Here is a 56,465-nt window from a genome sequence, read left to right as displayed (position 1 = left end):
GGCGGCGGACCCGTACCCGGGCCCGGGTGGCGCCGCTCTCCTGGAGAGCCTCACGCACCAGCGAAGCCCGGACCGCCGTCAGGTCACGACCGTCGGCCGAGACGCCCTGCGCCGTCTTCACCGCGGCCGGCACCACGAGCGACGTCGGCGGGCGCACCGGCCCGCCGGACGGCACGGTGCGGCGCCGACGTTCCCGGGGGAGCACACGCATCGACGAAGCACGAAGCTCCGCCTGACCTCGCAGCGCGGTGTCGTAGCGGTGGGCCAGGGCCGGCATCAGGATCAGCACCCCAGCGGCAACGACCAACGCAAGCAGGACAGACGACGGCATAGACCCTCCCTCCCCCGGTTCCGGGTGAATTACACGTTCGTAGTTCGAGGCTACGAGGGGTAGTCCAGGACATTGCGGAACTCAATGGGCGTGTCTACTTCCTGACCCCGGACGGATCAGCTCCACGCCCCCCACCGAACCGCTCAAAAGAGGAGGAGACCATCGTGAATTCAGCTGCTCGGTCGGGACATTTGTCCCTCCCGTCCGGGCAGCCAGGGCAGACCCACCTGCCCCGTCAGCCCGTCGTCGACGAGCCCGCCCGCACCGTGCGCCACCGTGCCAGCAACCCGGCCGGCGCCACGTCCTCGACGGTCAACGCGTACCCGACATGGTCGCGCCAGCCGCCGTCGATGTGCAGATAGCGTGGGTGGAAGCCTTCCTGACGGAAGCCCAATTTCTCGACGACACGCCGACTGGACGTGTTCTCCGGCCGGATGTTGACCTCGATGCGGTGCAGCGCGGCGTGCGCGAACGAGAAGTCCACCGCCATCGCCAGCGCGGTCGGGATGACGCCGCGGCCGGCCACCCGGCTGTCGACCCAGTAACCCGCGTACGCCGAGCAGAACGCGCCGCGCACGATGTTGCCGAGCGTCAACTGTCCGACGAACTCGTCCTCGTACGTGACGACGAACGGCATGATCTGCCCCAGCCGCACCCCGCGGCGCAGTGAGCGGTACAGCTCGTAGTAGTCACTCGTGCGGTGCCGATCGGCCCACGGACGCATCGAGGTGGGCTCCCAGCGGGCCAGCCACTCCTCGTTCGCCAATCTGACCTCGGACCAGGCGCGGGCATCACGAATCCGGTGGGGGCGGAGGCCGACCGGGCCCTCCGCCAGGGTGGCCGGCCAGCCGGGCAGTGCGGTCATCGGCGTCCTCGCGGCGGTAACTGGTGCCGGAAGCTTAGACACCTCCGGCGCCAACGCGCACGGGCGGTCAACGGATCCGTCGGTCCGATTTCACTCCGGAACGCCGTCCAGGAGAAAAGCCGGCACCTCGGTGCCGGTCGCGACGTCGGCCGCCGCCTCCGGAACCGCCAGCAACGCGTTCGCCGACGCGTACCCGGTGAGAAATGCCTCACCCCCGGCGAACGGCGACGCCAGGTACGCACCCTCCGCCGACCGGACGACCCGGGCCGGGCGGAACTCACGCACCCCCGGCATCGACCGGATCGGTGACGCCAACTCGGCCAGCATCGCCGGGCGGAAGAGCGACGAGGCACCCGCCAACCGACGCAGCACCGGACGCAACACGAGCTCGAAGCCGAGCAGTGCGCCCGCGGGGTCCCCCGGCAGGCACAGCACCGGCATCCGCGACGGCCCCACCCGTCCGTAGCCCACGACGAGCGACGGCTCCAGCGGCAGCGTCTCGAAGTGGACGACGTCGTCGAGCCCGAACAACCGGCGCAGGACGTCGGTGTGTCCGGCGCCGGTGCCCCCGGTCGTGACGAGCAGGTCCGCCCGGTGCGCGTGGTCCTCCACGAGTCGGCGGAGCGCCTCGTCCTCGTCGGGCACGATCCCGACCCGGTGTGCGTGCGCGCCGGCTTCGCGGGCCGCCGCGGCCACGCCGAGCGAGTCGACGTCCACGACCCGGCCGGGCACCGAACCGGAGAAGCCCGGCCGCGACGAATCGACCAGTTCGTCACCGGTGGCGGCGACCAGCACCCGCGGCGGCGGTGACACCAGGACCGACTCCACCCCGGCCGAGGCCAGCAGCGCGATCGTCGCCGCGGTGACCCGCGAGCGCGCCGGGGCCAGCACCGCGCCGGCCGCGACCGTGCTGCCGCGCCGCCGGATGCCGTCACCCGGCTGCGGGATGCGCCCGATCCGGACCCGGGCCAGGCCGCCGTCGGTGACCTCGCCGGGCACGACCGCGTCGGCACCGACCGGCAACGGCGTTCCGACCGTGACGGTGTAACTGGCACCGGCCGACACCGTGGCCGGCTCCCAGGACGCCGCGGTGAGGTCCCCGATGACCGCCAGCCGGACGTCGCCGTGGTGTGTGGACGGATCACCGGACCACTGCGCGTCGCCCAGGGTGTCGTGGGCGCGGACGGCGTAGCCGTCGACCGCGGCGACGTCGTACGCCGGGACCGGTCCCGGCGCGACGACGTCCTCGGCCAGCAGGACACCGAGCGATTCCAGCAGCGCCATCGGCAACGGCCGCAGCGGCTGGAGATCGGCCAGCGCCGTGTCCAGGAAACGCTGGGTCCCCATCCCCAGCAGATCCGTGCTCATCCCCCCCGAGATGCTCACGCCAGAGACGTCTTCACGTAGTCGGTGAGCCACTCGCGGAACTCCGAGCCGAGCTCCTCGTGGTCGACGCCGAGCAGCACGGTGGCCTTCAGGTAGTCGATCTTCGCGCCGGTGTCGTACCGGCGGCCCTTGAACACGACGCCGTGCACCGGCGTGCCGGCCTTCAGCAGGTCGGCCATCGCGTCGGTGAGCTGGATCTCGCCGCCGGCGCCCGGCTTCGTGTTGCGGATCGCCTCGAAGATCTCGGCCGGCAGCACGTAGCGGCCGATGATCGCCAGGTTGCTGGGCGCCTCGTCCGGATCGGGCTTCTCGACCATGTCGGTGACGCGCACGATGTCGCCGAGGTGCCCCTCGCCGGTGCGCCCGGTGTTCTCCACCGCGACGATGCCGTAGCGCTTGATGTGCTCACGCGGCACCTCGAGCAGGGCCAGCACGATGCCGCCGTGCTCCTCCTGGACGTCGAGCATCGTGGGCAGGATCGGGTCGCGCGCGTCGATCAGGTCGTCGCCGAGCATCACCGCGAACGGCTCGTCGCCGACGTGCGACGCGGCGCAGAGCACGGCGTGGCCGAGGCCCTTGGGCTCACCCTGGCGGCACGTGTTGATCGAGGCGATCTCGGACGACCGGCGGACCGCGTTGAGCTCGGCCGTCTTTCCCTTCTCCTCGAGCGACTTCTCCAGATCGGGGCGCCGGTCGAAGTGGTCGACCATCGCGCTCTTGCCGCGACCGGTGACGAGCAGGACGTCGTCGAGACCGGCGGCGGCCGACTCCTCGACGATGTACTCCAGTGCCGGTTTGTCGACGACCGGCAGCAGCTCCTTCGGGACGGCCTTGGTGGCCGGTAGGAAACGGGTTCCCAGCCCGGCGGCCGGAATGACGGCCTTGCGCGTGGTACGGGGCTTTGCGGCGGAAGTCTCGACCATGTCGGGAGACTAGCCAACAAACCTGGGCGCGTCTCCGTCGGCCGCAGGTGTCGCCGGCTGCGCGCGGAGGACGCGGCTCACCGTGCGTAGCGCCCGGTGCGGGCGGATCGGGTCGGTGGCCCGGTGCAGCAGCGCGTTCTCCAGGGCGACCGCCACCTGGCCGGCGAACGAGCGGACGGTGAGCAGGTCCCCGTCGTCGAAGTCGTCCCCGCCGAGCCGGTCGTAGAGCGCCAGCACGCCGAGCAGGCGCCCCTCCGGGATCGCCGGCGGGTGCGGCGGACCGACGATCGGCACCGCGATGAACGTCCGGCAGTTCTCCCTCCCGTGGCGGGCCTCACCGGTGGCCGCGACGCCCCCGAGCAGCCCCTCCCCGATCGTCACCCGGACGGTGTGCGGCCGCCCGAGCGACCGTCGCCCGACGAGCTCGGACTCCTCGGCCAGCAGCACGACGCCGCTCTCGGCCGCGGTCGTCGCCACCACGCTCTCCAGCACGACGTCGAGGATCCGGTCGACGTCGTTCGTGCTCGACATCGTGTCGCCGAGCAGCGCGAGCGTCCCGCGCAGCTGGTCGCGCCCGGCCGTGAGCGCCGCGACGTAGGCCTGCAGGCTGCGCGTCATCCGGTTGAAGGTCGCGGCCAGCTGCCCGACCTCGTCCAGCACCCGCACCGGGGCACGGGCCGCCAGATCACCCTCGGCGACCAGCTGCGCCGCGGCCGCGACCTCCGCGAGCGGCGTCGTCAGCGCCTTGGCCAGCAGGTTGGCCGCGAACAGGGCCGCGCCGGCGGCGGTCAGCACCACCACGGACAGCGCACCGTAGAGCGCGGTCGCGTCCGGCGCCGGGGTCCGCAGCACCGTCCGCACGGGCCGGCCGGGCACCGGTTCGAGCACCCGCATCCGGAGGGTGGTCGACCGCACGTCGGTTTCCGTGTTCTTCTCGACGCCGGGCCGGGCGCCGGTCACGGCGGTGACCTCGACGCCGGGCACCGAGACGAGCGCGTCGAGGTCGGCCGCGGTGACCGTGAACGCGGCCCGGGCCCGACCGGCGGGCGAGCCGTCGGCGCGGTGGAGACCGACCTCGGCGGCGATCACCGCACGCGCGCCGTTGCCCGGCGGCGTCCCGTGCGTGCAGTCGCCCCACCGGGTGACCGGCACCGACACGTCACCGGCGACGCCGAGCGCGGTGCCGGCGGTGTTCTCGATCCGCGCCGACTCGGCCAGGCCGCGGGTCACCAGGAAGCTCGTCGCGGCCGCCGGTCGTTCGCCCCGCGCGGTTGCGGCCGCCAGCCCTTCCGCGGCCGACCGGGCACGCTGGCAGACCGTGTTCACCGCCGTGCTGACGACGGTCGCGGCGGCGCCCAGCCGCTCGGTGGCGCGTTCCTCGGCCAGCCGGGTCGCGGTGATCCCGACCGCCAGCGCGCCGAGCAGCAGCGGCCCCAGCACCACCGACAGCAGGACCGCGGCGAGCCGCCTGCGTAGGGTCATGGATACCTCCCGAACGAGGAGAAGGAGCATCGATGAGCGCGCCTGCTCGCGGGGCGAAAGCGGAGCTGCGTACGCGCTGCCGAGCGGCACGCACGCGACGCCTGGCCGACCTCCCTCCGGCGCGGATGGCGGCCGAGAGCCGCCGCCTGGTGGCGCATCTCCTCGCGGGTCTCAACGAGCGCGGGGTGTGGTCGGTCGCGGCGTACGCGCCGATCGGCGCCGAACCGGGGGTGGTACCGGGTCCGCCGCTCCTGTCCGGCGCGCCCCGGGTGGGGCTGCCCGACGCGTTACGGGAGGCCGGCATCGGGGTGCTGCTCCCGCTGGTCCGGGAGGACCGCGACCTCGACTGGGCCTGGTACGAGAACCACGAGTCGCTGGTCCGCGGGCCGCTGGGCCTGTGGGAGCCCGATCCGGCGACGGCGCTCGGCGTCGACGCGGTGCGGTCGGTCGACCTCGTCGTGGTGCCCGCGCTGGCCGTGGGCCGGGACGGGTCGCGTCTCGGCCGCGGCGCCGGCTACTACGACCGCACACTGCCCCGGGTGACGCCGGACACCCCGCTCGTCGCGCTCGTGTACGACGACGAGGTGTTCGACTCGGTGCCCACCGAGGAGCACGACCGACGGGTCACCGACGTGATCACCCCGAACGGCGGCTGGGTGCGATTGGGCCGTGATTAACCCGGTGTGAGCAGATCGACAATCCTGACCCGCTGGCGCGAAGACGCGGAATACCGCACACTTAGCACTCGTTCGATCTGAGTGCCAATGAGGTTCCATCGGAGGAGGCGGCCGTGCCGACCTACCAATACAAGTGCACGGCCTGCGGCCACCGACTCGACGCGGTTCAGTCGTTCTCCGACGCTCCGCTGAGCGTGTGCCCGGAGTGCCAGGGCGAGCTGCGGAAGCTGTTCTCGTCCGTGGGTGTGGTGTTCAAGGGGTCGGGCTTCTACCGCACCGACTCGCGGTCGGGTTCGACCAGCTCGGAGCCGGCGAAGAGCAGCTCGTCCTCGGACTCGTCGTCGTCTTCCTCGACGAAGTCGGACAGCTCCTCCTCGTCGTCGAGCTCGTCCTCGAGTTCGTCGTCGTCCAGCTCGACGTCTTCGGGCAGCAGCAGCAGTTCCTCGTCGAAGGCCGCGGTCTAGTTCTCTGCGGTTACCAGCCGGTCCCTAGCAGGTGGGGGCCGGCTGGTCGCGTTGTGCACCGGGGTGCGTGTCGTCCACAGGGTGTTCGGTGGGGCGTGGTTCGGGCCGTGCCGCCGGTCTAGCGTCGGCGCGGGAGGTGCGATGCGGCGGGCGGAGCGGTTGGACGCACCCCGGGTCTGGCTGCCGCGCGGCGGCCGGCGCGGGTGGGTACGTGCGGCGTGCGTGGTCACGCTGGTGGTGGCCGCAGGCGCGATCCTGCTGCTCCCGTACGCCGACGTCGGACAAGGCGGTATTTCGGCGGAGCCGGAGGCCGGACGGTCGGCGGGGCCTGGGGCTGACCGCTCGGCCGGCCCGGGGCCTGAGCGCTCGGCGGAACCCGGTGCTGAGGGCTCGGCGGGGCCGGGTGGCGCGAGCGCGGTGGCGGGTGGGGGTGGGCCGGCCGCGCGTGAGGCGGGTGCGCCTGGGTCGGGCTCGCTGCCGGCGTGCCGTTCGGGCGAGTTCGCCCCTCCGCGCGGGGCCGTCGGCTTCCCGCTGCGGCTACCGGATCCAGCCGTCCTCGCGGTGCTGCACGCCGGGCAACACGTCGACGTCCTCGTGCCCTCCGGCGGCGCCACCGCGGCCGTCGTCGCCGCCGACCTGCCCGTACTCTGCGGCGATGGCACGTCCGGCGAACCCGACGGCGTCCTCTACCTGGCGGCGTCGGCGGCGCAGGCCACCGCCCTGGCGGCGATCGGCCCGGGCGCCCGACCCTCCGTTACAGTGCGGTCGCCTCGATGATGCTTCGACCGGCCGTCGGCGAGGCATAGAGCAACCGGCCCCTCCGTACGAGAGCAAGAGGACACTGCGCGATGTTCAAGGGATTCCGCGACTTCATCCGCCGCGGCAACGTGGTCGACCTGGCCGTCGGTGTGGTGATCGGTGCCGCGTTCACCGGGCTGGTCACGCAGTTCGGCAACTCGTTCCTGAAGCCGCTGATTCAGCTGATCACCGGCGGCAAGAAGGTCGGCGGCACGTTCGAGATCAACAAGGTGATATTCGACTACGGCGCGTTCATCACCGCGCTGATCGTTTTCGCCCTCACCGCCGCGGCGCTGTACTTCATCGTGGTGGCCCCGATGAACCGGCTCAACGAGCTGCGCCGCCGTGGCCAGGAGCCCGAGCCCGAGGCCCCGAGCGAGGAGATCGTGCTCCTCACCGAGATCCGGGACGCGCTCCGCGAGAACGGCGGCGGCCGCCGCTTCTGAGCCGCCGGCGAACCGCTCACTCCCAGTGGGGTGGGCGGTTTTCTATGAGCTCCAGATCGCGAAGTCGGCTCGACGCCGCCGCACGCCAGTCGGTGCTGTCCGTGTCGTCGGCGGTCTGATCGGGAAGTACGACGATGTCGGTGTCGTCGATCATCGGGACCTCACGCTCGTCGTCCCACGCCATGCTCGTCAGTCTCCTTCTCCGGCACGACTCACCCCTGCGGAACCACCCTACGCGGCCCGCGACACCCCTGAATCCCGTCAGGGAGTCAGTTTCTGGACATACCGCGCCCCGCGCCGGATCTCCTCCCGGTCCCATCTCATCGGCGTTGTCCGACCGTTCCGCCAGAGTTCAACCTGATCGGTGTAGTGATCGGAGAACGCGTGCCCGGACTGCCCGGTGAGGTTCACCCAGCGTGACCGGTCGAGGTCGGCCAGGTCGACGACCATCCGCATCGACGGCACCCAGGACACCTCGTACCCCTCGGCCGGTGTCCACCCGGTCGCGTCGACGATGCTGCTCCCGCCACCCACCGGGTACGGACCCCGGTTGAACAGCGCCTCGATCACCCCGATACCGGACGTGCCGAACGACTGGTTGCGGATCGTCAGCGTGTGCAGGTCGCCCCAGCGCCAGGCGGAGACGTCGTCGCCGAGGCGTGCGGTGAGTTCGTCGGCGGCGTCGGTGAGGGCCTCGCGGAGCACGTCGTCGCGCTGCTCGACCGCGCTCGTGCCCTTGGCGTCCCACCAGGGCGAGTCGGGGTCCTGGACGAGTTCGCTCACCACCAGGAACCATCGGCCGCCGCCGTCCGGCGTCAGGTCGTCCGGCAGTTCGTCAAACGTGCGCAGCAACAGGTGTCGCCAGACCGCGTTGAAGTAGGCCGCGCCGGCCGAGCTCTCCGTCTGGTGCAGATCCCACCGGTTCAGCAGGTCCCGGGCGGGTCGGGCCGACGCGGGTACGTTCCCCACTTTGGTGAGCACCGGCACCAGGGCGGCGGCGGCCGCGCTCCACGAGTCCATCTGGATCGCGGTCATGTCGTCGGCGTCGAGCGGGCCGGCGGCGGACCGGGCCTGGATCAGCGCGTCGATGCGGGCGCTGCGGTACCCGGTGTCCCAGTCGTAGCCGAGCACCGGGCCGGCGCCTTCACGGACCGGGGCCTGGTTCGCGGTGACGATGTACCCGGCGGGCGGGTTGTACGTGTAGGGCAGCTGCTCGAACGGGACCGTGCCGACCCAGTCGTAGCTGGGGTTCCAACCCGGCGCCGGGAAGAGGCCGTCGCCGCTGCCGCGGATCGGGATCGTTCCCGGCGCCTGGTAGCCGATGTTGCCGTCGACGTCGGCGTAGACCATGTTCTGCGCGGGAACCGCGAAGAGCTTCGCGGCGGCGCGGAACTCGTCGAAGTTGGCGACCCGGTTCAGCGCGAACAGCGCGTCGGCGGTGCGGCCCGGCTGGAGCGCGGTCCAGCTCAGCGCCACCGCGTAGGCCGGGTTGGCGGTCTGCGGCTCCTGGGTGGGCACACCCTGGGCGTCGACACCGGGTTCGGCACCGATCGCGCGCAGGTCGGCGTCCTGATCGGACAGCAGCGGGCCGTGCACGGTGCTGCGGACGGTGAGCGAGACGTCGTCACCGCCGGCGACCTTGATCCGCTCGGTGCGGGTCACCAGCGGCACCTGTTCGCCGTCGCGCTCGTAGGTGTCGCCCCGGACGCGCTCCAGGAACAGGTCGGTGACGTCGGGGCCGAGGTTGGTGAAGCCCCAGGCGACCCGGGCGTTGTGGCCGATGACGACGCCGGGCACACCGGAGAAGCTGAACCCGGAGACGTCGAACGGGCAGGCGGCGCCGACCGTGGTGCAGTGCAGGCCGACCTGGTACCAGACCGACGGCATCGCCGGGCCGAGGTGCGGGTCGTTGGCCAGCAGCGGCTTGCCGGTGGCGGTCTTGCTCCCGCCGACGACCCAGGAGTTCGACCCGATGCCGTCGCCGGTGCCGAGCAGCTGGGGCAGGCGCCCGAGGCCGGCGCCGAGCGTGTCGAGCCGTCCGCCCAGGCCGCGGAGCACGGCACGGACCGTGGCCTCGTCGCCGGTCTCCGGTGAGCCGCCACCGCCGCCGGCCGTGCGACGGGTGGCCGGCGCGTCCTTCCGCTCCTGCGGCACGACGGCCTTCGGTTGGAACGTGCCGTCCACGACCGCACCGGACGTCACGATCGGCGGGTTCGACTGATACGGGTACTCGGGGTAGAGCTCGTTGATCTGCTCCCAGTCGAGGCCAGCGGCGAGCAGCTGTGCGCGCTCGAGCTCGTCGCCCATGTTGCTGCGCAGGTCCCAGGCCATCGCCTTGAGCCAGGAGAGGCTGTCGACCGGCGTCCAGCGCTCGATCTCGTACCCCGAGTTCTGCAGCCCCAGCACCGCGTACTCCAGGCTGGCCGAGCGGCCGGAGTGCTCGCCGATCCACGCGTTGACGCCGTCGGCGTAGGCCTGCAGCCAGCGCCTGCTCTCGGGCGAGAGCAGCGGCAGCTCCTGCTCGGCGACGCGACGCCAGCCCATCGTCCGGATGTACTTGTCGGTGGCGACCTGGGAGGGGCCGAAGAGCTCGGCGAGCCGCCCGGCCGTGACGTGCCGCCGGAAATCCATCTCCCAGAACCGGTCGACCGCGTGCAGGTAGCCCTCCGCGCGGAACAGGTCGTCGGCGTTCCGCGCGTAGACCTGCGGGATGCCCTGGGCGTCCCGGTAGACCTGAACGTCGGCGTCGAGGCCGGGCACCCGCACGGTGCCGGTGTAATCGGGCAGCGACGCGCGGATCGTGAAGTACACCGCTCCCCCGGCGGCACTGGCCCCGACGACCAGGACGACGAGGAGAGAAAGGCCGATCCGGCGCAGAACCCTAGCGACGTTCACAGACGGCGACCCTAAGGCCTGCGGGGTCAGGATTGACCGCTACCGGCCGACGCTGTGGAAAAGCCCGGTCGCGGATGACCACGAGTCGTCCGATACCCACCGGGCCGGTGGACAACCGCGGACGGTTCGCCGTCCGTGGTTAGCCTGGACGTACTGGATCCTCAGCGCCGACAGCGTCGCCGGCGCGCGCCGCCGGAGCACCTCCGGGGCGCTCGCGGAGAGGGGTTGGCCCATGCTTGACGCCGATCGACTGGCCCGAGCTCGTCGCACCCGCCTGAACGCCGATCGCCGCCGCCGCGGCGAGCGCGTCTGGCCCGAGTCTTTCGCCGACCGTCTCACCAGCCCGCTGCCCGGGCCGCGGGAGCAGTTCCAGCTGTTCCGTCGCGGCCGCCCCCGGGTCGACCGCGCCGACGCCGTCCACATCCCGATCGACCGGTCCGGGTTCGTCCGGGCCGCCAACCAGGACCAGGTCGTCGTCACCTGGGTCGGGCACGCGTCGTTCGTGGTGCAGATCGGCGGCCTCACCGTCCTCACCGACCCGATCTGGTCGGACGCCATGCCGGGGGTCAGCCGCCGCGTGACGCCACCGGGGGTGGCCTGGTCCGAGCTGCCACCGATCGACGCGGTGGTGATCAGCCACAACCACTACGACCACCTCGACGCCCCCACGATCCGTCGGCTCCCGCGCGACACCCCGGTCCTCGTTCCGGCCGCCCTCGGCGAGTGGTTCACCCGGCGGGGCTTCACCGAGGTCACCGAGTTCGACTGGTGGGAGTCGACGGTGCTGGCCGGCGTCACGTTCGGCTTCGTGCCCGCGCACCACTGGAGCCGGCGCTCGCTCACCGACACGTGCAAGACGCTCTGGGGCGGGTGGGTGCTCACCGACGACGCCGGCCGGCGGATCTACTTCGCCGGCGACACCGGCTACGGCACCTGGTTCACCGAGATCGGCCAGCGGTACCCGGGCATCGATCTGGCGATGCTGCCGATCGGCGCGTACCACCCACGCTGGTTCATGCAGCCGGTGCACATGGATCCGGAGGAGGCCGTGCGCGCCTGCGGTGATCTGGGCGCGACGCGGATGGCGACGATGCACTGGGGCACGTTCGTGCTCACTGGTGAGCCGCTCACCGAGCCACGCGAGAAGGCCCAGCAGGCCTGGGCCGCGGCCGAGCGTCCCCGTGAGCACCTCTGGGATCTGGCCGTCGGCGAGTCCCGGGAACTCCCCCGCTGACCCACCGTGCGGCGCCTCCGTGGTGAGGCGCCGCGCGCGGCGGTCAGGCCCGGTCGGTCGCGCCCGGCGTGCTCTCGGCGCCGCCCAGCTGCACGTAGCCCTCGAGGTGGATGCGGAGCATCCGGCGCCCCTGCTGGAGCACCTCCTCATCACCCTCCGGCGAGCGGCTGAACGCGAACTTGATCAGCGCGTCCGCCACCTTCGTGGTCGTCAGCAGCGCGAGCCGCAGCGCCGAGGTGTCGCGCACCCCGAACCGGGCGTGCAGCAGGCTCGCGATCCGGCTCGCGACGACCGAGTCGTTGTCCTGCGTCGGGTCGAGCAGGTGGGTGTCGACGATGTCGCCGAACCGCACCGCGCGGAACCCCGGGTGGTGGCGGCAGAGGTCGACGTAGACGTCGAACGCGACGTCGACGGTGTCCCACCAGTGCTTGAACCGGTCGTCGCCGAGCGCCTCGTCCAGTCGTTCCGCGAACACCGCCAGGTTCCGGGCGGAGAGCGCCTTCACCGCCGCCCGCTTGTCGGCGAAGAACTGGTAGAACGAGCCCGGCGAGACCCGGGCCCGGCGGGCGATCAGGCTGGTCGTCGTCGCCTCGTAACCGCGCTCGGCCACCAGGTCACCGGCCGCGTCGAGGATCCGCTCCACCCGCTGGCGGCTGCGCTGCTGGCTGGGCAACCGACGGAGCGGTTCCGACGCCGCGCTCTCCGCGAGCCACACCTGGGCCACCGACTCGCTCTCCTTGGTCCCATCACGTCCCTGACCGCCCCCGGGCCCCCGTCTTGTCCCGGGCCGAGCCCCCGCGCGGGCTCCGAGTGGCCCTGACGGCTTTCCGGGGATCTGCGACGTCTGTCGGACTGTGGTCACACCCTGAGTATCTACTGAGAAGTCGCTTCGGAGGGGCACAGCCAGACTTAGGCTGTGCACCGGCCCGATCCGGACCCGTGGACGAGCACTGGAGGCGCCGGATGGCACGGCCCGGCAACCCGCCCGGCGAATCGCCTGGTCAGGAGGGTTTTTCGGACCCGCCCGGCGCTCCGGACAACCGGACGACGGTGCCGATCGAGGCGGCCGGACCGGCCCCGGATCGGACGTCTACTCCGATAACACAGCGGCGTGGGCACCCGGCGCGCCACGATTTCGGCACGCCGGAGGAGGCGGAAACCGGAGTCGGTGTCACGTCTCCAGCTCGCCCCGATCACGCTCCGTATACCCTCGGCGAGGCCGCCGAAACGGAACATCCGCGATCCACCACGCCCGAGGCGATCTTCGCGCGGCTCGAGGCCGCCACCGCGCACCTCGAGCCCCCGTTCGCCGTTCTCGACCGCACCGCGTTCCGGGCGAACGCCGTGGCGCTCACCCGGCGCGCCGCCGGAACCCCGATCCGGATCGCCAGCAAGTCGCTGCGCTGCCGCACCGCGCTGATCGAGGCGCTCTCGCTCGACGGCTTCGCCGGGGTGCTGGCGTACGCGTTGCCCGAGGCGCTCTGGCTGGCCGAGGGGGACGGCGCGAGCGCGTTCAGCGACGTCGTCGTCGCCTACCCCACCGCCAACCGCGCCGCGCTGGCCCAGCTCACCCGGTCGGCCCAGCTGGCCGAGCGGGTCACGCTGATGATCGACTCGGTCGACCACCTGGACCTCATCGACCAGCTCGCCCCGCCGGGCCGTCGGCCGGAGATCCAGGTCTGCCTCGACCTCGACGCCTCCCTCCGGCTCGGGCGCCTGCACCTCGGTGTACGCCGGTCTCCGGTGCATACAGCGGCCGACGCGGCGGTGCTCGCGCGGCGGGTCGCGCTACGCAAAGGTTTCCGTATCACCGGGCTGATGTCGTACGAGGCGCAGATCGCCGGGGTCGGCGACAACCCCGGCCGGTTCGCGCGCGCGCTCGCGGTGCGCTGGATGCAGCGTCGCTCCTGGGCCGACCTGCTCGAACGCCGGGCGAAGATGGTCGAAGCCGTGCGGAGCACGCTGGAGCAGGTCAACCGGCCCCCGCTGCGGTTCGTCAACGCGGGTGGCACCGGAAGCGTCGAGAAGACCGCCGCGGACCCGTCGGTGACCGAGGTGGCCGCGGGCTCCGGGCTCTACGGCCCGACGCTGTTCGACACCTACCGTGCGTTCACGCCCCGGCCGGCCGCGATGTTCGCCACCCAGGTGGTGCGCCGGCCGGCCCGCGGCTGGGTGACCGTCGCCGGCGGTGGCTGGGTGGCCTCCGGCGAGCCCGGGCCCGACCGCGTACCCACCCCGGTTTATCCACCGGGTCTGACGTTCTCGCCCACCGAGATGGCCGGCGAGGTGCAGACTCCTCTGCAGGGCGAGGCGACCGCGTACCTCGAGCTCGGCGACCGGGTCTGGTTCCGCCACGCCAAAGCCGGCGAGCTCTGCGAACACGTCGACGTGTTGCACGTGGTCGACGGCGACCGGGTGGTGGACGTCGTTCCCACCTACCGGGGCGAAGGCAAGGCATTCTGAAAATCCCCATGGACTCCCGGAGTTGCCGATGACGGTGTTGTCGCCCGCGACCAACTGGGCGGGCAACGAGCACTGGGCCCCGACCGCGGTGGCTACCCCAGCGAGCGTCGCCGACCTGGCCGCGACCGTCCGCGACGCGCGCGAACGCGGCCTGCGGATCAAGCCGATCGGCGCGGCCCACTCGTTCACACCGATCGCCGCCACCGACGGCGTCCAGCTCAGCCTGGACGCGCTGGGCGGCGTCGTCCGCGGCGACGCGGAGACCGGGCTGGTGACGCTCCGCGGCGGGACGCGTCTGCGTGACATCCCGCGGCTCCTGGCGCCCTACGGGCTGAACATGACGAACCTCGGCGACATCGACGCCCAGTCGATCGCCGGCGCGATCTCCACCGGGACGCACGGCACCGGCGGCCGGTTCGGCGGCCTGTCCACCCAGGTACGCGGTCTGACGCTGGTGCTGGCCGACGGGTCGGTCGTCGACTGCGACGCGTCGACGGACCCGGAGCTGTTCGAGGCCGCCCGGCTCGGCCTGGGCGCGGTCGGCGTGATCGCCGCGGTGACGCTGCAGTGCGAGCCGGCGTTCCTGCTGCACGCGGTGGAGAAGCCGGTGCCGCTCGACGAGATGCTGGCCACCGTGCACGAGCGGGTCGAGGAACACGACCACGTCGAGTTCTTCTGGTTCCCGCACACGTCCGGAACGCTCTACAAACAGAACAACCGCCTCCCCGGCGACGCTCTGCGCAAACCGCTCTCGCGCGGGCGCGCCTGGTGGGACGACGAGTTCCTCTCGAACACCGTCTTCGCCTGGGCGTGCGAGCTCGGCCGGGCCGCTCCGGCGGCGATCCGGCCGATCGCGGCGGTGTCGGCGAAGGCGCTCGGGGCGCGGGAGTACATCGACCGGTCCGCGACCGTGCTGTGCACGCAGCGGCGGGTGCGGTTCCGCGAGTCCGAGTGGTCGATCCCCCGCGCGGCGCTCGGCGAGGCGCTCACCGAGATCCGGCGGCTGATCGAGCGACGCGGGTGGCGGATCTCGTTCCCGGTCGAGGTGCGGATGTCGGCCGCCGACGACCTCTGGCTCTCCACCGCCCACGGGCGCGACTCGGCGTACGTCGCGGTGCACCAGTACCACCGCACACCGCACGAGGAGTACTTTCGGGCCGTGCAGGAGATCATGCTCCCGCTGGAGGGGCGTCCCCACTGGGGAAAACTGCATTATCTGGACGCCGGCGAGCTGAGCGGCCGTTACCCGAGGTTCGGCGACTTCCTGGCCGTGCGCGACCGGGTCGACCCCGACCGCGCGTTCGGCAACGCGCACCTGCGTCAGGTGCTGGGCGACTGAGAAGTTTTGTCGGAGGGTAGTGGTTACATCGATGTAAGTAGCCACGAAGCCTTCGGAGGTGGAGATGCGAGCCGCCAGTAGATTGCACCGTTCGGCCGAGCCTTGCCGTCACTGCCGGGGTGGTCTGGTCGGGGCCGACCAGTGGGACGAGTGGTTCGCGCGGCGCGACGACGCCGAGTCGGCCTGGGCCGCGGAACACGGATCGCTCGACGGGTTCGATCTCGCCGAGCTGCTCGATTCCGCGCCCGACGGCGAGGTCGAGGTCGAGTGCACGAGCTGCGCGGGCACCGGCTTCCAGGCCCGGAGCGCTTCGCGTCGGCGTAGCCACGCCGCGTAACCCGGGCGCTACCCCGACGCATCCACCGAGTGGTCGTTTTTCGCTTGTTTGACCTCGTGTTTTCTTGGCGACCCATGGTGACCGGTTAAGCTGTCGCACGCTCCGACTAACCTGACGCTCGTCCGACCCGGACCAGTCGCACCGCAGCGCCGGACCAGCCGTGACGCCCGGCAGCCGCATCGAACCCCCGCGAGAGGCCATGAACGCCGACCCGACGACCACTCTCCCCGAGGCCGCCCCGCACGCCCGTCACGCCAGCATCAGCGGTGGCGATCCGGCTGACCCGCAGGCGTCGCTGAACGAGCTCGACCACGGGCCGAACACGCTCGACGCGACGATCGTGCTGCCCTGCTACAACGAGGGCCCGCACGTCCTGCTGGAGCTCGAGCGCATCACCAAGGCGATGGACGCCAGCGGCTTCCGTTACGAGCTGCTCGTCATCGACGACAAGTCGACCGACAACACGCTGCAGGTGCTGCAGGAAGCGCTGCCGCGGTTCCCGCGCATGCGGCTGATGCCGTTCCAGCGCAACGGCGGTTCGGGCACCGCGCGCCGCATCGGTAGCGCCGAGGCCTACGGACGCATCGTCGTCTGGACCGACTCGGACATGACGTACCCGAACGAGCGCATCCCCGAGTTCATCCAGTACCTGATCGACCACCCGGAGACCGACCAGGTCGTCGGCGCACGCACCACCGAGCAGGGCACGCACAAGATCCTGCGGGTGCCGGCCAAGTGGGTCATCCGGAAGGTCGCCGAGACGCTCGCCGGCACGAAGATCCCCGACCTCAACTCGGGTCTGCGTGCGTTCCGCCGCGACGTCTCGCTGCCCTACCTGCGGCTGCTGCCCCCCGGCTTCAGCTGCGTGACGACGATCACGCTGTCGTTCCTGAGCAACCAGCACACGGTCGACTACCTGCCGATCGACTACGCGAAGCGCGCCGGCACGTCGAAGTTCCACTTCGTCCGGGACGCGTACCGCTACATCCTGCAGGTCCTGCGGATGGTGATGTACTTCAACCCGATCAAGGTCCTGATGCCGCTGGCGCTGGTCCTGCTCGGTGTCGGCGTCACCAAGGCGATCGTCGACGTGATCGTCTACTTCTTCCGCATCACGACGAACTCGCTGCTGCTGATCGTCACCGGCCTGCTGATCGCGTCGGTCGCGCTGCTCGCCGACCTGATCGTGCGCTCGAGGGCGGATTGACCACGCCTGGTCCGGACGCACCGCGCAGCTCCCGCGCGGTGCTGTTCAACGGCGTGAAAGTCGCGCTGCTGCTGTTGATGCTGGGCTTCGCGGCCTGGTACCTGATCGACAACTGGCCCGAGGTCTCGCGGGCGCTGCGCCAGCTCTCGACGGCGCTGGCGGTCGCGTCGGTCGTGCCCGCCGTGCTGGCGATGGTCTGCGGCATGTTCGTCTGGCGGTCACTGCTCGCCGACCTGGGGTCGCGGTTGCCGGTGCTGGTCGCGGCGCGGATCTTCTTCGTCAGCCAGCTCGGCAAGTACCTGCCGGGTTCGGTGTGGTCGATCGCGACGCAGATCGAGCTCGGGCGGGCGCACAAGGTGCCACGTCGGGTCAGCCTGTCGGTCGGCATCCTGGGCCTGGCGCTCGTCGTCGCCGTCGGGTTCCCGATCGCGGCCGTGCTGCTCCCGCTGGGTGCGCCGGACGTCCTGGGCCGGTACTGGTGGGGCATGCTCGCGGTGCCGTTCGTGCTCGCGGCGCTGCACCCGGCGATCCTCGGCCCGCTCGTCGACCTGGCGTTCAAGATCCTGCGGCGTCCGCCGCTGCCGAAGCGTCCCAGTGGTCGGGGCATCACGATCGCGGCGGCGTGGCAGGCCGGAGTCTGGTTCTTCTTCGGGGTGCACGCCTGGCTGCTGCTGGTCGGGTTCGGTGCGCCGCCGCTGCGCGCGCTGGCGGTCGCGATCGGCGGCTACTCGTTGGCGTACTCGCTGGGCATGCTCGCGATCCCGGTTCCGGCCGGTGCGGGTGTGCGTGACCTCGCGCTGGTGGCCGCCTTCTCCGCGGTCGTGACCGTGGACCAGGCCCTGCTGGTCGCGCTCATTTCGCGGGTGATCCTCGCCGCGGTGGACGTCGGCCTGGCCGGTGGCCAGTACCTGGTCACCGCCCGCAAGGTGGCCCCGCCCACCGACGACCTGCCCGAACCCGCCAACACCCCCGCCTGAGGCGCAAAACGGGGCGCCGTCCAAGCGGACGGCGCCCTCGCGCTGCGCGGCCTGAAAGCGGCCCCAATTCGGCGGGCCCTGGCGCGCTGGAACGGGACCGCTAGGCGGGGCGGCGGCCGACCGCTACCAGCGCGGTGCCGCGGGTGGGCGCCAGGCGCTGGACGAAGATGAACGGGGCGGTGCCGAGCTTCACGACGTTGCCGGCCAAAGACCCCTTCGGCTGCAACTGCCGTCCGGAACTCGCGGTGCGCTCCTCGATGCTCTCCTCCGCGCCCTCGGTGACCGCCTTACCCTGCCGACGGGTCGCGATCCGGTTGCGGGCGCCCTCGAGGATGTAGCCGAGCGGCCAGCCGTACAGACGCACCTGGACGTCGACGAACCCGGCCTCGGTGAGCAGCTCGGTCATCTGCGCGGCCGAGTAACGACGGAAGTGACCGACCGCCTCGTCCCAGGCCCCCATCCGCTCCGGCCCGGCCGGCGTCGACAGCAGGATGTTGCCGCCCGGCTTCACCAGCGGCGCCCACCCGGCGAGTGCTCCCCGGTCGTCCTCGATGTGCTCGAGCACCTCGAACGCGCACACCAGGTCGTAGGTCTCCCCCGCCGGCAACTGCGTGTGGTCACCGTTGATAACCGTGCCGCCGACCGGCGTGATCCGCGAACTGGCCAGCGCGTACGACACCGGGTCGGGCTCGGCGGCGAGATAACGCGGCGTCATCGTGGCCAGCCGGGCACCGAAGCCACCGCCGCCGCACCCCAGCTCGAGGATCGTGGCGGGCTTGAGCCGCTCGACCGTCGGACGCACCACCGACCAACGCAGGTTGGCCCCGGGGGCCAGCGGCGGGGTGACCGCGTCGGCCACGCTCTGAGCAGTCATGAGGTCGCTTTCTCCGTCTCGAGTGTCATCGGGCGGGCGCCGGCTGCCGTACCCGGTCGAGCAGGCCGGCCACGACGCCGACCGCGGTGAAGTGTTCGAGGGCCCGCTCGTGCACCTGCCGACGGTGACGCTGGAGCAGCTCCCGGTCGTCGGCCAGTGTCCGCAGCGCGGCGGCCAGCGCGGACGCGTCACCCGGCGGCACGAACACCGCGGTGTCACCGAGCATCGCCCGCTGCGGCGGGGTGTCCGACGTCAGCACCGCGCAGCCCGCGGCCGCGCCCTGGTACACCTTCGTCGGGACGACGTTCTGCGCCTTAGCGGTGGTGCCGAAGATACCGAGGCTGACGTCGTGCCCGGCCACGAACGCCGGAAGCTCGTCGCCGCGCACCCAGTCGACCCAGGTGACGTTCCGGTTGGCCGCCGCTCGTCGCCGGCAGTCGGCGTGGTCCTGACCCTTGCCGACCATCGTCACCGCGATGCGCGGGTCGTCGGCGAGCTCGGCCAGCGCGTCACCGAGGTAGGCGGTGCCGTGCAGCGGGGTGAACAGGCCGACGAACACCACTCGGAGCTGCTCGTGGGTCGCGGTCTCGGCGCGGTACTGCGCGAACCACGGCTTCGTGGCCCCGACCGGAGTGACGACCGCGCGCGCCTGGACGTCGGCGGGCAGGGCGTCGAGATGTTCGGGCGTGTCGACCAGCACGACGTCGGCGCTGCCGAGGGCCTTGCGGTCGATCCACCGCAGCAGTTTCTGCTTGACCCCACCCGAGCCGGCCAGGCCCCGGTCGGTCGCCGTCCCTGACGCGGAAATCAGGTGATCAAGGACGATCGGCGTCTTCCGGAACAAGAATCGCGCCAGCCGGACGTCGAAGTGCCCCATGTACCCGACGAGCACCGCGTCGACCTGGCCGGCCTTCCGCGCACCGCGGATCAGCCGCGCCCAGCACCGCCCGAGCTGCCAGGCCAGAATCGGCAGCCGCCACGGCTGGCGCAACATCTGCACCCGCCCGGCCGTGTCGAGCGGCAGCGGGTCGTTGACCTCGACGACCTCTTCCCCGGACTCACGCAGCCCGTCGAGAAGCACCGCCACCCGAGGGTGCCGTTGCACGTCGTAAGTGCCGAAAGCCAGCCAGCGCACCGAGCCAGGCTACCGGGCACCCCCACCGTTCCCCGAATCCCGTGCCGCGCACCTTTCCGGGTGCGCTACCGGTCTGGACCCGACCGGCGGCACGGGGCCAATCGACCGTCGGACAGGTCGTCGCATCGACCGCGGCGCATCCGTGCCGCTCGCGCAGTCGGCGCCGTTCCTCGCGAGCCACGAAGGCTGAGCGATAAGGGTCTCAGCTCGTGAGCCGGACGTCGGTCACCGTCTGGGGCGGGGTGATCGAGAGCGTCTGCCCGGGGACGAACGTGACCGACGTCGCGCCCACCAGCCGACCTGCGTGTGAGCCGCTCACCACCCGGTAGACGCCCGGCAACGAACCGGGATTGCTTCCCACCCCGTCGAAGCAGCGGACGCCGACGCTGCTGTACACGCGCACGACCGTCGGGTCGGAACCGCAGGGAACCGGGCGGGCAGCGGCAGGTGCGGCGAACCCGATCGACGCCACCACGCCGGCGGCTGCGAGCGTCGCACTGACAACGGTCTTGCGCATGAGCAACTCCCAGGGCAGCAGCTTCCATTACCAGCGCACCGAGGAGACCAGCTCGGTCGTTCGGAGCGCGAGCAAAACGAACTGCCATGGCAGGGCCCTGCCGCTTCGGACAACGAGTGGTAGAGACCCCCGATTACTCACATGTCCGGACTGGCAGCGTCCTGCCATGGCAACCCCTGCCAACGGCGGCATCGGTGACACGCCGCGTTCCTCCCTGATCTCCTGACGTGGCCAGAACCGAGCACAGCACGGGGAGATTCACATGCGACGCGGACTCGGCATCCTTCTCGCGACCATCGCCCTCGCACTCTTCGGCGCGGTACCGATCACCACTTCATCGATCGACCCGGGCCCGTCGACGACAAACAGCACCGAATGGGGCGACCGCTAGTCCACCGGCGAATTCCGAATACTGGAAGGTGCGAAATGCGAGCGACTTTTCGTTTATTGGTGGCCGTCGGGTTGACCGGCGCGGCGATCGTGATCCCGGGGCAGGCGGCCACGGCCGATCCCTGCGGTGCCAGTAGCTACAAGAGCGGAAGCACGCAGTACGTGGCCTATCGCAACTGCGGGGAGAGCGTCTCGCGTCGAATGCGTGGGGTGATCGACGGCAGCCGGGGCCCCTGCCTGCAGGTTCCGGGCGCCACGTCCGGAGTCCTGCACTCGAAGAACATCGGCTCGGCGTCGCTGCGGCCGTGGGACCTCGTGGGTTGCTGACGCTCGTCCGTGCCCGGGTGTCCCGTCGACGGGACACCCGGGTCGGCGTCAGAAGTCGTCCTTGCGGCGCAGCTTGCGGGGACGGCCGTCCGGGTCGAGCAGGTACTGGTACAGGGGGTCGGCCCAGAATCCGGCCAGCGGTTTGAGCTTCTCCGGGGTGTACGGGCGCAGCCGGCCTTTCGGGCGCGGACCTGATTTCCCGTTCTGGTGCCAGGCGTCGAGCGCGTCGGCCGACTCCTTGAACGCACGGAACGCCGCCTGCGGGTCACTCAGGGCGTCGACCTCGTCTTTCTGCAGTTCCAAGTGTTCGGACGAGAGCAGGAGACGCAGGTCGCGGGCGTAGACGCGGGCGCCGTCGCCGAGCCCGGCCGGGTCCAGCGGTTCGCGCGGGTCGCGTTCCTCGTCGATCACCGCGCAGGAGAGCTCGGAGTCGTACGTCCAGGAGCGGCGGTTGAGGTTGTCGGAGCCGACCACGGCCCAGATGTCGTCGATCACGCAGACCTTGGCGTGGACGTACACCGGGGTGCCGTCGCGGTTCTCCGGGCCGTAGACGGCGACGCGGTCGGGGGCCACGGCGCGGAACTTCTCCAGCGCGCGGTTGCGGCCGAGGTTCTCGCCGGTCGTCGAGAGGCCGCCCTGGTCGGGAAAGGACGGCACGACCGCGATCAGGTGCAGGTCGGGGTTCGAGTTCAGCGCCTCGGCGAAGCACGCGGCGACGTCCTCCGACCAGAGGTACTGGTCCTCGAGGTAGATCAGGCTGCGTGCCCGTTTGAGCGCCTTGAGGTACGCGCGGGCGATGCTGCGCTCGCCGTCGGGCGCGAACGGGTAGCTGTTGCGCCGGCGATGCGGGTACGTGCGCAGGATCTGGACGGCGTGCGTGCCCCGCGGCGACGGGTCGTCCGGCTGTTCGGGCAGCGGGTCGGGCGTGATGTCACGGTGGGTGAGCAGGTCGCGGGCGACGCGCATCGGGTTGTTGGAGAGCGGGCTCGGGTCCTCCCAGCGTTCCCGGAACACCGTGTCGACGTCGCCGACGGCCGGTCCGCGCATCGCGACCTGGACGTCGTGCCAGGGCGGCTGGTCCCCGTAGACGTCGGGCATCGGCTGGGCCTGCGGGTCGCCCCGGTGGTCGGCGTCGTCGCGACGGCTGTGGCCGAGGTCGATGCCACCGACGTAGGCGATGTCGCGGTCGGAGTGGCCCGGATGCCTGATCACGACGAACTTCTGGTGGTGGGAGCCGCCGGTGCGCACCCGCATGTCGAGCAGCACCTCGCCGCCCGCCTCCTCGATCTCGACGCCGAGGTGGCGGTTCTCCTCGGCGCTGAACTGCAGCTTGTCGAGGTGGGAACGCCAGACCAGGCCCTTGACGACGACGCCCCGCCCGGCGGCCGCGGAGAACACGGAGCGGACCGTGCGGTCGGGTTCGGCCAGGAGTTCGTCGGGGTCGCCCCGCCAGTCGGTGAAGAAGAGGATGTCGCCCTGCTGGGCGGCCTCGATCTCGGTCAGCAGGTCAGCGAAGTACGTGGACCCGTGGACGAGCGGCCGCACCTCGTTGCCGGTCGTCCAGGCAGCGCCGTCGGGGTGCCGGGAATCGATCCGGGTCGAGGGGTTGCCGCGCTCGTCCGCGGTGAGGAACCAGTCGTCGAGGGGCATGGTTGCTCATTACCCCCTTCTCCGTGGATCGGCACACGCCCGGTCGGTCACACCGCGATCGGGGCCGGCGTGAGGCGGGTGCGTGTCGTGGCGTCGGCGACCGAGTCGGCGAAGCGGCGGAGCCCGCTGGCGAACCGCACGACGTCGTCGTCGGACCAGTCCTCCAGGCCACGCGAGATCAACTCGACCATCTGCGCCCGATGCACACGCAGCGTCTCGACGCCCGCGTCGGTGATCGCGAGCCGGTGCACGCGACGGTCGGCCGGGTCGGTGGCGCGGGCGACCAGGCCCGCCTCGATCAGCGCCGCGACCTGGCGACTGATGACCGACAGGTCCACCCGCAGCCGCTCGGCCAGGTCGCTGGCACGTTGCTCACCGTCGGTCGCGAGGATGCCGAGCGTCGGGATCGCGCCAGCCGCACCGACGCTGTTCGTCCCGACCGCCGGAACCACCCGGTGGAACTGACGCTTGATCTCGCCGATCGCGGGCAGCTGGTCGAGCAGCTGGGCGCAGGCCTCCTGCGACGCCATAACCGCCTCCTCATTAGTTGCTCTTACCAACCATACTGCGCGAGGCGTTCAAGTGACACTGTGAGCCCGCGCACTTTTGCCGCGAAGCATCACACAAGGGACGCTCAACCGCCCGCAGGCGGTGCTCCGCCGGCGCCGTTCGATCCGTTGTTGCCCCGCGCGAAGAACGAGATCTGTCCGTTGGTCTCCAGCACCGCCATCTTGATGTCGGCGAACCGCTCGAACCCCTCCGGCCGGGCGGCCGCGATCAGGTCGTCGAGGCTCAGGCGTTCCATCCGCATCGTCTCCGGCACCGGTTCGCCGTTCTCGACGACGACGTACGGGACGCCGTGCACGATCGGGCGGCTGCGCCGGTAGCGCCGCTGGATCCAGCCCAGCGCGATCGTCAGCAGCGCGAACACGCTGATCGCGAGGATGCCCGACGTCACCGAGTAGTCCTGCTGCGTGACCGCCTGCTGGATCAGGTCACCCATCGTCACGTAGAGCAGCAGTTCGAACGTGCTCAGCTCGCCCAGCGTGGTCCGGCCGACCGCACGCGTGATCAGCCAGAGGAACAAGAACATCACCAACGCGCGGTAGACGATCTCCATCAGCGGTCCTTCACGGAAGCAGCCACGTGCGGAACCCGACGTGGGTCAGCTGTCGACCAGCGATCAGCAGGCGCACCTGCCCGTCGGCGCCGAGCTGCGCGGACGGCTGGACGTACGCGTCGAAGCTCAGCCGGAAGTCGGTCCCGGACGGCCGGTCGAAAGTCAGATAGACGTACTCGCCGTCCGCGGTCTCGGCGGACGGTTCCGGGTCGAAGCCCTGACTCTCGAACAGTTCGAAGTACGTCGCGGTGACGGCGAGCTCGATGTCGTCGGAGAACCCGTTCGGGTGGTGCACCAGGACCCGCCACGGCGCGTCGAGGCCGGAGCGGGCCACGTGCGCGTACTGCACCGTCAGCGTGTAACCGTTCGCGGTGGCCCGCACCGCGCGTGACCGGACACCGAGCAGCCCGAGCGCTCCGAGCAGCACGACAAAGACCAGAATCGTCACGACGACGCGACGAAAAGCCAGTTTTCGGCGGACGCCTTTCGCGTCGGGGCGGACAGCGTCGGCCAGCAACGAATCGTCCACCCGGCCTCCTACGGGTCTCGCAACACCCGGACCAAAGCACGCAAAGCGGGCACCGCGCTCTCTAGGTGTTCTCTGTACCCCGGCTCCACCCGGCTAAGCGCGGCGTCGAGGTGGGCGCTCCAGGCCTGCTGGAGGCGCTCGAGGTTGCGGTAGGCCTGGTCGGTGAGCGTGAGGCGGGCGATCCGGCGGTCGCTCGGGTCGGCGTCGCGGGTCATCAGGTCACGCGCGACGAGGCTACGGACCGCCGCGCTGACGTTGCTGCTGCGCATGCGTAGTTCACGGGCCACCGTGCTCACGCTGACCCCGGGGTGCCGGCCGACGAAGCGCAGCACGTCGCGCTCGGACTCGGGCAGCGGGACGAGGTTCACTTCCGCGTGCGCGGCCGCTCGGAGCTGGCGCGAGACGTCGTGCAGCAGGCCTGAGAGCAGCGCCACAGGCTCGGGCTCTGTCGACTCCCCGGACATACGTCGATACTAACTTATGTATGAAGTCATAACCTTTTGAAACGAGTGCTGATGCTGACTACCCGGGCGGAGGCGCCGCCGTCGAGAACCGCCGTGCCGGTGGCGGCCGTGCTCGTGCTGGCGCTGCTTTCGGCGATCGCGCCGCTGGCCACCGACATGTACCTGCCGGGCTTCCCGACGATGGCCGACGAACTGAGCACCGACGCCGCGAGCGTGCAGCTCACGCTGACCACGTTCATGGCCGGGCTGGCGATCGGGCAGCTGGTCATCGGCCCGCTCTCCGACCGCTGGGGCCGGCGTCGCCCGCTGCTCGTCGGCGCGGCGGTGTGCGTCCTGGCGTCGGCGTTGTGCGCGGCAGCGCCGAACGTCGGCGCGTTGATCGCCTTCCGGTTCCTGCAGGGGTTCGCCGGCGCCGCCGGCGTCGTGCTCGGCCGGGCCATCGTGGCCGACACCGTGCGTGGCGCGGCCGCGGCCCGGATCTTCTCGGTGCTGATGACGATCGGCGGCATCGCGCCCGTGGTGGCCCCGCTGATCGGCGGGGCACTGCTGGGGCCGGTGGGGTGGCGCGGCGTGTTCGTCGTGCTGACGGTGCTGGCGCTGGTGATGCTGGCCGGCTCGTTCTTCGTGCTGCGTGAGTCCCTGCCGGCCTCCGCGCGCCAGGCCGGCGGCCTGGCGGCGACGTTCCGCGGCGCACGGATCGTCCTGAGCAACCGCCAGTTCCTCGGCTACACGCTGGCGTTCGTCTTCTCGTTCGGCACGCTGTTCGGCTACATCTCGGCGTCACCGTTCGTACTCCAGACGGTGTTCGGCCTCTCGTCCGGCTGGTTCTCGGTGGCGTTCGCGGCGAACGCGCTCGGCCTCACCGGTGGCAGCTTCTTGAACGCCCGGCTGGTGGGCCGGTTCGGCGCGCGGCGTCTGCTGACGTTCGGGCTGGGCTCGATGACGCTGTGGTCTCTTCTCCTGTTCGGGTTGGCGGTCACCGGCGGCCTGCAGCGCTGGTCGGTGCTGACCCTGCTGTGGCTGACGATCCTGTCCCTCGGTTTCGTGATGGGCAACGCGACGTCGCTGGCGATAGCCCAGACCCCGTCCGCAGCCGGCACGGGTTCGGCGGTGATCGGCGCGAGCCAGTTCGCCTTGGCGGCGGTGGTCTCACCGCTGGTCGGCTTGGGAGGTGAAGGCACCGCGGTGCCGATGACCCTGGTGATGGTCGCGTCAGCACTGATCTCCCTGACGGCGTTCGCCACGCTGACCCGGCGCCCGTCACCGGCGATTGAGCGCACGTCATGAGCCGTTGACCGGATACTCGGAACGCCGGCGGCCTCCTTACCGATACGCTTGGGCTGGTTCCGGACGGCGCAGGCCGTGCGGAGCCAGGTGGTCGGCGGCGACGTCGGCCTCGCCCTCGTAGCTCAGGGGATAGAGCACCGCTCTCCTAAAGCGGGTGTCGGCAGTTCGAATCTGCCCGAGGGCACATTGGTTTACCAGGCGTTTCGCTCTTCATCGATTAGCTGTCCGCTGGTCCGTGGAATGAACGGGCTCTAAATCGCTCCATGCCCTCGAATCGCCGTCGTCGGGGAGATCCATCAAGGAACTCCCCTCCGGAAGCTTCCGCGCGGTGGTGTACGCAGGCGTCGATCCGCTGACGAAGAGGTCGCGGTATCTCCGCGCGACATGCCCGACGGACAACGAAGCCAAAGTCGCGCTGACTCGTCTCCAGCACCAGGTCGATGAGCAGCGGCATCCGAAGTCGGCGATCACCGTTCGGCGGACTCTCGAACAGTGGCTGGAGGTCGAGCGCCACGCGACTAGCACTCGGGACCGGCACAACGATCTGATCCGGATCTACTCAACCCGGTGTTCGGCGATGAGCAGGCAGGGCGGATGTCGGCCGAGACGCTCGAAAAGCTCTACGCCAAGTTGCAGAGCTGTCGGGATCTCCAGTGCACCGGGCGCCGGAGGCGGAAGGGTCACATCTGCGCGCCGCTCGCGGCCAAAACCGTGCGGAAGATCCACTTCATCCTCGGTGGCGCGTACGAGCGCACACACCGTTGGGGCTACGTCACGGTCAACGTCGCCGAGATAGCCGAGCCGCAAGCGTTCGAGCCTGGCGAGCCAGATCCGCCGTCGCCGTCGGAGGCGGCGCTGCTGATCAGTGACGCGTGGGCAAACGATCCGGGGTGGGGTCTGCTGCTCTGGCTGACGATACTGACCGGCTCCCGCCGCGGTGAGCTGTGTGGGCTGCGCTGGCGACACGTCGACTTCAAGGGGGGATCCTTACTGTCGAGCGCAGCGGTACCAAGACGAAGTCCGGAGTCGAAGACAAGAAGACCAAGACGGAACGGACACGGCGGCTGGCTATCGACGCCGAGACCGTGCAGCTGCTCACTGAGCGCCGGAATCGTAGGCGGGCCGACTGCGGCGCCTTGGGCGTAGTGCTCTCGTCTTCTCGCTGACACCGAATTCCTCATTGCCCATGAAGCCACCAACAATCTCACAGCGCTACCGGGGGACCGCCGAGCGTCTCGAATTGCGCACTACGTGCATGCACTCACCGAGGCACTACGACGCTATGGAGCTAATCGCAGCAGGCGTCGACCTCCGGACAATGGCTGGGCGCCTCGGGCATGGCGGTGGGAGTCGACCACGCTGCGGACGTGTGCGGCATTCGTGGGTGAGACCGATCGGCGCGCCGCTGCAACTATGGCCGGGCTATGCCGGCGCGAGATGTTCCGCCGGGGCCACCGGAGCCCTTACGAAAAGTATAACCCCATCGATCTAAAGAACGGCACCCTCGTTCGTTCTGCAAATCGGCTCCCCGGTTACTTATCGAGCTGCAAAACAAATTAGTCGAGACGCCAAGAAGAGCAGGGCCTGCACATTACGAGAATCTCCGCCCTTGGGCGCTAGGTTCTTACACAGTCTATCTGCGCATTTCATAAGGTTCACTATCCTCAACGACCTTCGTCCGCGGGCATCATCTCAGGCCACAAATGAGGCCACGACCGCCTGCAGTCTTCTGCCCCTGTTAAGCCACTCTCCGCACGGTCCTGTCTGCAGCGGTGAGCGGTTGGCCTTGCGTTTCGCCGAGCATGTGAAGTTTGGACCCAGCCCTCTGCACCGCCGGATGCATTGCGATCCAGCCCGTCGATTCAGCTGGCGGATTGATCGAAAAGCCCGAGCAAGATATCCGGGAAAGACCGACTGAAGGCTGTAAGCGGTAAAATGGTCCAGTTGCTGTTTAGCGTTGCGATAGCGAGGTCCCGCGCACGGTGATTTTCACCGGCTTTGGCCAGGGCGGTCGCTAAAGCGGCTAGCGCCTGGGCCCGAGAGGATGCGTCGGTGATGCGGCGAGCAACCCGCTCGGCATCTTGGGCTAGAGCCTGAGCACGGTGATGCTCGCCAGCTGCGGCTAGGTTCGTCGCCAGGGCGGCCAGAGCCTGGGCCCGGGAGGATGCGTCGGTCATACGGCGAGCAACCCGCTCGGCATCTTGGGCCGGGCCCTGGGAACGAGGATGCTGCCCGCCTCGAACTTCAGCGGTCGCTAGAGAGACCCGTTGCCGCAAGCGAGACGGTGCGTCCGTGACACTGCGGGCGACCCGCTGCTGGACCGAATCAGCATCTGGGATCGTAGGCGTCCTAAGCAACCTGGTTAGAGCCTGCGCCTGCAGGGACTTACTGCTGATGCTGCCAACGGTCTTTTCGGCGCGGTCCTGTTCACCGGCCTCAGCCAACATCGTCGCCAGCTCCGCAAGAGCATCCGCCTGAAAGGACTCGTCAGCAATCCCACCAGCGACCTGCTCGGCCCAATCGTATTCACCAGCCTGTGCCAGGGCGATTACCAACCCAGCCAAAGCCTGCGCCTGCAAAGACTCATCAGAGATGCCGCGGGCGACCCGCTCGACATCCCGGGCCACAGCCCGAGCGCGGGGGCGCTCGCCTGCTGCAACCAGGACGGGCACTAACCCAGCCAAAGCGTGCGCCTGAGGGGACTCCTTAGTAAGGCTCCGGGCAACCTGCTCGGCCCGATCGTATTCACCAACCTGGGCCAACGTCGTCGCTAAACCCGCCACAGCATCCGCCTGCAGGGACTCCTTTGTGATCATGCGGGCAACCTGGTCCGCCTTGTCGTATTTACCGGCTTGGGCCAACGTCGTCGTCAATCCGACCAGAGCATCCACCTGAAAGGACTCGTCAGCAATTCCACGAGCGACCTGCTCGGCCTGTTCGTACTCACCAGCCTGGGCCAACGTCGTCGTCAATCCGACCAGAGCATCTGCCAATAGAGACTCGTTAGCGATTCGACGGGCGACCTGCTCAGCCCGATCGTACTCACTAGCCCGGGCCAACGTCGTCGCCAGTTCCGCAAGAGCATCCGCCTGAAACGACTCGTCAGCAATTCCACGAGCGACCTGCTCGGCCTGTTCGTACTCACCAGCCTGCGCTAGGGCGGTCACCAACCCAGCCAAAGCCTGCGCCTGCAAAGACTCATTAGCGATCCGGCGGGCGACCTGCTCGGCACGATGGTACTCAGCGGCTGCGGCTAGGGCGGCCACCAACCCAGCCAAAGCCTGCGCCTGCATGGAGTCGTTGGTAATGCTGCGGGCGACCTGCTCGGCATCTTGGGCTGCCACCTGAGCGCGGTTGTACTCGCCAGCTGCAGCCAGAGTCGTCGCCAGGGCAGCCAGAGCCTGCGCCCGGAAGGATGCGTCGGTGATGCTGCGGGCGACCCGCTCGGCCCGATCGTATTCACCAGCCTGGGCCAACGTCGTCGTCAGTCCGACCGAAGCGTCCGCCAATAGGGACTCGTTAGCGATGCTGCGGGCGACCTGCTCAGCCCGATCGTATGCACCAGCCTGAGCAAGGCCAGCCACCAACCCCGCCAAAGCCTGCGCCCAGGAGTACTCGTCGGTAATGCTCCGGGCGATCCGCTCGGCATCTTGGGTCATTGCGTGAGCGCGGTGGTGTTCGCCGGCCTGTGCCAAGGCTGCGCCCAATCCACACAGCGCACGCGCCCGAAAGGAAGGGTTGACGATTCCGTCGGCTACCTGCTCGGCCCAATCGTACTCACCGGTCTGGGCTAGGGCGGCCACCAACCCAGCCAAAGCCTGACCGCGGGAATACTCGCTGGCGATTTCGTACGCGACCTGCTCGGCGCGGTCATACCGACCAGCCTTGGCCAGGGCGGCCGCTAGTCCGGCTAGTGCCTGTGCCTGGAGGGACTCGCTGGTGATGCTGCGGGCGACCTGCTCGGCCCGGTCGTGTTCGCCAGCCTGGCTCAAGGCGGCCGCTAGTCCGGCCAGAGCCTGACCACGGGAGTGCGCATTCGTGATCCGGTGGGCGACTCGCTCGGCGTCTTCGGCCAATGCCTCAGCGCGTTCACGTTTCCCGGCCTCGGCCAGGGAAGCCACCAACCCGACCAACGCCTCCGCCTGCAAGGACGCATCAGTAATGCCACGGGCGAGTTGTTCGGCTCGGTCAGGGCGTCCGAGCACGGCCCAGGCGGCAGGAAGTGCGGTGGGAATATTGCTGTTACGGTCGGCGATCTGCTGCCGATGGTAGGCCACCCTGCCCAGTGACCTCAGGTCCGGAGATGGGCTGGTCGCGATCGCGTCAAAGGCGTCGGTGATCTCGGCCAAGGCGGTTGTGTCTCCACCTGACAAGTCGAGCATTCGGTCATGCCGGGCCGGATCGGTCGCGCACCTCGTCACCCGTGCCAGGTCCCCAACCGCGAGCAGAAGGCGAAAGTAGCCGCGTAAAAGGTACTCAGGGGTGCCGACTGGCCAACCAGCAGCTTGGTAGGTATCCGCCCAGACGTACAACCAGTCCCGATATGCGGCCAGCATAATGGGTCCGTAGGATCGGATGGCTTCCTGCTGTATCTCCTCGTGACCCAGCACGTACACGCGTGGTTCTTCAGCTGGATTGAACCGACTGTCTCGGGAAGAAAAGCTTCGTCCAACCACTGTGGCCAACAGCCGTTCGACGTCCCAATCGGTGACTTGCTGCCCTGAGGCCGCGCACAGCTCAGCGAGGTCCCGGCTAGACAAACCACCTCCAGCTGCGGTCACCAACCCCAACACGTTTCGCTCCAGCACGCTACCGTCTCGCAACCGGGCAAGGTCCGCGAGCATTGTGTCCCGACTGGCCTCGGCGTGTTCGGAACGCCGCAGGAGCCAAACGATGTCCGGGCTCCGCAATGGATGCCTACCGGGCACGTCCGCGGGGACCGGGGGGTCCGGGCGGCTTGCGACCAGTACCCGTAGCCCGGCCGGCGGGTTTGCTGGTAGCAACCCCGCGATGCTGTGCGCGCCGGTGCCGGTGGTGACCCCTCTGTCCTCGTCCAGACCGTCGACTAACAACACCAACCGCTTGCCGCCCTCTTGGCAGTGCCGGGCGGCCTGTTCGAGCAAAGACCAGTACAGCCGTTCCTGGCCGGCCGGCGAGAGATATGGCGGAACCGACTGGCCTAGCAGCCCGGCCAACTGTTCGTTGATCACCTCGACGTAGGCTGCGCGATTGTCATTACTGGCGTATCGGGCAGTAATAAAGAAAGAAACCACTACTATACCAGAGGGCGGATTCAGTACGAAAGTGGACATCAACGCGGACTTTCCTGTCCATGCTCCCGCCCGCCACCACACATACGGGCCGGCTGCTGCATCAGTACAGAACGCGGTCATAGCTGCCAACTCAGCATCCCCGACCTAAAAGTGCCTGCGGCGCGATCTGGCGCACCTGGGATAGGTACTCCGACCGAGCGACCCGTCCCGCGGCTCCGCCATCGACAGTAGACACGGCGCCCTTTCCTGGCGCGATCACCGCCTCGTCAGTCTTTTCGTCCACCGTCGACCGACCTACGCCAGGCGCAGGACCGGCACCCTCGGCAGGGTGGGATTCTGAAAACGACAGCTCGTCCAGTCCGCCACCTGTATTCACTTCCGTCAATTTCTCGGCGATCCCCGGAAAGACGGGTTCGGCCAACGGCTTGATCCGCCGCGCGATAGCCCCACGTATCGCTCCTAGAAGCACCTCCTGCGCCTCGGCCTTGTCTCGACCGACTAGATCTGCGTATACAACGCCTGCAAGCAGCCCAGCCGGTTTGCAGTCCTCGACGCGAACGGGGATAAGCCTGCCGGCTAGTCCCTGAGGATCGTCGGCGAAGGCGACCAGCCACTCCGCCTCGCCGAACGGAGAATCTTCCAAATATGCGTTCGATAAAACCGCGACAGTGCGTTCAGCGAACTGCGTGGCCTGGTTCATCATCCGCTGCCAGTTTGACCCGACGACCATGTCCCATGCTTGAAGCAAGACCGTGTAATCGGCCTCCTCCAGCTGCCAAGCGATCCACTCTGCCCACCCACGGTCTGACGCCGTGTAGGACACAAAAAAGTCTCGACGGTCCCCGTTTTGACTGGCCCCCACCATGGTCACAGCCTGCCACCATCCGACAACGCCCGAGGCATCATTGACCCGAGCACTCCAGGACCCTCGGATCAGGGGACGCCGTCAGTAGCCATCCGAGTAGCTGGTGAAGCTCGCGCTCTACGGGCGGAAGGCGCTCGCGAAGGACGCCGGAGTGTCGACGGACGGGAGTGGGTCTCACCGCCTCGCGAGTGGCGTCGACGCGGGCGAGTTCAGCGACCCGGACCGGTTCGCCTGGGAGTCCAAGTAGGACCGCACCACGGCGAACTGCTCCACGGTCAAGAACGACGGGTTGGAGCCCTGGGGCTGGCGGAAGACCTCGAGGTCGGCGAGGCGGGGGTCGGCGCGGAGTTCGGACCGCGGAACCCGCGCCGGGACGGGCGCGATCGTCAGGTCCAGCGGCACGTGCCAGGCCCCGTCCTCGCCGAGGAACGGCACGTCGGCCACGCTCCCGACGCCCCACACCCCGGCGCGGGAACCGCTGGCCCAGAACACCACCGGCTGGCCGGCGCGCATGAGGTGCATCCGGTAGCCGGGGCGGACGCACCACTGCGAAACCTGGGGCTCGGCGGCGAACCGGCTGATCAGGTCGACGCGGTCCGCGTTGCCTTTCAGCACCCACGCACCCAGGTTCTCCGGCGTCACGGTCCGATCCACCCGGTGACGATAGCCGGGCTCAGCGCAGCGTCGCTCCCGCGTCCACCGGGAGCGAGATCCCGGTGACGTACCGCGCCGCGTCGGACGCGAGGAACAGCACGACCTCGCTGACGTCGCGCGAGGAGATCCAGTCGACGGGAAGCAGACCGGTCGCGCGGGACGCGGCGGCGAATTGTTCGCGAGTGGGGTGCAACGAATCCGGCACGAACAAGCGGTACATCACGTCGTTCTGGATCATGTCCGTGTCGACCTGGGTGGGGTTGACCGTGTTGACGCGGATGCCGTACGGCCCGAGTTCGGTGGCGAGCGTGCGCGCCAACCCCACGACGCCGTGCTTGGCCGCCACGTAGTGCCCCACGTTGGGGTACGACTTCAGCCCGGCCACCGAGCTGGTGAGGATCAGCGAACCGCCACGGCCACCGGCGATGACGTGCGGGATCGCCACCTTGCACGTGCGCCAGACGCCGGAGAGGTTGATGTCGATCATCTCGCGCCACGCCGCCTCGGTCAGCTCCTGCGTCGAGCCGCTGGAGAGGATGCCGGCGTTGGCCGAGACGATGTCCAGCCGCCCGAGTTCGGCGACGCCCTCGTCCACGGCCGCGCGGAGGCTCGCGGTGTCCCGGACGTCCGCGACCCGGGCGACGATCCGCCGGTCGAGCGCCTCCACCTGACGCACGGTCTCGGCCAGATCCTCCGGAGTAGCCAGCGGATAACCCACCGTATCGAGTGGAGCGCACAGGTCCACCGCGATGATGTCGGCACCCTCGGCGGCCAGCGTCACCGCGTGACTGCGGCCCTGCCCCCGGGCCGCCCCGGTGATGAACGCGACTTTCCCGGCCAGCTTCATTTCGCCAACACCCCCGCGTCGACCGGCAGTCCGATGCCGGTGATGAACCGGGCCTCGTCCGAGGAGAGGAACACCAGCGCATCGCTGACGTCGCCCGGCTCCACCCAGGGCGTCGGCAGCAACATGCCCTCCTGCGACGCGACCGCGAACCGTTCCTTCGTCGGCTCCGGATCCTCGGGGAGGAAGAGCTGGTAGATCAGCGGGTTCATGATCATCGGGGTGTCGACCTGGGTCGGGTTCAGCGCGTTCACCCGGATGTGGTGCTGCCCCAGTTCCTGCGCGAGCGTCTTGGTCAGCCCCATCAACGCGTGTTTCGCGCTGACGTAGTGCGCGATGCCGCCGAACGGTCGCATCCCGGCCACCGAGCTCGTGATCACGATGCTGCCGCCGCCGGCCGTGATCAGGTGCGGTACCGCGACCTTGCACGTGATCCAGACACCGGTCAGGTTGACGTCGATGAGGTCCTGCCACATCTGGTCGTCCATCTCCCAGGTGGGCACGCCCCCGCTGTGGATCCCGGCGTTGGCGGCGACGATGTCCAGCCGCCCGAGGCGCTCCACCGCGTCGTCCACCACTCCGGTCAGTTCGTCCAGGTCACGGACGTCCGCGACGGCGGTGACGAGCCGCCGGCCGGTCTCCTCGACCAGGCGCGCGGTCTCGGCCAGGTCGTCCTCGGTGGGCATCGGGTAGGGCACGGTGTCGACCTGACGGCAGATGTCGACGGCGATGATGTCGGCGCCCTCCCGGGCGAGCCGGACCGCGTGGCTGCGGCCCTGTCCGCGGGCGGCTCCGGTGACCAGCGCGACCTTGTTCCGGGCACGCGTCATGGCGACTCCTTACGAGAAGGAACTACAGAACAGGCGTCCCGCCCCGTCCGACGACCATCCAGAGCGACACCGAGTCGACGGCACCGGGGTTGGAGAGCCGGTGCGGCGTGGTCGACGCGAAGCTGATCGAGTCGCCGACGTTGAGCGTGTAGTGCGTGAACCCGACCTGGACGTCCAGGACGCCGGCGATCACGTATCCGTATTCGTGGCCTCGGTGGTGGATCATGTTGTCGGCCGGGCACGATTCGCCGCCCGGCGCGTAGACGACGTGCAGGAAGTCGTTGTCGGGGTCGTGGTCGGCGGTGAGCCGCCCCCATACCGCGGATCCCATCCGCAGCTCGTGGCGCCGGTCGGCCCGCTGCACCGGCGACTCCGGGTCGGTGTGCTCCGGCTCGGCGTCGAACGGACGCAGCACGCCGCGGCGGATCAACTGCAGGCGGTCACCCTCGGGCGCCGGCTGCGGCGGCGCGGCCGCCAGCTCGGGTGGCGCCTGGCCGATCGGCATCAGGTCGTCGAGCGGGACGCCCAACTCGCTGGCGATCGAGTAGAGCGTGCCGACCGAGGGCTTCGTGCGACCCAACTCGACCTGCGAGATGAAGCTCGGCGACACGTCGACCCGGCGGGCCATCTCGCGCACCGAGATCCCCGCCGCCTGCCGCGCCCGGCGCAGCTGCTGACCCACGCCCGTCAGCGGAGAGCCTCCGGCCTGTTCGCTGGTCACCCCGTTGTCCTTTCCCGATTGCCGACCCTGCTGTCGCACCCCCTACGGCAGGAGCCAGCCACCATCCACAGTAAACGCGGCGCCGTGAATGAAATCGGCGTCGTCGCTCGCGAGGAACAGCGCCATGTGCGCGATCTCTTCCGGTTTGCCCCACCGGCCCGCCGGCGTCGCGGCGATCGCGGCGTCGACGTGCGGGTTGCGGCCCTCGGTCGTCATCAGGTGCCCGGTCATCCCGGTGTGGATCGCGCCGGGGCAGATCGCGTTGACCCGGACCCCGCGCTTTCCGTAGTCGAACGCCAGCTGCTTGGTCAGGCCGAGAACCGCGTGTTTCGACGACGTGTAGGCCGCGCCACCACCACCGGCGACGAACGAGGAGATCGACGCGGTGTTGATGATGACGCCCTTGCCCTGCTCGAGCATCGGCGTCAGGGCCGCGCGCGAGAAGAGGAACGGACCGTTGATGTTGACCCCGATCACCCGGTTCCACAGCTCGTCGGTGGTCTCGTGCGCGGGAGTGTAGTCGTCGAGCACACCGGCGTTGTTGCAGAGAATGTCGACCCGCCCGAAACGCTCGACGGTCTCGGTGACCACCCGCTCGACGTCGGCCTTGCTCGACACGTCCGCGGTCTGGGCGACGCTGCGGCCGTCGTCGAGCAGCTTGACGGTCTCGGCGACCGGGTCGGTGCGCACGTCGACCGCGACGACCGTCGCGCCGTTCGCCACGAACTCCTGCGCCATCGCCCGGCCCATGCCGGATCCGGCGCCGGTGATGATCGCGATACGTCCGTCCAGCTTCATGTTCTGCTCCTCGGTGTCGTGACCTACCGGTCCGCGGTCAGGTCGCGGGCGGCGCGGATGATGTCGTTCTCGTCGGGGATCCAGGTGCGTTCGAGCGCGGGGGCGTAGGGCGCGGGTGTGGCCGGCGCACCGACCCGCCGCACCGGGGCGTCCAGCGACCAGAAGCCCTCGTTCACGGCCAGCGCGGCCAGCTCGGCGCCGACGCCGAAGTCGGTGACCGCCTCGTGCACGACGAGCAGCCGGTTGGTGCGGGCCAGCGAACGCAGCACGGTGTCGCGGTCGAGCGGGGTGATCGTGCGCAGGTCGACCACTTCGGCGTCGACGCCTTCGAGCGCCAGCTGCCGGGCGGCCGCCAGCGACGCGTGGACCATGCGTGACCAGGAGACGATCGTGAGATCGGTGCCCGGGCGCACGACCCGCGCCTCCCCCAGCGGCACCCGGTGTCCGCGTGCCGGCATCGGGCCCTTGCGTTCGTAGAGCAGCCGGTTCTCGATGAAGACGACCGGGTTGTCGTCGTCGATCGCGCTGCGCAGGAGCCCGTAGGTGTCCGCCGGGTCGCTGGGCATCACGACGGTGAGGCCGGGGAGGTGGGCCAGCAGCGCCTCGAGGCTCTGCGAGTGCTGGCTGCCCGACGAGCGGCCGGAGCCGAACTGCGTCCGGACGACCATCGGCACGGTGACCGCCCCGCCGGTCATGAACCGCAGCTTCGCGGCCTGGTTCATCAGCTGGTCGAGGCAGACCCCGAGGAAGTCCAGGTACATCAGCTCGACCACCGGGCGCAGCCCGGCCATCGCCGCTCCGACGCCGAGGCCCACGATCGCGGTCTCCGCGATCGGCGTGTCCAGCACCCGGTCCGGCCACCGCTCGGCCAGCCCGCGGGTCAGCCCGAACACGTTGCCCCCGGCGACGTCGATGCCGGCCAGGAACACCGTGGGGTCGTCGTCGAGCGCGTCGGTCAGCGCCTGCCGGATGATCCGGGAGGTCGAGACCGGTGCGGCGTCGTCGGGCTTGCCCGTCGGCGGAGACACGGTCCGGCGCGGGGCGGTCACGAACTCCCGCGCCGTCACCGGGTCCGGCTCCGGCGCGTCGACCGCGAACTTCTCCGCCGACGCGACGAGCCGCACGATCTCGTCGTCGATCTCGTCCAGCTCCGACACGACAACGCCGGACCCGAGCAACCGTTCGCGGGCCACCACCAGCGGGTCAGCGGCCGGATCCGCCGCGCCGCGGTACCGCTGGGGGTCGCCCTCGTAGTGGCCGCGCACCCGCAACGTCACCGCCTCGACCAGCCGCGGGCCGCCCCCGGACCGCACCGCGGTCAGCGCGTCGCTCATCACCGCGTCCACCGCTTCGACGTCGTTGCCGTCGACCTGCTGGAACGGCATCCCGTAGGCGACGGCACGCTGGGCGACCGGCACCGGATGCTGGTCACTGGTGCGTGAGAACTCGGAGAACCCGTTGTTCTCGCACACGTAGACGACCGGCAGCTGCCACAGCGCCGCGAGGTTGAGCGACTCGTGGAACGCTCCGGTGGACACGGCGCCGTCACCGAAGAACGCGATCGCGACGTCGCCGCGCGGCCGGAGCGCGTACGCCGCCCCGGTCGCGATCGGCAGCCCGGCCCCGACGATGCCGTTGGCGCCGAAGATGCCCAGCGCCGGGTCGGCGACGTGCATCGACCCGCCGCGCCCCCGGTTGGCGCCGGCGTCCTTGCCCATCAGCTCGGCGAACATCCGTTCCGGGGAGAGCCCTTTGGCCAGCACGTGCCCGTGCCCGCGGTGGGTGGAGGTGATGACGTCGGTGGTGCGGGCCCGGAACAGCGCGCCCACCGCGACCGCCTCCTGGCCGACCGACGTGTGGACGAAGCCGGGCACCTGACCCTGGGCGTAGAGCGCGGCGACCCGCTCCTCGGTGGTGCGGATCAGCCGCATCCGGCGGTAGGCGGTCAGCAGGTCGTCCCGGTTCACCGGCGCTCACCCCGCCCGGCGGCCAGCTCGGCGACGGCCTGGGCGCGCAGCCGGAACTTCTGGATCTTGCCGCTCGGCGTGCGTGGCAGCCCGTCGACGACGAGCACGTACTCCGGCAGTTTGTGCTTGGCGATCCGCCGTGCGAGCAGGAACTCGCTGAGCTCGGCCAGCGTCAGCGGCGCCGCGGTGACCACGAACGCGCAGGCGCGCTCGCCGAGCACGTCGTCGGGCACCCCGACCACGGCGACGTCCCGGATCGCCGGGTGGTCGAGCAGGTAGTCCTCGATCTCCCGGACGCCGATGTTCTCGCCGCCGCGCACGATGATGTCCTTGGCCCGCCCGGTGATCGTCACGCTGCCGTCCGGGCCGAGCCGGGCCAGGTCGCCGGTGCGGAACCAGCCGTCGGCGGTGAACGACGCCCGGGTGTGCTCGGGGTCGAGGTACCCGAGGCACAGCTCCGGTCCCCGGACCTCCAGCTCCCCGGCCTCGTCCAGCCGGGCCTGCGACGACCCGGTGAGCCGTCCGTCGGTCCCGAACCGCACGTCCTCCGGGTCGTCGGGCCCGCCGCAGGTCACGGTCGGCATCTCGGTCAGTCCGTAGGCGCGGGCGACGACCGCGCCGAGCACGTCGGTGGCCCGCCGCACCAGCGCCGCGGGGATGTCGGCGCCGCCGCAGGCGAACCCGGTCAGCGTCGACGTGGTGCCGCGCCGCTCGTACTCGTCGGTCAGGCCGCGCAGGAACGGGGTGGCGCCGACGCAGAACGTGGCTCGGTTCGCCTCGATCAGATCGACACCGGCCCCGGCGTCCCACTCGGCCTGGAGCAGCACCGCGCCGCCGACCAGCAGCGGCATCATCACGCCGTACACCAGGCCGGTGACGTGCCCGACCGGCGAGGGCATGTAGACCAGGTCCCGGTCGAGCGCGAACAGCCGGGCGATCGACCAGGCGTCGGCCAGCAGCGTGCGGTGGCTGTGCAGCACGCCCTTCGGTGCGCCGGTGGTGCCGGAGGTGAACATCAGGACGCAGACGTCGTCCAGGTCGGCGGCCAGCTCGGGGGCGCCGGAGCCGCGAGGAAGCGGTTCGCTCCCCCGTACCACGACCAGCGGCACGTCCGTCAGGCTCTCGACCAGCGCCGGATGGTTCACGCCCCGGTACTCCGACGGCACCACGAACGCCGCCACCGGGGTGGCAGCGAGGATGCGGTCCAGTTCCGCGCCCCGGTAGTTCACCGGAACCGGGCAGAGCACCGCGCCCAGGCCCCAGACCGCGTGCGCGACGACGACCGCTTCCCACCAGTTCGGCAACTGGACGCCGACCACGTCGCCGCGGCCGACGCCGACCGAACGCAGCCGGTCCTGGGCCCCGGCCACCGCCGCCAGCAGCGCCGCCCCGTCCAGCCGCACGTCGCCGTCGACGACGTGGAGCTGGTCGGGGTCGGTCCGGGCCAGCGCCGCGGGCGTCGACTCGGTCAGCGCGAGCGCCTCGGGCCAGCGCACCGGCGAGCTCCAGGTGGGAGTGATCATCACGAGCTCACAGCGAGCGGATCGGGTCGGGGTTGGAGCCGGGCAACACCGCGTGGCCGCCGTCGACCGGCAGCGCGACGCCGGTGATGTCCCGGGCGTCGTCGGAGGCGAGGAACAGCACCGAGCGGCTGACCGTGCGCGGGTCGAGCAGGCCGCGACCGGCCAGCGCCGACCAGCCGTACGCGTTGTGCCGCCGGTCCTCCGGTGTACCGCCCTCGTGGCCGGCCATCATGTCGTACGCGCCCGGCCAGTCGTTCATCTTGGTGTCGACGATGCCGGGGCACACCGCGTTGCAGCGGATGTTGTACGGGCCGAGTTCGATCGCGGCGTTGCGCATCAGCCCCAGCACCCCGTGCTTGGCCGCGACGTAGTGGGTCATCCCGCCGCCGGCCTCGAACCCGTTGACCGAGGAGGTCAGCACGATCGAGCCGCGCTTCTGCTCGATCATGTGCGGCACGACCGCCTTCACCGTGCGCCAGACGCCGGTCAGGTTGATGTCGAGCATCTCCTGCCACTGCGCCTCGGTGATCTCCCAGAGCCGGCCCAGCGCCCAGATGCCGGCGTTCGCCACCAGGACGTCGATCCGCCCGAACTCCGCCAGGCCCCGGGCGACGACGTCGTCCAGACCGCTGGACCGCACGTCGCACTCGGCCGCGAGCACCCGCCGGTCGAGCTGCTCGATCTCCTTCACCGTCGCCGCGAGGTCTTCGGAGGTCGCCAGCGGGTACGGCGCCGTCTCGACGTCCGCGCAGGCGTCCACCGCGATGATGTCGGCGCCGGCTTCGGCCAGCGCGAGCGCGTGCGAGCGGCCCTGTCCCCGCGCGGCTCCGGTCACCAGTGCGACCTGTCCGGTCAGATCAGCCATGTCTCCTACTTTCCGAGTCGCCGGATGTTGCGGATCGGGAGTGTCCACGCCGAGAGCCGGGCCGAGCCGACGATCAGCGCGAGCACGGTGAGGACACCGACGGCGATCAGGTAGCCGCCGGTCGGGAGGTTCACGAACGGGATGAACGTCTGCACTTCGGCGACGAACAGCGCGCCGAGCACGCAGCCGATCGCCGAGCCGCGCCCACCGGCGAGCAACGCACCGCCGATCACCGGGACCGCGATCGACAGCAGCGTGTAGCCCGAGCCGGAGCTGGGGTCGCCGACCCCGGTCTGGGCGGCCAGCGTGACGGCACCGAGCCCGGCGATCGCGCCGCCGAGCACGTATGCCCCGGCACGCAGGCGGGCCGACGGCACCCCGAGCTGGGAGGCACGCAGCGCCGAGTAGCCGACCGCACGCGACCGGAGACCACCCCGGGTGGTGTTCACGTAGACGTCGATCGCGACCGCGAGGACGACCACGACGAGGAACATCAGCGGGATGTACGCGACGCCCTGCCCCATCAGCACGGCCAGGTCGTTGTTGATCAGGCCGCCCGGCTCGGGCCGCAGGATCCGCCCGACGCCGAGGTAGACGCCGAGCGTCGCGATCGTCGCGATCACCGCGGTGATCCGCAGCCCCACGACGAGCAGCGCGTTCACCGCACCGAGCACGACGCCGGCCAGCACCGCCAACACGAACAGCACCGCCGGTGAACCGGTGGGTTGGAACGAGAGCAGGACGACGATCAGGCCCATCGTCGACCCGACCGACGCATCGATCTCGCCGACCAGCAGCACCGGCAGCTGGGCGAGCGCGGCGAGGGCGAGCGGGACGCTCAGCTGCATGATCGAACCGAGGTTGTCGATCGTGCCGAACCGGGCGTCACGCAGGGTGCCGTAGGCCGCCAGCGCGACCAGCAGCACCACGAGCAGCCCGAACGTCGCCGGCGTGAACGTGAGCTGGCGCCGGGGCCGCAGACCGGCTCGGCGGCGCGCCACGACCGCGGGTTTCTCGTCGAGTTCCCGGGCCTCGTCCGCGACCGCCGCGGCCGAGCGGGCCTCCTGCTGCTCCTTGGCCGTGGTGAACGCGTGCACGATCGCTTCCTCGGTCACCTCGTCCCCGGACAGCTCGGCGACCTGCCGTCCGCGGGCGAGCACCACCACCCGGTCGGCGAGCAGCCGCAGCTCACCGGCGTCGCTCGAGGTGAAGACGACCGCGGTGCCCCGATCGGCGACCTCGACCAGCGAGCGGTAGATGTCGAAGCGGGCCCGCACGTCGACGCCTTCGGTGGGCTCCTCGATCAGCAGCACCTTCGGGTCACGGGCCACCATGCGCCCGATCGCCACCTTCTGCTGGTTGCCGCCGGAGAGCGTGCCGACCGGCTGTTCGATCGAGGAGCGCGCGAGGTCGTACCGGTCGGCGAGCGTTTCGGCCTCGGCCACCTCCGGACGACGACGGAGCCAGCGCCACCAGCGGCCGGACGTCGCGGCCGACGCCAGCGCGTAGTTCTCGCGGATCGACAGCAGGCTGGACAGCGACTCCGACCGCCGGTCCGAGCTGACGAACACGGTGCCGGCGTCGACGGCGGACTCGGCACCGCGCAGCGTGGCGCCGTCGACGACCACCTCGCCCGCGTCGACGCCGTCGCCGGCCAGGGCCCGGATCAGCTCGGCCTGACCGTTGCCGGCCGCGCCGCCGATGCCCACGATCTCGCCGCGGCGCACGGTCAGGTCGATCGGGCCGCAGCGCGACGCCCGCATCGCGGTGGCACGCAGCGCCGTGTCCGCGTCGGCCGGGGCCGCGCCCGTCCGGCGGGTGAACGCGGCCACCTCCCGTCCCGCCATGTGCCGGACCAACTGCTCGGTGGTGGCGCCCGCGGTGGGCACCGCGGCGACCAGCACCCCGTCACGCAGCACCGTGACGTGCGAGGTGACGGCCAGCACCTCGTGCAGGCGGTGGGTCACGAAGACGACGCACGCGCCGGAGTCCGCGAGGTCACGCATCCGGGCGAGCACCCACTCCACGCCGCGCTCGTCGAGCGTCGAGGTGGACTCGTCGAAGAGCACGACGTCGGGCCGGCGCGCCAGCACCGCGGCGATCTCGACCAGCCGCTTCTCGTTGTTGGGCAGGTCGCCGACGCGGGTGTCCTCCTCGACGTCGGTGAGCCGGGCGGCGTCGAGGAGCTGCCGGTGCCAGGAGCCGTCGGGAGCGGACGGCCGCAGCGCCGGCTCGACGATCACGTCGAGGTTCTGCGCGACGGTGAGCTCGTCGATGAGCGAGCCGTCCTGGTAGACGCACGCGATCCGGGCGGCCGACCGGTGGTGGCCGGAGGGGTCGGCGACCGGAGCGCCGTCGACGGTCACCCGGCCCGCGTCGGCGCGGTGCATGCCGGCCACCAGCTTGACGAACGTCGACTTGCCGGAGCCGTTCTCGCCGATCAGCCCGTGCACGACCCCGCGGGCGAACGTCGCCGACATGTCGTTCAGCGCGGTCGTCGACCCGAACGTCTTGGTGAGGCCCTCGGCGGTCAGACCGGTGCCGGTAGCGCCGCCGACGAGCGTGGACGTGCTCGTACTCTCCACGGACCGCATCCCCGCTCCTTCCTCTGGTTTTCCGACCGGCTCAGGCCGCGCCGAGGACCTGGGTCAGCAGCGCGTCGGGCATCAGCGTCGGGCCGGGGGCGTTGGCCGGCTGGTCGGCCAGGTAGTCGCCCTTCTTGGCCGGCACGAACGGCAGCGGGAACATCAACATCGGCGGGACGTCCTTGCCCTGCAGGTGATTCATCAGCGCCGCGAGCGCGATCGCACCCTCGAAGTTGATGCTGCTGGAGTAGGCGAGCTGCCACTCGTTCGGCGTGCCGAGGTCCTTCTCCCACATCTGCAGCAGCGAGTTGTCGGAGGTCCAGGTGACCTGGGCCGGCACTTTCTGCTTGGCCTGCTGGTAGGTCTGGACGATGTTGACGGTCTGCTTCGCGTAGTCGTAGAGGACCGCGTCGACCTTCTTGCCGGTGGAGATCAGCGCGGTCGTCGCCGAGACGGCGCCGCCCTCGGTCCAGCTGGTGTTGGACCGGTTGACGACCTGGATGTCCGGCGCGTTCTTCTTGAACCAGCTCTCCGCGCAGGCCTGCCAGCCGGCACCCTGCGGGTTGCCCGGCGTGCCGGTGAAGAACGCGACGTTGCCGGTGTTCTTCAGCATCGTGGCCGTGGTCTGCGCCATCTGGTTGCCGTCGTCGCAGAAGTCCGACGCCACCTGGGAGACGACCGCCTTGGTGGCGTCCTTGCCGGGGATGCCGCCGTACGCCACGACCGGGATGCCCTTGTTCGTGGCCTGCTGGTAGGCGGCGGTCATGGCCGGCCCGAAGTCGTCGTAGGTGACGATGCCGGTGACCTTCCGCGCGATCAGCGTCTGGAGGTTGGCCTGCATCGTCTGCAGGTTGCCGTCGGCCTGCAGGTAGATGACCGTGCCGATGTTCGGGTAGGACGTCGCCTGCACGGTGATCTGGGCCCTGGTGATGCGCCGCCACAGGTCGGAGCCGGCGCCGTCGAGGATCGCCAGCGTCTGCTCGCCCTTGCCGATCGTGCAGGTCGGCTTGTCCAGGCACGCCGCGGCGGCCTTGATCTGGTCGTCCGAGTAGTCGCGTCCGGCCTCTTCCAGGCCCTGCACGATGGTGGGGTCGAGGTCGGCGGCCTTGACGTCGTCGGTCAGGAACGCTTTTTTCAGGATCGCGTCGCGCTGGGCGTCGCTGAGCTCCAGGGGTGCGGCGGCGTACTCGGAGGAGTCGCCCTTGGCGTCGGTGGTGCCGCTGGTGGATGACGTGCAGCCGCTCAGCGCGACCGCGGCGGCGACTGCTGTGAGGCCGGCCAGCATCCGTAACCGGGGACGTCTCGGTGTTGAGCCCACGATGTCCTCTTCTCTCCAGACGAGTCAGTGCGGATCTGGGTGGTCCCGGCGGATTTCGGGCAGCGCGGAACCACGGGGGGTTTCGAAGGGGGTTGGGTCAGACGTTCGTGCGGCGCCGGCGGAGCAGCGCCCGGAGTGCGCCGATCGACGTGGCGAGCATCGCGAGGACGAGCACGGCGCCCTGGATCACGCCCTGCGTGCCCGCGGCGGCACCGGTGGCGGCCACGTCCTGGTTGATGAGGGAGAGGAACAGGGCGCCGGCCATCGTGGCGCCGGGGTGCAGCCGCCCGCCGGACAGTGCCGCTCCGCCGAGCACGACGACGACGATCGTGGACAGCTGGTAGACGTCCCCCAGCGACAGCGTCGGGGTGCCGATGCTGCCGACCAGGAAGACCCCCGCGACGCTGTAGAGCAACGACGCGAGCACGTACGTCGCGGCGCGGTAGCGCCGAACCGCGATGCCCTGGTAACGCCCGGCCTCCGGGCTGGTGCTCGCCGCGGTCAGCCGCCGGCCGACCGCCGTGTAGCTGAGCACGACGCTGGCCAGCGCGACCAGGACGACGGCGGCGAGCAGGAGGTAGCTGATGCCCCGGCCGAACGTGCTGCCGGTGAAGCTGCGCCAGTCCGGGGGAACCGCGAGCCGGTTCGCGCCCCCGCCGTACCAGATGTTCGCCAGACCGGCCATGATCTGGCCGGTGGCCAGCGTCGACACCAGCGGGCTCAGCGCCAGGTACTCGACCAGGACACCGTTGACCACGCCGCAGATCAGGCCGGCGGCGAGCGAATAGACCAGGGCCAGCGGGACCGAGCCGCCCGCCGAACCCGCTTCCATCACGAAGATGACGCCGACGACGGTGACGACCGACGACACGCTCAGGTCGATGCCGCCGGTGCCGATCACGAGTGACTGCCCCAGCGAGGCGATGATCAGCACCCCGAGCAGCGGCGTCATCGTGGCCAGGCCACCGAAGCCGATGCTGCTGGGGTACAGGGCCACGCTGACCACCAGCATGAGCAGCGCGACCAGCCACGGCACCCCCACCGGCGCACCGCGCCACCGCAGGTCGGCCCAGGTTCGCTTGGACGAGGCCGGTGGCTGCGTGGCGGTTCGTTCGCTCAACTGACCCGTCATCGCGTGCTCCGGCTCAGGCGTACTTGACGATCTGGTTGGCGACCGTCGGCAGCTCTTTGAGGTGCCGGTCGAACCAGGAGCCCGCGGCCTTGGCGGCGTAGTCGAGCGCGGTGACGTTGCTGTAGAGCGTCATGTGGTCGGTGGCCGGCAGCACCACGAGTTCCTTCTTGGAGCTCGGGATCGCCTTGAACGCGGCGATCTCCTGGTCCCACATCGTGATGTCGTCCTGGTCGGCGACGATCATCATCACCGGCTTGTCGAGCAGGCGCGGCGCGAACGTCGCGGCGTTGTACTCCATCAGCAGCTCGAGCGACTCGACCGTGTTGCGGTGCTCGTGCCGCGGCGCCTGGGTGGCCTTCAGCTCGTTGAACACGGCGAGCACGTCGTTGTCGGGCCAGACCGAGAACGCGTCGTCAGGGTTGGTGGGCACACCGGACATCGCCATGTACCCGTGCTCGCCGGTCTCGGTGCGCTTGGCCCGGTCCTCGGCGACGAACGCCTTGAGTTTGCGGAACCGGTCGGTGCCGTGCATCCGCCACATGGTCTGGTAGCCGTCGATCACCGGGACGTTGGAGACCACGCACTTCACCCGGGGGTCGATGGCGCCGACGATCAGCACGTGACCGCCGCTGTAGGAGATGCCCCAGATCCCGATCCGGTCGGCGTCCAGCTCGGGCTGGCCGGCCGCGAACGTGATCGCGTTCTTGTAGTCCTCGATCTGGTCCCACGGGTCGATGTGCTGGCGGGGCTGACCCTCGCTGGCACCCATCCGGCGGTAGTCGAAGATCAGCGCGGCGAACCCACGGCGGACGAAGTCCGCGGCGTACTGCGGCTGGCGTAACTCCTTGACGTAGCACCAGCCACCGGCCATGACGACGACCGGGAACGGCCCTTCGCCCTCCGGCAGGAGCAGGTCTCCCCGCACGGTCTCGCCGCCACTGACGAACTCGATCTCACGCGAAGGCACAGCGGACCTCCAAGTCAGCTCACGCACGAGCGACTCTCGGTCCAACCGGACCGGCCGCATCGTCGCGTCGGTGGATGGGGCAGCTCGACCTCCGGGCCGGTGTACTGCCTCGATGGCGGAAAAGTAGCCCGCGTCACACCGGAGTGTCAAGCAGTGGTTCACAACTGTGTACCCGAGCTGTCGTACCGAGTGAGAGCATCGGGCCTGGCAAGCGTCAAGGATTCGGCGGCACCGGACCGATCAAGAGTCCACCTGCGGTAACGCTGCGTCGAACACGTATGGGGGCGCACCGGACAGGCGATGGCTATGTGTGCACCGCTACTTCACAGTGCACAAGAGACTCCCCGGCGTACTAGCGTCCACGGAGTGAGTGAGTATCTGGCGCTCGTCGCGTGCGGCGCTCCGCTGGCGGCCCGCGTGCACGAGGTCGCCGCGGCCGCGCAGCGCCACGGCTGGGTGGTCCGTGTCGTCGCGACGGCGAGCGCGATGAACTGGGTGGACGCCGAGCGCGTCGAGGACATCACCGGGCACGCTCCGCTCGTCGAACAGCGGCGGCCCGGCGAGCCGAAACGGTTCCCCACCCCCGGGCACGTCGTCGTGTGCCCGGCGACGTTCAACTCGATCAACAAGCTGGCCACCGGCATCATGGACAACTACGCGGCCGGTCTGGTGTGCGAGGCGCTGGCCAGCGGGACGCCGCTCACGATCGTGCCGACGGTCGGCGACGCGCTCTGGGGGCACCCGGCGTTGGCACCCCACCTGGCCCGGTTGACGAGCGCCGGGGTGCGGTTCGTCGACCCCGGCAGCGGGCGCGTCGGCGATCCGCGGCCCACCGGCGGCGACGTCGACGCGTTCAACCCCGAGTGGGCGATCCCGACGGGTACCGCAGCGCGTACCGACCGGGTGGCTCGCCCAGGACCGCGGTGAAGTCCCGGCCGAGGTGCGCCTGGTCGGCGTAGCCCAGCTCGGCGGCGAGCGCGGCCCAGTCGACGTCGGCGCCGGACTCCAGCCGCGACGTCGCCTCGGCGAGGCGGTAGCGGCGGATGCACCACTTCGGCCCGAGGCCCACGTGCTCGGCGAACAGGCGCTGGAGGGACCGCACGCCAACGTCCAGGCGCGCGGCCAGCGCCTCGACCCTGGTCAACGCCGGTTCCGACGCGATCAGCTCGACCGCGTCACGAGCCGCGGTGGCCGCCGTGGTCAGTACCGGCCCGCGGGCCAGCAGGAGGCTCTCGACGGCGGGCGGCGGCGACACCGCGTCCCGGTCGAAGATCGACGCCACCACCGACGGCTCGACGTCCCGGCCGAAGATCGACGCCGCCGTCACCGACCGCCCGGCCAGTGACGAGACCGGGCCGTCGAGGAACGGACGGAACGCCCCCGGGCGGAACGCCACGCCGAACACCTGCCCGGCGTCGGCCAGCGAACGATGGGAGAACCGGCGGTCCGGCCCACGCACCATCCCCGCCTCCCCGTCGACGAACGACAGGTGCACGTTCACGCGCGGCGGCAACAACTGCCGGAACGGCTCCTGCCCGCGCAGATCCCACCGCACCGCCCAGTAGTGCTCGACGAACGGCGCGAGCTCCGCCGACGGCGATCCGTACCAATGGGTCTGGAAATCGGCCCACCGGCCGCGTTGACCGCGCTCGTCCACGTCGTCAGCGTCGCATTTTTTCAAGACGCCGTTCGTAGCGTGGAACGCATGCACATGTTGATCACCCAGGCCGTGGAGCCGACGCGGACCGTCGTCCGCACCATCCGGGACGAGCAGCTCGGCGCGCCGACGCCGTGCCGCGAGTTCGACGTCCTGGCGCTGCTGAACCACCTGCTGCAGTGGGCGCCCGCGCTGATCGGGGCCGCGCGGAAGGTGGAGACCGCCCCGGTCGAACCCCCGGCGGACTGGCGCCGGGAGCTCGACGCACGCTTCGACGAGCTGGTCGCCGGATGGAGCACACCGGAAGCCTGGGAGGGCACGACCCGGATGGGCGGCCCGACGGATTTCCCGGCGCCGATGATCGGCGGGATGGTGCTCACCGAGCTGGTGGTGCACGGCTGGGACCTGGCCAGGGCGACCGGGCAGTCACCGACCTGGCCGGACGAGGTGCTGCGTCCCCTCGTGTCGGAGGCGCAGGGGATGGCCGAGCAGGGGCGGCAGCTGGGGATCTTCGGCCCCGAGGTGCCGGTACCGGCCGACGCGCCGCCCCTGATGCGGATCCTCGGCCTCAGTGGCCGCGACCCCGGTTGGCGCCCCTAGCCGTGGTTGCTCGCCGCCGCGATGATCATGATCGTCGGGCGGCGGCGGCGGCGTCGCGCGGCGCTACGACGAAAGTCGCGAGCAGCCCGGGCAGACGCCCCAGAACACCACTTCGGCCTCGTCGACCACGAACCCGTGCGAGCCCGCCGGCGTCAGGCACGACGGCGACCCGACGACGCAGTCGACGTCGACGATCGTGCCGCAGGCGCGGCACACGAGGTGGTGGTGGTTGTCGCCGACGCGCGCCTCGTAGACCGCGGCGGAGCCGGCAGGCTCGATCCGCCGGGTCAGCCCCACCGCGGTGAGCGCGTCCAGCACGTCGTAGACGCCCTGGGTGGAGATCGTGATCCCCTGCTCACGCACCCGCCGGGCGACCGCGTCCGCGGTCACGTGCGGCTGGTCTCGCAGCGCCTCGAGCACGGACGCACGCTGCGCGGTCACCCGCAGCCCGGCGTCGCGCAACTGAGCGCGGGTGTTTTCCTCGGCCACCCCTCCAGGGTAACTGGAATGAGTCAAGTTCTGACCATCTGATATTCAGACCATATGGTCGCGAAGATCGTCGTCACCCAGCCGGTACACGCAGAGCAGCTCCAGCGCCTCCGGGACGCCGGGCACGAGGTGGTCGCGCTCGACTCGCCTCGGGGCCTGAGCCCGGAGGAACTCGTCGACGCCGCCGCGGACGCCGACGCGCTGCTGAGCCAGCTCACCGACAAGCTGACCGGGGACGTCTTCGCGCGCACCCGGCTCACGATCGTGGCGACCATCGCCACCGGTTTCGACAACATCGACGTGGCCGCCGCTAACACCGCGAAGACCATCGTCACCCGCACGCCCGACGTCCTCACCGACGCCACCGCCGACCTCGCGATGACGCTGATGCTGTCGGTCGCCCGGCAGATCCCCCGGTCCGACGCCGACACCCGCGCGCACGGCACCGGCCCGTTCCAGTTGCTGCGCGAGCCGATGGGCATCGACATCTCCGGCGCGACGCTCGGCATCGTCGGCCTCGGACGCATCGGCGAGGCGCTCGCGCACCGCGCGCACTTCGGGTTCGGCATGACGATCCGGTACACCGCCCGTTCGTCGCACCCGGCGGCCGAGGAGCGGTTCGGCGCGTCGCGTCTGCCGCTCGGGCAACTACTGGCCGAGTCCGACGTCGTGAGCCTGCACGCCCCGCTCAACGACGAGACCAGGCACCTGATCAACCGCGAGACGCTGAAGCTCATGAAGCCCACCGCGATCCTGATCAACACCGGGCGCGGTCCGCTCGTCAACGAGAAGGATCTCGCCGAAGCCCTCCGGTCGGGCGAGATCGCCGGCGCGGGCCTGGACGTCTTCGAGAACGAGCCCGACGTCCACCCCGATCTGCTCGCCGTCGGCCACCGCACCGTCCTGACGCCGCACATCGGCAGCGCGACCGCCAAGACCCGCCTGGCCATGACGTCGCTGGCCGTGGACAACATCCTGGCCGTCCTCGCCGGTGACCCGCCGCTGACCCCCGTAGGGTGAACAGATGGCAAAAGAGGCGCGGGTCGGGAAGAAGGTCTACGAGGCCGAGTTGCTCCGGCTGCAGACCGAACTGGTGACGATGCAGGCCTGGCTGCGTCAGACCGGCAACCGGCTGCTCGTGATCTTCGAAGGACGCGACGCCGCCGGCAAGGGCGGCACGATCAGCCGCGTCAGCCAGTACCTGAATCCCCGCTACGCCCGCACGGTCGCGCTGCCCGCGCCCACCGACCGCGAGCGCGGCCAGTGGTACTTCCAGCGGTACGTCCAGCACCTGCCGACGAAAGGCGAGGCGGTGCTGTTCGACCGGTCCTGGTACAACCGGGCCGGCGTCGAGCGCGTGATGAACTTCTGCACCGAGGACGAGTACCGCCGCTTCCTGCACCAGTGCCCGCTGTTCGAGCGGATGCTCGTCGAGGACGGCATCCTGCTGCGCAAGTACTGGTTCTCGGTGAGCGACGCCGAGCAGCAGCGTCGCTTCGAGGACCGGCTGGACGACCCGCTGCGCCGCTGGAAGCTCTCGCCGATGGACGTGGAGTCGATCGCGCGCTGGGAGGACTACTCCCGGGCCAAGGACGAGATGTTCGTGCACACCGACATCCCGGAAGCGCCCTGGTACGTCGTGCAGAGCGACGACAAGCGTTCGGCGCGGCTGAACATGATCGCGCACCTGCTCTCCACCGTGCCGTACCAGCAGGTCAGCGAGCCGAAGATCAAGCTGCCGAAGCGGCCGAAGTCGTCGGGCTACCAGCGCCCGCCGCGCGACTCCCAGCACTTCGTGCCGAACCACGCGGCGACGCTGGAGAGTTAATCCCCGTTCAGCGCGGGTAGATCGGCGTTATGCCCGAATCCGCTCGCGCGACGTTCGCGCTCACCGTCAACGGCACCACGCACCACCTCACCGTCGACCCACGCACGACGCTCCTCGACGCGCTCCGCGAGCACCTCGGCCTGACCGGTGCCAAGAAGGGCTGCGACCACGGCCAGTGCGGTGCCTGCACCGTGCTGCTCGACGGCCGTCGCGTCAACAGCTGCCTGATCTTCGCGATCTCGCAGCAGCACGCGAGGATCACGACGATCGAGGGCCTCGGCACACCGGAGAACCTGCACCCGGTGCAGCGCGAGATGCTCGAGCACGACGGTTACCAGTGCGGCTACTGCACGCCGGGGCAGATCTGCAGCGCGGTCGGCATGCTCGGCGAGCTGAACGACGGCTGGCCCAGCGCGGTCACCGGAGAAACACCGGAGCTCAGCCGGGAAGAGGTCCGCGAGCGGATGAGCGGCAACCTCTGCCGCTGCGGCGCGTACCCCAACATCGTCGACGCGATCGTGGAGGCGGCCCGGTGAAGACGTTCGCCTACCGCGCGGTCACCGACGTCGACGAGGCCGTCGCCGCCGAGGGCACGTTCCTCGCCGGCGGCACGAACCTCGTCGACCTGATGAAGCTCGGCGTCGCCGCACCGGAGACGCTCGTCGACATCAACCACCTGCCGCTGCACGACGTCGTCCGCCGGCCGGACGGGGGCCTGCGCATCGGCGCGGGCGTGCGCAACAGCGAGCTCGCCGCGCACCCGGTGGTGCGGCGGCACTACCCGGTGCTCAGCCAGGCGTTGCTCGCCGGCGCGTCGGGGCAGCTGCGCAACATGGCCACGACCGGCGGGAACCTGCTCCAGCGCACCCGCTGCCGGTACTTCATGGACGCGACGAAACCCTGCAACAAGCGCGTGCCCGGCAGCGGCTGTCCTGCCCGCGACGGCGATCACCGCAACCTGGCGGTCCTCGGCGCCTCCGACGCGTGTGTCGCCACCCACCCGTCGGACATGGCGGTCGCGCTGGTGGCCCTCGACGCCGTCGCCCGCGTCACCGGGCCGGACGGCGAGCGCACGATCCCGATCGAGGTGCTGCACCGACTGCCCGGCGACCAGCCGCACCGCGACACGGTGCTGGAGCCGGGCGAGCTGATCACCGCGGTCGACCTGCCTCCGCTGGGGCTGCCCAGCGCCTACCGCAAGGCCCGCGACCGCGCCTCGTACGCGTTCGCGGTCGGTTCGGTGGCGGCCTGCCTGCGGCTCGACGACCAGGGCCGGGTCGACGACGCGCGGCTCGCGTTCGGGGCGGTGGCCCACAAACCCTGGCGCGCGCGTGCGGCCGAGGAGGCGTTGCGCGGCGGACCGGCCACCCGTGAAGCGTTCCTGGCCGCGGCCGACGCCGAGCTCGCCGCGGCCGAGCCACTGCGCGACAACGCGTTCAAAGTGCCGCTGATCCGCAATCTCGTGGCCACCACGCTCGAGGAGCTCCGATGACGCTCAGTCCGACCCGGCCGGGGGCGATCGGGACGCCGGTGGCGCGTATCGAGGGGCCGCTCAAGGTGACCGGGACCGCCCGGTACGCGGTCGAGTACCCGGTCGAGAACGTCGTGTACGCGTGGGTGGTGCAGTCCCCGGTCGCGCGCGGCACGCTCACCGGACTCGAGGCACCCGAGGGCGACGACGTGCTGACGACGCTCTGGCACGGCAACGCCCCGACGTTGAGCGAGGTCGACGACCCCGAACTCGCGGTGCTGCAGTCTCCGACGATCAGCTACCGGGGCCAGGTCGTCGCGCTCGTCGTCGCGAAAACGCTCGAGGCGGCCCGGGGCGCGGCGCTCGGCGTCGAACTGGAGATCGCGCAGGAGGAGCACGACGTGCTCCTGCGCGACGACCACCCGGGCCTCTACACACCGGAGAAGGTCAACCCGGCGTTCCCGTCGGACACGTCGTCCGGCGACGTGGAGGCGGCGCTGACCGACGCGGCCACGACCGTCGACGTCACGTACGAGACGCCCGCGCTGCACAACAACCCGATGGAGCCGCACGCCACCACCGCGCTCTGGGTGGACGACGAACTGGTGCTCTACGACTCCAACCAGGGGCCGTCGGCGATCGCTTCGCAGGTCGCGAAGGTCTTCGGGCTGAAATCGAGCCAGGTGCACGTGGTCGCCGAGCACGTCGGCGGAGGGTTCGGGTCGAAGGGCAGCGCGCGTCCGAACGCGATCCTGGCCGCGATGGCCGCGCGGGTGGTGGGCTACCCGGTGCGGCTGGCCCTGCCGCGGCAGGCGCTGTTCACGATGGTCGGGCACCGGACGCCGACGATCCAGCGGGTGCGGCTCGGGGCGACCGCGGACGGCGTGCTGACCGCGATCGCGCACGACGTCGTCGAGCACACGTCGCAGCTGTTCGAGTTCGCGGAACAGACCGCGGTGGTGACGCGGCACATGTACGCGGCGCCGAACCGGCGTACGTCGCACCAACTGGCGCGGCTGGACGTGCCGACACCGCGGTGGATGCGCGCGCCGGGCGAGGCACCCGGCATGGTGGCGCTGGAGTGCGCGGTCGACGAGCTCGCCGCCGCACTCGGCCTGGACCCGATCGAGCTGCGGATCCGCAACGAGCCGGACGTCGAACCCGAGGACGGGACGCCGTTCAGCAGCCGGCACTACGTGGAGTGCCTGCGTCTGGGCGCGGCCCGGTTCGGGTGGGACACCCGGCCGCGGCAGCCCCGGCAGCGGCGCGAAGGGCGCTGGTGGGTGGGTACCGGCGTGGCCGGGGCCACCTACCCGTCGATGGTGATGCCGTCGAGGGCGACCGTACGGATCGACGCGTCGCGCAACGTGCTCGTCGAGGTCGCGGCGGTGGACATCGGCACCGGGTCGCGGACCGTGTTGCACCAGGTGGCGGCGGACGTGCTTGGCGTTCCGCTGGAGAACGTGACAGTGCGCATCGGCGACAGTTCACTGCCGCGCGCGTCGATCGCCGGTGGGTCGTCGGGGTCCGCGTCGTGGGGCTGGGCCGTGGATGGGGCGTGCCGGAAACTGCGTGAGGAGCTGACGCACCTGACCGGACCGGTGCCGTCGTCCGGGCTCTCGGCCTCGTTCGACACCGGGCCGGACGTCCGCTCGCGTGAGAACGCCGGAAAACACGCGTTCGGGGCCCACTTCGCCGAGGTGCGGGTGGACGCGGACACCGGCGAGGTGCGGGTGTCGAGACTGTTCGGTCAGTACGCGGTGGGGCGGGTGTTGAACCCACGCACCGCGCGCAGCCAGTTCATCGGCGGCATGACGATGGGCCTGGGGATGGCGCTGCACGAAGAGAGCGTGCTCGACGCCGCGACCGGCGACTGGGTGAACCACGACCTGGCCGAGTACCACGTGCCGGCGCACGCCGACGTCGAGTGGATCGACGCGGCGTGGCTCGACGAGGAGGACTCGTCGGTGAATCCGCTCGGGGTGAAGGGAATCGGCGAGATCGGGATCGTCGGGTCGCCGGCCGCGATCGTGAACGCGATCTGGCACGCGACCGGGGTGCGGGTGCGGAATCTGCCGGTGCGCCTGGACAAGCTCCTGACCGACCCGGCGTTCTGAGCGGTCGCCGGGTCACCCGGACTTCGAGGTGGGTTCCTCCACGGGATGGGGGGCCGGGTAGGGCTCGGTGAAGTCGGCGCTGCGGCCCACCTCGGCCCAGGCCGCGCCCTCGTCCAGCTGGTGTTCGGAGTACGCGCGGGCCATCTCGACCGCGTTGACCCCGAGAGGCAGATGGGAAGGCGGGTGCTCGCGACCGGCCGCGCGCACGATGATCTCGGCGGCCCGATCGGGGTCGCCCGCCGCGCCGGCGTCGTTGGCGCGGACCCGGCGCTGCATGAGGCCGATCGTGGCGTCGTACTCGGCCGGGATGTCGTGGACCGTCATCGACGCACCGGCCCAGTCGGTGGCGAACCCGCTGGGCTCGACCACCATCACACGCACCCCGAACGGCGCGGTCTCGGCGGCCAGCACCCGGCTGAAACCGTCGACGGCGAACTTCGCGGCCTGGTAGGACGCGATGCCCGGCGAGCCGCCGACCCGCCCGCCGATCGACGAGAACTGCACGATCGTGCCGCCACCCTGGGCGCGGAGCTGCGGGATCGCCGCTCGCGACACGTGGTAGACGCCCCAGAAGTTGGTCTCGAACTGCGTGCGGAAGTCGGCCTCGTCGCCGGTTTCGATCGGGGCGACGTTCGCGTAACCGGCGTTGTTGACGACCACGTCGATGCGGCCGAAGCGCTCGACGCCGGCGGCCAGTGCGGCGCGGACGGCCTGCGGGTCGGTGACATCGAGGGCCACCGGGAGGACCTGATCGCCGAACTCGGACAGCGTCTCCGGCCGGCGCGCGGTGGCGACGACCTGGTGCCCGGCGTCGAGAGCGGCGCGGACGAGTGAGCGGCCGAAGCCGCGGGACGACCCAGTGATGAACCAAATGGACATGCCTTTAGTAAAACGCGGTTTCGTTAATACCGCAACAGCGTTGCGATACGATGGGGTGGTGCAGCGGGCGCGGTCGGTGGAAGCGAAGCAACAGCGGGAACAGGCGATCCTGGACGCCGCCCGCCGGCTGGGCCTCGAACGGGGCATCCGGCAGATCACGCTGACTGATATCGCCAACGCGGTCGGTATGCACAAGTCGGCGCTGTTGCGATATTTCGAAACGCGGGAACAGATATATCTGTTGTTGACCGCGGAGGGATGGCGCGAGTGGGGGCCGGATCTCCGTGCCCGCCTCGCGCTGTTGACGCCCGGCGAGGCGTCCCCGGAGCTGGTCGCCGGCGAGATCGCGGAGTCGCTGGTCAGCCGGCCGATGTTCTGTGACCTGCTCGCGCAGGCACCGCTGAACCTCGAGCGCAACGTGTCGCTGGAATCGGTGCGCGAGTTCAAGCTCGTGACGCTGGAGCAGGTCGAGGCGCTGGTCGCCGAGTTCCGGCGGCTGCGTCCCGGGCTCAGCGAGGAGCAGGGTGTCGACCTGATCGCGACGGCCACCTCGCTGGCCGGTGCGCTCTGGCAGATGGCCACACCCGGCCCGGAGATCGAGGCGCTCTACCGCGGCGATCCCCGACTAGGCCACGCGATCGTCGAGGTAGGCCCACGTCTCACCCGGGTACTGACCGCCCTTCTACGGGGTACCGCCTAGCGCTTCGGCGTGTCGGTCGACTCGACACCCTCACGGTCGACGAGCGGCTCGCTCTAGTGTTCGCGTAGAGAGCGAGCCGGGGGCAGGGCCGAGCGCCACGCCAGTGCTCCCCCGAGCAACGCGCCGGCCAGCAGGGGTGCCCCGTGGTTGTCGCCGGTCGCGGCGAGCAGCACGCCGAGGAGCAGCACGGCGCCCGCGCCGGCCCGGAGCGCCAGCGCCACCTTCGCGGCCCCGCTGATCAGCCAGGCCGCCAGCCCACCGAGCA

Annotated in this window: 54 protein-coding genes, 1 tRNA gene and 1 pseudogene (2 of these 56 only partly in view); 22 read left to right on the top strand and 34 right to left on the bottom strand. The window is 70.4% G+C overall.

The window, feature by feature from the left end; translation table 11 throughout:
* The 5 genes from ABD437_RS24585 to ABD437_RS24565 all read right to left on the bottom strand — a co-directional run.
* Window positions 1-331: the 5' end (the start) of a hypothetical protein gene (locus ABD437_RS24585; protein ID WP_344651269.1), read on the bottom strand. The gene continues 713 nt to the left of window position 1, outside the view; only the first 331 of its 1,044 coding nucleotides appear in the window; its start codon is at window positions 329-331; its stop codon lies off the left edge, out of view.
* A 235-nt stretch (window positions 332-566) separates the two neighbouring features.
* Complete coding sequence (locus ABD437_RS24580; protein ID WP_344651268.1) at window positions 567-1,196, bottom strand: GNAT family N-acetyltransferase; 630 nt, start codon at window positions 1,194-1,196, stop codon at window positions 567-569.
* 90 nt (window positions 1,197-1,286) lie between these two features.
* Complete coding sequence (locus tag ABD437_RS24575) at window positions 1,287-2,564, bottom strand: molybdopterin molybdotransferase MoeA (RefSeq protein WP_344651267.1); 1,278 nt, start codon at window positions 2,562-2,564, stop codon at window positions 1,287-1,289.
* Window positions 2,565-2,578: 14 nt separating this feature from the next.
* The gene (gene galU / locus ABD437_RS24570; protein WP_344651266.1) at window positions 2,579-3,505 is read right to left on the bottom strand and encodes a UTP--glucose-1-phosphate uridylyltransferase GalU; all 927 of its coding nucleotides are present in this window, start codon (window positions 3,503-3,505) and stop codon (window positions 2,579-2,581) included.
* A 9-nt stretch (window positions 3,506-3,514) separates the two neighbouring features.
* On the bottom strand, window positions 3,515-4,987 hold the full coding sequence (locus ABD437_RS24565; RefSeq protein ID WP_344651265.1) for a HAMP domain-containing protein: 1,473 nt from the start codon (window positions 4,985-4,987) through the stop codon (window positions 3,515-3,517).
* Between the two features lie 32 nt (window positions 4,988-5,019).
* On the opposite strand from ABD437_RS24565, the gene ABD437_RS24560 reads away from it, so the two are divergent.
* From ABD437_RS24560 to mscL, 4 genes are all read left to right on the top strand, one after another.
* Window positions 5,020-5,664, top strand: coding sequence for a 5-formyltetrahydrofolate cyclo-ligase (locus ABD437_RS24560; protein WP_344651264.1), 645 nt, complete (start codon window positions 5,020-5,022; stop codon window positions 5,662-5,664).
* 113 nt (window positions 5,665-5,777) lie between these two features.
* Complete coding sequence (locus tag ABD437_RS24555; protein WP_344651263.1) at window positions 5,778-6,128, top strand: FmdB family zinc ribbon protein; 351 nt, start codon at window positions 5,778-5,780, stop codon at window positions 6,126-6,128.
* 141 nt (window positions 6,129-6,269) lie between these two features.
* Window positions 6,270-6,905, top strand: a complete 636-nt coding sequence (locus ABD437_RS24550; protein ID WP_344651262.1) for a hypothetical protein — start codon at window positions 6,270-6,272, stop codon at window positions 6,903-6,905.
* A gap of 71 nt (window positions 6,906-6,976) precedes the next feature.
* Window positions 6,977-7,372, top strand: coding sequence for a large conductance mechanosensitive channel protein MscL (mscL, locus tag ABD437_RS24545; RefSeq protein WP_344651261.1), 396 nt, complete (start codon window positions 6,977-6,979; stop codon window positions 7,370-7,372).
* Between the two features lie 16 nt (window positions 7,373-7,388).
* Here the strand turns inward: mscL and ABD437_RS24540 are convergent, their stop codons facing one another.
* Window positions 7,389-7,556: a hypothetical protein gene (locus tag ABD437_RS24540; RefSeq protein ID WP_344651260.1), complete on the bottom strand. Its 168-nt coding sequence runs from the start codon at window positions 7,554-7,556 to the stop codon at window positions 7,389-7,391.
* Window positions 7,557-7,633: 77 nt separating this feature from the next.
* The gene (locus ABD437_RS24535; RefSeq protein ID WP_425558223.1) at window positions 7,634-10,267 is read right to left on the bottom strand and encodes a penicillin acylase family protein; all 2,634 of its coding nucleotides are present in this window, start codon (window positions 10,265-10,267) and stop codon (window positions 7,634-7,636) included.
* A gap of 232 nt (window positions 10,268-10,499) precedes the next feature.
* On the opposite strand from ABD437_RS24535, the gene ABD437_RS24530 reads away from it, so the two are divergent.
* The gene (locus ABD437_RS24530) at window positions 10,500-11,501 is read left to right on the top strand and encodes an MBL fold metallo-hydrolase (protein WP_344651259.1); all 1,002 of its coding nucleotides are present in this window, start codon (window positions 10,500-10,502) and stop codon (window positions 11,499-11,501) included.
* Window positions 11,502-11,544: 43 nt separating this feature from the next.
* Here the strand turns inward: ABD437_RS24530 and ABD437_RS24525 are convergent, their stop codons facing one another.
* The gene (locus ABD437_RS24525) at window positions 11,545-12,225 is read right to left on the bottom strand and encodes a TetR/AcrR family transcriptional regulator (protein WP_344651258.1); all 681 of its coding nucleotides are present in this window, start codon (window positions 12,223-12,225) and stop codon (window positions 11,545-11,547) included.
* 536 nt (window positions 12,226-12,761) lie between these two features.
* On the opposite strand from ABD437_RS24525, the gene ABD437_RS24520 reads away from it, so the two are divergent.
* The 5 genes from ABD437_RS24520 (at window position 12,762) to ABD437_RS24500 (ending at window position 17,824) form a co-directional block, all read left to right on the top strand.
* Window positions 12,762-13,964 carry an amino acid deaminase/aldolase gene (locus ABD437_RS24520; RefSeq protein WP_344651376.1) on the top strand — a complete coding sequence of 401 codons (1,203 nt, stop codon included), beginning with the start codon at window positions 12,762-12,764 and terminating at the stop codon, window positions 13,962-13,964.
* 28 nt (window positions 13,965-13,992) lie between these two features.
* The gene (locus tag ABD437_RS24515; RefSeq protein WP_344651257.1) at window positions 13,993-15,303 is read left to right on the top strand and encodes a D-arabinono-1,4-lactone oxidase; all 1,311 of its coding nucleotides are present in this window, start codon (window positions 13,993-13,995) and stop codon (window positions 15,301-15,303) included.
* A 58-nt stretch (window positions 15,304-15,361) separates the two neighbouring features.
* Window positions 15,362-15,640, top strand: coding sequence for a hypothetical protein (locus tag ABD437_RS24510; RefSeq protein ID WP_344651256.1), 279 nt, complete (start codon window positions 15,362-15,364; stop codon window positions 15,638-15,640).
* 199 nt (window positions 15,641-15,839) lie between these two features.
* On the top strand, window positions 15,840-16,847 hold the full coding sequence (locus ABD437_RS24505) for a glycosyltransferase family 2 protein (RefSeq protein ID WP_344651255.1): 1,008 nt from the start codon (window positions 15,840-15,842) through the stop codon (window positions 16,845-16,847).
* On the top strand, window positions 16,844-17,824 hold the full coding sequence (locus tag ABD437_RS24500; RefSeq protein WP_344651254.1) for a lysylphosphatidylglycerol synthase domain-containing protein: 981 nt from the start codon (window positions 16,844-16,846) through the stop codon (window positions 17,822-17,824). The genes ABD437_RS24505 and ABD437_RS24500 overlap by 4 nt, the downstream gene beginning before the upstream one ends.
* A gap of 100 nt (window positions 17,825-17,924) precedes the next feature.
* Here the strand turns inward: ABD437_RS24500 and ABD437_RS24495 are convergent, their stop codons facing one another.
* The 3 genes from ABD437_RS24495 to ABD437_RS24485 form a co-directional block, all read right to left on the bottom strand.
* The gene (locus tag ABD437_RS24495; protein ID WP_344651253.1) at window positions 17,925-18,698 is read right to left on the bottom strand and encodes a class I SAM-dependent methyltransferase; all 774 of its coding nucleotides are present in this window, start codon (window positions 18,696-18,698) and stop codon (window positions 17,925-17,927) included.
* A gap of 25 nt (window positions 18,699-18,723) precedes the next feature.
* A complete protein-coding gene (locus ABD437_RS24490) occupies window positions 18,724-19,833 on the bottom strand; it encodes a glycosyltransferase (RefSeq protein WP_344651252.1) in 1,110 nt (369 codons plus the stop codon).
* A gap of 202 nt (window positions 19,834-20,035) precedes the next feature.
* The gene (locus ABD437_RS24485) at window positions 20,036-20,350 is read right to left on the bottom strand and encodes a hypothetical protein (protein WP_344651251.1); all 315 of its coding nucleotides are present in this window, start codon (window positions 20,348-20,350) and stop codon (window positions 20,036-20,038) included.
* Between the two features lie 426 nt (window positions 20,351-20,776).
* Between ABD437_RS24485 and ABD437_RS24480 the strand changes: the two genes are divergently transcribed.
* Window positions 20,777-21,067, top strand: coding sequence for a hypothetical protein (locus tag ABD437_RS24480; RefSeq protein WP_344651250.1), 291 nt, complete (start codon window positions 20,777-20,779; stop codon window positions 21,065-21,067).
* 48 nt (window positions 21,068-21,115) lie between these two features.
* Here ABD437_RS24480 and ABD437_RS24475 read toward each other — a convergent pair whose 3' ends face one another.
* The 5 genes from ABD437_RS24475 to ABD437_RS24455 form a co-directional block, all read right to left on the bottom strand.
* Window positions 21,116-22,717, bottom strand: coding sequence for a phospholipase D family protein (locus tag ABD437_RS24475; protein ID WP_344651249.1), 1,602 nt, complete (start codon window positions 22,715-22,717; stop codon window positions 21,116-21,118).
* 47 nt (window positions 22,718-22,764) lie between these two features.
* The gene (locus ABD437_RS24470) at window positions 22,765-23,247 is read right to left on the bottom strand and encodes a MarR family winged helix-turn-helix transcriptional regulator (RefSeq protein WP_344651248.1); all 483 of its coding nucleotides are present in this window, start codon (window positions 23,245-23,247) and stop codon (window positions 22,765-22,767) included.
* Window positions 23,248-23,351: 104 nt separating this feature from the next.
* Complete coding sequence (locus ABD437_RS24465) at window positions 23,352-23,837, bottom strand: DUF421 domain-containing protein (protein ID WP_344651247.1); 486 nt, start codon at window positions 23,835-23,837, stop codon at window positions 23,352-23,354.
* 10 nt (window positions 23,838-23,847) lie between these two features.
* Window positions 23,848-24,366 (bottom strand): hypothetical protein, encoded by a 519-nt coding sequence (locus ABD437_RS24460; RefSeq protein ID WP_344651246.1) that lies wholly within the window; start codon window positions 24,364-24,366, stop codon window positions 23,848-23,850.
* Between the two features lie 8 nt (window positions 24,367-24,374).
* The gene (locus ABD437_RS24455) at window positions 24,375-24,800 is read right to left on the bottom strand and encodes a MarR family winged helix-turn-helix transcriptional regulator (RefSeq protein WP_344651245.1); all 426 of its coding nucleotides are present in this window, start codon (window positions 24,798-24,800) and stop codon (window positions 24,375-24,377) included.
* Between the two features lie 81 nt (window positions 24,801-24,881).
* On the opposite strand from ABD437_RS24455, the gene ABD437_RS24450 reads away from it, so the two are divergent.
* Together ABD437_RS24450 and ABD437_RS24445 are read left to right on the top strand one after the other, a co-directional pair.
* Window positions 24,882-26,117 (top strand): multidrug effflux MFS transporter, encoded by a 1,236-nt coding sequence (locus ABD437_RS24450; protein WP_344651244.1) that lies wholly within the window; start codon window positions 24,882-24,884, stop codon window positions 26,115-26,117.
* 111 nt (window positions 26,118-26,228) lie between these two features.
* Window positions 26,229-26,301 (top strand) — tRNA-Arg (locus ABD437_RS24445).
* A 1,678-nt stretch (window positions 26,302-27,979) separates the two neighbouring features.
* Here ABD437_RS24445 and ABD437_RS24440 read toward each other — a convergent pair.
* Window positions 27,980-31,429 (bottom strand): hypothetical protein, encoded by a 3,450-nt coding sequence (locus tag ABD437_RS24440; protein WP_344651243.1) that lies wholly within the window; start codon window positions 31,427-31,429, stop codon window positions 27,980-27,982.
* A 91-nt stretch (window positions 31,430-31,520) separates the two neighbouring features.
* Window positions 31,521-32,255, bottom strand: a complete 735-nt coding sequence (locus ABD437_RS24435; protein ID WP_344651375.1) for a toll/interleukin-1 receptor domain-containing protein — start codon at window positions 32,253-32,255, stop codon at window positions 31,521-31,523.
* Between the two features lie 103 nt (window positions 32,256-32,358).
* On the opposite strand from ABD437_RS24435, the pseudogene ABD437_RS24430 reads away from it, so the two are divergent.
* Window positions 32,359-32,496, top strand: a pseudogene (locus tag ABD437_RS24430) (VOC family protein); the annotation flags it as partial.
* Here ABD437_RS24430 and ABD437_RS24425 read toward each other — a convergent pair.
* The 12 genes from ABD437_RS24425 to ABD437_RS24370 form a co-directional block, all read right to left on the bottom strand.
* Window positions 32,430-32,909: an EVE domain-containing protein gene (locus ABD437_RS24425; protein WP_344651242.1), complete on the bottom strand. Its 480-nt coding sequence runs from the start codon at window positions 32,907-32,909 to the stop codon at window positions 32,430-32,432. The pseudogene ABD437_RS24430 and the gene ABD437_RS24425 overlap by 67 nt on opposite strands.
* A gap of 19 nt (window positions 32,910-32,928) precedes the next feature.
* Window positions 32,929-33,756 (bottom strand): mycofactocin-coupled SDR family oxidoreductase, encoded by an 828-nt coding sequence (locus ABD437_RS24420; RefSeq protein WP_344651241.1) that lies wholly within the window; start codon window positions 33,754-33,756, stop codon window positions 32,929-32,931.
* A complete protein-coding gene (locus ABD437_RS24415; RefSeq protein WP_344651240.1) occupies window positions 33,753-34,583 on the bottom strand; it encodes a mycofactocin-coupled SDR family oxidoreductase in 831 nt (276 codons plus the stop codon). The genes ABD437_RS24420 and ABD437_RS24415 overlap by 4 nt, the downstream gene beginning before the upstream one ends.
* 22 nt (window positions 34,584-34,605) lie before the next feature.
* Window positions 34,606-35,304: a helix-turn-helix domain-containing protein gene (locus tag ABD437_RS24410; protein WP_344651239.1), complete on the bottom strand. Its 699-nt coding sequence runs from the start codon at window positions 35,302-35,304 to the stop codon at window positions 34,606-34,608.
* A gap of 42 nt (window positions 35,305-35,346) precedes the next feature.
* Window positions 35,347-36,102, bottom strand: a complete 756-nt coding sequence (locus ABD437_RS24405) for an SDR family NAD(P)-dependent oxidoreductase (RefSeq protein WP_344651238.1) — start codon at window positions 36,100-36,102, stop codon at window positions 35,347-35,349.
* 23 nt (window positions 36,103-36,125) lie between these two features.
* Window positions 36,126-38,033, bottom strand: a complete 1,908-nt coding sequence (locus ABD437_RS24400; protein WP_344651374.1) for an alpha-ketoacid dehydrogenase subunit alpha/beta — start codon at window positions 38,031-38,033, stop codon at window positions 36,126-36,128.
* Window positions 38,034-38,065: 32 nt separating this feature from the next.
* A complete protein-coding gene (locus ABD437_RS24395) occupies window positions 38,066-39,592 on the bottom strand; it encodes an AMP-binding protein (protein ID WP_344651237.1) in 1,527 nt (508 codons plus the stop codon).
* A 7-nt stretch (window positions 39,593-39,599) separates the two neighbouring features.
* Complete coding sequence (locus ABD437_RS24390; protein WP_344651236.1) at window positions 39,600-40,457, bottom strand: mycofactocin-coupled SDR family oxidoreductase; 858 nt, start codon at window positions 40,455-40,457, stop codon at window positions 39,600-39,602.
* A 5-nt stretch (window positions 40,458-40,462) separates the two neighbouring features.
* Window positions 40,463-43,051 (bottom strand): ATP-binding cassette domain-containing protein, encoded by a 2,589-nt coding sequence (locus tag ABD437_RS24385; protein ID WP_344651235.1) that lies wholly within the window; start codon window positions 43,049-43,051, stop codon window positions 40,463-40,465.
* Window positions 43,052-43,082: 31 nt separating this feature from the next.
* A complete protein-coding gene (locus ABD437_RS24380; protein WP_344651234.1) occupies window positions 43,083-44,360 on the bottom strand; it encodes a substrate-binding domain-containing protein in 1,278 nt (425 codons plus the stop codon).
* Between the two features lie 97 nt (window positions 44,361-44,457).
* Window positions 44,458-45,492 (bottom strand): ABC transporter permease, encoded by a 1,035-nt coding sequence (locus tag ABD437_RS24375; protein ID WP_344651233.1) that lies wholly within the window; start codon window positions 45,490-45,492, stop codon window positions 44,458-44,460.
* A 13-nt stretch (window positions 45,493-45,505) separates the two neighbouring features.
* Window positions 45,506-46,459: an alpha/beta hydrolase gene (locus ABD437_RS24370; protein ID WP_344651232.1), complete on the bottom strand. Its 954-nt coding sequence runs from the start codon at window positions 46,457-46,459 to the stop codon at window positions 45,506-45,508.
* A 366-nt stretch (window positions 46,460-46,825) separates the two neighbouring features.
* Between ABD437_RS24370 and ABD437_RS24365 the strand changes: the two genes are divergently transcribed.
* Complete coding sequence (locus tag ABD437_RS24365) at window positions 46,826-47,386, top strand: flavoprotein (RefSeq protein WP_344651231.1); 561 nt, start codon at window positions 46,826-46,828, stop codon at window positions 47,384-47,386.
* Here the strand turns inward: ABD437_RS24365 and ABD437_RS24360 are convergent.
* Window positions 47,313-48,116, bottom strand: a complete 804-nt coding sequence (locus ABD437_RS24360; RefSeq protein WP_344651230.1) for an AraC family transcriptional regulator — start codon at window positions 48,114-48,116, stop codon at window positions 47,313-47,315. The two genes, ABD437_RS24365 and ABD437_RS24360, sit on opposite strands and share 74 nt — an antisense overlap.
* 48 nt (window positions 48,117-48,164) lie before the next feature.
* Here ABD437_RS24360 and ABD437_RS24355 point away from each other — a divergent pair, with 48 nt between their 5' ends.
* Window positions 48,165-48,716, top strand: a complete 552-nt coding sequence (locus tag ABD437_RS24355) for a TIGR03086 family metal-binding protein (protein WP_344651229.1) — start codon at window positions 48,165-48,167, stop codon at window positions 48,714-48,716.
* A gap of 63 nt (window positions 48,717-48,779) precedes the next feature.
* On the opposite strand, the gene ABD437_RS24350 is transcribed toward ABD437_RS24355, so the two are convergent.
* Window positions 48,780-49,205 carry a Fur family transcriptional regulator gene (locus tag ABD437_RS24350; RefSeq protein WP_344651228.1) on the bottom strand — a complete coding sequence of 142 codons (426 nt, stop codon included), beginning with the start codon at window positions 49,203-49,205 and terminating at the stop codon, window positions 48,780-48,782.
* 54 nt (window positions 49,206-49,259) lie between these two features.
* On the opposite strand from ABD437_RS24350, the gene ABD437_RS24345 reads away from it, so the two are divergent.
* Genes ABD437_RS24345 through ABD437_RS24325 form a run of 5 tightly spaced genes read left to right on the top strand, consistent with a single transcriptional unit; the run spans window position 49,260 to window position 54,621 of the window.
* Window positions 49,260-50,225 carry a 2-hydroxyacid dehydrogenase gene (locus ABD437_RS24345; protein WP_344651227.1) on the top strand — a complete coding sequence of 322 codons (966 nt, stop codon included), beginning with the start codon at window positions 49,260-49,262 and terminating at the stop codon, window positions 50,223-50,225.
* 4 nt (window positions 50,226-50,229) lie between these two features.
* Window positions 50,230-51,033 (top strand): polyphosphate kinase 2, encoded by an 804-nt coding sequence (ppk2, locus tag ABD437_RS24340; RefSeq protein ID WP_344651226.1) that lies wholly within the window; start codon window positions 50,230-50,232, stop codon window positions 51,031-51,033.
* Window positions 51,034-51,062: 29 nt separating this feature from the next.
* Window positions 51,063-51,569, top strand: coding sequence for a 2Fe-2S iron-sulfur cluster-binding protein (locus ABD437_RS24335; RefSeq protein ID WP_344651225.1), 507 nt, complete (start codon window positions 51,063-51,065; stop codon window positions 51,567-51,569).
* Window positions 51,566-52,525: an FAD binding domain-containing protein gene (locus tag ABD437_RS24330; RefSeq protein WP_344651224.1), complete on the top strand. Its 960-nt coding sequence runs from the start codon at window positions 51,566-51,568 to the stop codon at window positions 52,523-52,525. Before ABD437_RS24335 ends, ABD437_RS24330 begins: the two co-directional genes overlap by 4 nt.
* On the top strand, window positions 52,522-54,621 hold the full coding sequence (locus ABD437_RS24325) for a molybdopterin cofactor-binding domain-containing protein (RefSeq protein WP_344651223.1): 2,100 nt from the start codon (window positions 52,522-52,524) through the stop codon (window positions 54,619-54,621). Before ABD437_RS24330 ends, ABD437_RS24325 begins: the two co-directional genes overlap by 4 nt.
* Window positions 54,622-54,633: 12 nt before the next feature.
* Here ABD437_RS24325 and ABD437_RS24320 read toward each other — a convergent pair whose 3' ends face one another.
* On the bottom strand, window positions 54,634-55,500 hold the full coding sequence (locus tag ABD437_RS24320) for an SDR family NAD(P)-dependent oxidoreductase (RefSeq protein ID WP_344651222.1): 867 nt from the start codon (window positions 55,498-55,500) through the stop codon (window positions 54,634-54,636).
* 40 nt (window positions 55,501-55,540) lie between these two features.
* Between ABD437_RS24320 and ABD437_RS24315 the strand changes: the two genes are divergently transcribed.
* Window positions 55,541-56,200 carry a TetR/AcrR family transcriptional regulator gene (locus ABD437_RS24315; RefSeq protein WP_425558222.1) on the top strand — a complete coding sequence of 220 codons (660 nt, stop codon included), beginning with the start codon at window positions 55,541-55,543 and terminating at the stop codon, window positions 56,198-56,200.
* A 53-nt stretch (window positions 56,201-56,253) separates the two neighbouring features.
* Here the strand turns inward: ABD437_RS24315 and ABD437_RS24310 are convergent, their stop codons facing one another.
* A protein-coding gene (locus ABD437_RS24310; RefSeq protein WP_344651220.1) for a rhomboid family intramembrane serine protease crosses the window boundary here: on the bottom strand, window positions 56,254-56,465 show its end. It continues 337 nt past the right edge of the window; 212 of the gene's 549 nt are visible here — the last part of the coding sequence; its start codon lies off the right edge, out of view; its stop codon occupies window positions 56,254-56,256.

Source organism: Cryptosporangium japonicum, from assembly GCF_039524755.1.
Classification (GTDB): Bacteria; Actinomycetota; Actinomycetes; order Mycobacteriales; family Cryptosporangiaceae; genus Cryptosporangium; species Cryptosporangium japonicum.
This window is presented reverse-complemented; position numbering and strand designations above follow the sequence as displayed.

Coding starts and splice junctions, on each gene's coding strand:
- ABD437_RS24580 (WP_344651268.1), bottom strand. CDS start 1,196: ATGACCGCACTGCCCGGCTGGCCGGCCACCCTGGCGGAGGGCCCGGTC.
- ABD437_RS24575 (WP_344651267.1), bottom strand. CDS start 2,564: ATGAGCACGGATCTGCTGGGGATGGGGACCCAGCGTTTCCTGGACACG.
- galU (WP_344651266.1), bottom strand. CDS start 3,505: ATGGTCGAGACTTCCGCCGCAAAGCCCCGTACCACGCGCAAGGCCGTC.
- ABD437_RS24565 (WP_344651265.1), bottom strand. CDS start 4,987: ATGACCCTACGCAGGCGGCTCGCCGCGGTCCTGCTGTCGGTGGTGCTG.
- ABD437_RS24560 (WP_344651264.1), top strand. CDS start 5,020: ATGAGCGCGCCTGCTCGCGGGGCGAAAGCGGAGCTGCGTACGCGCTGC.
- ABD437_RS24550 (WP_344651262.1), top strand. CDS start 6,270: ATGCGGCGGGCGGAGCGGTTGGACGCACCCCGGGTCTGGCTGCCGCGC.
- mscL (WP_344651261.1), top strand. CDS start 6,977: ATGTTCAAGGGATTCCGCGACTTCATCCGCCGCGGCAACGTGGTCGAC.
- ABD437_RS24540 (WP_344651260.1), bottom strand. CDS start 7,556: ATGGCGTGGGACGACGAGCGTGAGGTCCCGATGATCGACGACACCGAC.
- ABD437_RS24530 (WP_344651259.1), top strand. CDS start 10,500: ATGCTTGACGCCGATCGACTGGCCCGAGCTCGTCGCACCCGCCTGAAC.
- ABD437_RS24515 (WP_344651257.1), top strand. CDS start 13,993: ATGACGGTGTTGTCGCCCGCGACCAACTGGGCGGGCAACGAGCACTGG.
- ABD437_RS24505 (WP_344651255.1), top strand. CDS start 15,840: ATGAACGCCGACCCGACGACCACTCTCCCCGAGGCCGCCCCGCACGCC.
- ABD437_RS24495 (WP_344651253.1), bottom strand. CDS start 18,698: ATGACTGCTCAGAGCGTGGCCGACGCGGTCACCCCGCCGCTGGCCCCC.
- ABD437_RS24485 (WP_344651251.1), bottom strand. CDS start 20,350: ATGCGCAAGACCGTTGTCAGTGCGACGCTCGCAGCCGCCGGCGTGGTG.
- ABD437_RS24480 (WP_344651250.1), top strand. CDS start 20,777: ATGCGAGCGACTTTTCGTTTATTGGTGGCCGTCGGGTTGACCGGCGCG.
- ABD437_RS24475 (WP_344651249.1), bottom strand. CDS start 22,717: ATGCCCCTCGACGACTGGTTCCTCACCGCGGACGAGCGCGGCAACCCC.
- ABD437_RS24470 (WP_344651248.1), bottom strand. CDS start 23,247: ATGGCGTCGCAGGAGGCCTGCGCCCAGCTGCTCGACCAGCTGCCCGCG.
- ABD437_RS24465 (WP_344651247.1), bottom strand. CDS start 23,837: ATGGAGATCGTCTACCGCGCGTTGGTGATGTTCTTGTTCCTCTGGCTG.
- ABD437_RS24450 (WP_344651244.1), top strand. CDS start 24,882: ATGCTGACTACCCGGGCGGAGGCGCCGCCGTCGAGAACCGCCGTGCCG.
- ABD437_RS24440 (WP_344651243.1), bottom strand. CDS start 31,429: ATGTCCACTTTCGTACTGAATCCGCCCTCTGGTATAGTAGTGGTTTCT.
- ABD437_RS24435 (WP_344651375.1), bottom strand. CDS start 32,255: ATGGTGGGGGCCAGTCAAAACGGGGACCGTCGAGACTTTTTTGTGTCC.
- ABD437_RS24420 (WP_344651241.1), bottom strand. CDS start 33,756: ATGAAGCTGGCCGGGAAAGTCGCGTTCATCACCGGGGCGGCCCGGGGG.
- ABD437_RS24415 (WP_344651240.1), bottom strand. CDS start 34,583: ATGACGCGTGCCCGGAACAAGGTCGCGCTGGTCACCGGAGCCGCCCGC.
- ABD437_RS24405 (WP_344651238.1), bottom strand. CDS start 36,102: ATGAAGCTGGACGGACGTATCGCGATCATCACCGGCGCCGGATCCGGC.
- ABD437_RS24400 (WP_344651374.1), bottom strand. CDS start 38,033: ATGCGGCTGATCCGCACCACCGAGGAGCGGGTCGCCGCGCTCTACGCC.
- ABD437_RS24395 (WP_344651237.1), bottom strand. CDS start 39,592: ATGATCACTCCCACCTGGAGCTCGCCGGTGCGCTGGCCCGAGGCGCTC.
- ABD437_RS24390 (WP_344651236.1), bottom strand. CDS start 40,457: ATGGCTGATCTGACCGGACAGGTCGCACTGGTGACCGGAGCCGCGCGG.
- ABD437_RS24385 (WP_344651235.1), bottom strand. CDS start 43,051: ATGCGGTCCGTGGAGAGTACGAGCACGTCCACGCTCGTCGGCGGCGCT.
- ABD437_RS24375 (WP_344651233.1), bottom strand. CDS start 45,492: ATGACGGGTCAGTTGAGCGAACGAACCGCCACGCAGCCACCGGCCTCG.
- ABD437_RS24355 (WP_344651229.1), top strand. CDS start 48,165: ATGCACATGTTGATCACCCAGGCCGTGGAGCCGACGCGGACCGTCGTC.
- ABD437_RS24345 (WP_344651227.1), top strand. CDS start 49,260: ATGGTCGCGAAGATCGTCGTCACCCAGCCGGTACACGCAGAGCAGCTC.
- ppk2 (WP_344651226.1), top strand. CDS start 50,230: ATGGCAAAAGAGGCGCGGGTCGGGAAGAAGGTCTACGAGGCCGAGTTG.
- ABD437_RS24335 (WP_344651225.1), top strand. CDS start 51,063: ATGCCCGAATCCGCTCGCGCGACGTTCGCGCTCACCGTCAACGGCACC.
- ABD437_RS24325 (WP_344651223.1), top strand. CDS start 52,522: ATGACGCTCAGTCCGACCCGGCCGGGGGCGATCGGGACGCCGGTGGCG.
- ABD437_RS24320 (WP_344651222.1), bottom strand. CDS start 55,500: ATGTCCATTTGGTTCATCACTGGGTCGTCCCGCGGCTTCGGCCGCTCA.